The sequence below is a fragment of the Streptomyces sp. NPDC001393 genome (assembly GCF_053597455.1).
The window spans coordinates 1-54,879 of sequence record NZ_JBSFIH010000025.1 but is presented as its reverse complement, the minus strand read 5'-3'; the positions used below and the strand labels follow the sequence as shown (position 1 = coordinate 54,879).

Sequence of the window (54,879 nt, the reverse complement as noted above, 5' to 3'; positions counted from 1 at the left end):
GCGCTCGGCGGGGTCGAGGCTGAGCGCGTCGGCGAGGGCGTTGACCACGGACACCGAGGGATTGCGGTCGCGGCCCTGTTCGATGCGGGTCAGGTACTCCACGCTGATCCCGGCCCGTGCGGCGAGGTCCAGCCGGCGAAGGCCGGGTGAGCGGCGGCGGCCGCGATCCGGCAGCCCCAGTGTCTCCGGCTGGATGCTGTCCCGCTTGGCCCGGACGAAGTCCCCCAGTGGTGTGCCCATGACGCGAGGATAGGCCGCCGGGCGGACGGTCGCCGAGCGCTCAGGGTGGCCCTGCGGGGGCCAGCCTGAGCCCGGCCTGGCTGTGCGGCCTCGGGCGCCTGATCGTGGTGGGCATGGAGAACACGAACACGCACAAGTTGCTGGTCATCGTCGGAAGCGTGCGAGAGGGCAGGTTCGGCCCGGTCGTCGGGTCGTGGGTGGCCGAACAGGCCCGGCAGCACGGGGGGTTCGAGGTCGATGTCGTCGATCTGGCCGACGTCGACATCCCGTTGGCGCTCCCGGCCGAGTCCCCCAAGTTCGCCGGGGACGCCTACCCCCGTCCGGCCGGGATGGCCCGGCTGACCTCCGCGCTGGCGGAGGCCGACGCGTTCATCGTCGTCACGCCGGAGTACAACCACAGCTATCCCGCCTCCCTGAAGGCGGCCATCGACTGGCACTTCACCCAGTGGACGGCCAAGCCGGTCGCCTTCGTCAGCTACGGCGGCGCGGCCGGTGGCCGGCACGCCGTGCTGCACCTGGAGAACGTGCTGACCGAGCTGCACGCGGTGACCATCCGGGACGGTCTGGCCTTCCCGAACTACTTCACCTCCTGGCAGGACGGCCGCCCGCTGGACGAGCAGGCCCCTGGTTACGCCAAGACCCTGCTGGACCAGCTGTCCTGGTGGGCGGCCACCCTGCGGGCGGGGCGGGAGGCCGCGCCCTACCCGGCGTGACGGCGGGGCCACCCGCCCGACGGCCGGCTGGGTCTTCGGAGGGTCTGTCAGTTCTTGCGGCGCCGGGCCAGCGTCACCGCTCCCCCGCCGACCAGCACCAGCGCCAGGGCGCCGCCCGCGATGTAGGGGGTCGCGGAGCTGCCGCCGGTCTCCGCGAGGTCGTTCCGGGCGCCCTGGGGCTTCACCCCGGCGGCCGGGTCGTGGCTCGGTACGGGGTGACCGGTGGGCGGGGCCGCCGGGGACTCGCAGGTGGCCCTGGCCAGGGTGACCGTGCCTTCGACGTCGGCGACGTTGAGCTTCAACGGGTTGACCGAGACCCTGAGTTCGAGGGCGGTGGCGGCGGCCGTGCGGGTCGTGGTGCGCCGCTGGGCGAGGTCGAGGCGCACCTCGCCGACTCCGGGCACCTTGACCTCGGTCGGGCCGCCGGCGGTGACGGTGACGCGCTTGCCGAGGACGGTGACGGCGCCGAGGACGTTCGCGTCGGCCACGGGCGCCCGGCCGGCCTCGCAGGTGGCCTTCGCGGTGACCGTGCCGACCTCGATCAGGGACAGCAGGGGCAGGCCGGGGACGTGCAGCCGGGCGTCGACGAGCCGGACCGAGCCCTCGGCGCGCCGGGCGGTCACCGTGGCCTTCGCCTGGGCGACGTCCGCGCCGAGGACCGTGAACGGCTTGCCGTCGGCCACGCCGTCGAGCCGGGCGGACAGCGCCGTTCTGTCGGCGCTGTCCGGTGCCTGGACCTCGTTGAGGGAGACCGCGAGCGGGACGTCGACGGTCTTGTTGAGCAGGGACACGTCGAGCCCGGTACGCAGGACGACGGCGGAGGCGCGACCGTGGTCACCGGTCGCGTGCGCGGCGCCCGCGCCCAGGGCCGCGGGAGCCGCGGCGAGGGCGGTGACCGTCGCCGCGGCGGCGAGACGGCGTGCGGGCATGCGGAAGTTGTTGCTGTTCAAGGCTGTGGGACCCCCAGTGGGAACATGCTTGGGACCCGTCAACCTTGTACGCCCTGTGGGTGAACAGTCAGCGATCCCGGTTTACTTCACTCGAATGTGGATATCCCGCATACCTCTTCGAATCACCGGGCACGGGCGTTCCCCTACTGCACGATCCGCCCGCTGAGCACCACCCGGCGCGGCGCCGCCAGCACCCGTACGTCCGCGCGCGGGTCGCCCTCGTACACCACCAGGTCGGCCGGCGCGCCCTCGTCCAGGCCGGGCCGGCCGAGCCAGGCGCGGGCGCCCCAGGACGCCGCCGACAGGGCCTGCACCGGCGGGATGCCCGCGGTGACCAGCTCGGCGACCTCCTCCGCGACCAGGCCGTGGGCCAGCGAGCCGCCGGCGTCCGTGCCGACGAACACCGGGATCCCGGCGTCGTGGGCGCCGCGCACGGTGTCGTAGCGGCGCTCGTGGAGCCTGCGCATGTGTGCGGACCAGCGCGGGAACCGGGTGTCGCCGCCGGCTGCGAGCTGCGGGAAGGTGGCGATGTTGACGAGGGTGGGGACGATCGCGACCCCGCGCTCGGCGAACAGCGGGATCAGGTCCTCGGTCAGGCCCGTGGCGTGCTCGATGCAGTCGATGCCGGCCTCGACCAGGTCGCGCAGGGAGCTCTCGGCGAAGCAGTGCGCGGTGACGCGGGCGCCGCGCCGGTGCGCCTCGGCGATGGCGGCCTCGACCGCCTCGCGGGGCCAGCAGGGGGCGAGATCGCCGAGGTCGCGGTCGATCCAGTCGCCGACCAGCTTGACCCAGCCGTCGCCGCGCCGGGCCTCCTGGGCGACGTACGCGACGAGGTCGTCCGGTTCGATCTCCCAGGCGTAGTTGCGCATGTAGCGGCGGGTGCGGGCGATGTGCCGGCCGGCCCGGATGATCTTCGGCAGGTCCTCGCGGTCGTCGACCCAGCGGGTGTCGGAGGGCGAGCCGGCGTCCCGGATCAGCAGGGTGCCCGCCTCCCGGTCGGTGAGCGCCTGCTTCTCGGCGGTGGCGGCGTCGACCGGGCCCTCGGCGCCGAGGCCCACATGGCAGTGCGCGTCGACCAGGCCGGGCAGCGCCCAGCCCTGGACGGTCCGGACGTCCCGGGCGCCCGCGGGGCGGTCGTACGAGACCTGGCCCCCGACCACCCACAGCTCCTCGCGGACGTCCTCGGGCCCGACGAGGACCCGCCCCTTCACGTGCAGCACGGCGCCATCGCTCATGTACTGCACCTTAGAGCGTCCGCCAGTAGGTCATGGACACGACGGCCGGGCGGATAGCGGCCTCGGACTGGATGATCCCGGCGCCTGCTACGGACTGTGACCGCAGGGAGGGGCACCGTCGCTGCTGTCCCGGTGCTGTGATGGGGTATCCGCCCGGGAGTCTGTGGGACGAAACGCCGAGCGACGGGCGCACAGGGGTTGCTGGGCAACCAGGTGACGTGCTTTCCATTCTGCCCGGTCTGGGGTATGCCCTGGCTGCTCTTCTGCTTCCGTACGCCCGGCTTTGGCCCTTCCTGTGCCCCTGTCCGGACTGGGACGCTCCGCCCAGTCGCCTGTGATCCAGGATTGAGGAGCATCCCATGGCGGTATCCCGTTATCACTCCTTCGTCGACCATCCCGGCGTCACCGCGCTCAAAGACAACATCGCGCCGGTCCGCGCCAGAGTGACCAGCCACCCCCTCTACGCGAGTTTCGGCAGCCGCCGCGACGTCGCGGTGTTCATGGAGCACCACGCATTCGCCGTGTGGGACTTCATGTCATTGCTGAAGAACCTCCAGCAGCAGCTGACCTGCACCAGCGTGCCGTGGGTGCCCAAGGGCCCGGCCGCTTCCCGCCGCCTGATCAACGAGATCACGCTGGTGGAGGAGAGCGACGAACTGGGCGAGGGATTCATCTCCCACTTCGAGCTGTACCGGGCGGCGATGGACGATGCCGGCGCCGACCCCAAACCTCTGGACGCCTTCCTGGCCCTGATCGAATCCGGAACCCCTGTCCCGCGAGCCCTCGTGGACGCCGGCGCACCGCAGCCGGTACGGGACTTCGTCGGCGCGACCTGGCACGTCATCGAGACCGCTCCGGTGCACGTGCAGGCCGCGGTGTTCGCCTTCGGGCGCGAGGACCTGATTCCGGAGATGTTCGAACAGGTCATCCGCATCAACGACAGCGACGGCAAGCTGGCGAAGTTCAAGGACTACCTCCAGCGGCACATCGAGGTCGATGCCGACGAGCACACCCCCATGGCCATGCGCATGCTGGTGGACCTGTGCGGTGACGACAACCGCAAGTGGCAGGAGTGCAGCCACGCTGTCCGTGAAGCCCTGCACGAGCGGGCCCGGTTCTGGAGCGACATCCTGCAGCAGATCCACCAGGGCCAGAGCACTGCCTGACCGCGAGGCCCCACGGCATTGCCCGGTGCCGGTTCGGCCGTCCCTGGACAACATCGCCGCCTTGCCGGGCGATGCCGCCTGGTGTGGCCTGCCAGGTGTCGGCTGCACTGAGAACGGGGCGCCGGTAGGTCGTGAGCTGAGGTTATCGGATACGGGGCTGGCGGGTCGGGTGTCCCATCGGTAGGTGTACCAGGCCCGGCGGATCAGACTGCGCACCGTGATGATCGCGGTGGCCAGGGCCAGGTAGAACTCGGTGCAAGGGCGGCGGCGTTCGGTGTTGCGGCGGAGCTTGCCGAAGTTGTTCATCCACGAGTTCGTGCGCTCCACGACCCACCGCCGCGTCCGCGACCCGTTAGGGACACAGCCACGACGGACACGGACTCTCCCGATGATCGCAGAGCGTAGGCAACTCCATGATCATCGAGTTCACGTCCGTCGAGCCGTCGACTTCCCCGTACCCATGACCTACTGGCGGACGCTCTTGGGGAGCTACTGCTCGGGCTTGCCCACCCGGTCCGAGGTCTCCTCCTCCACCTCGGCCATCGCCGGGTCCAGCACCCGGGACAGGAAGTGGCGGGTGCGTTCGTGCCGCGGGTTGCCGATGACCTGCTCGGGGCTGCCGTCCTCGACGATCACGCCGCCGTCCATGAAGACGACCCGGTCGGCGACCTCGCGGGCGAAGGACATCTCGTGGGTGACGACCATCATCGTCATGCCCTCCCGGGCGAGCGTGCGCATCACCGCGAGGACGTCCCCGACCAGCTCGGGGTCGAGCGCCGAGGTCGGCTCGTCGAAGAGCATGACCTCCGGGCCCATCGCCAGCGCCCGGGCGATGGCCACGCGCTGCTGCTGGCCGCCGGAGAGGGAGGAAGGGTAGGCCGCCGCCTTCTCGGCCAGGCCGACCCGGGCCAGGTTCTCGGCGGCGACCCTCGCGGCGGTCGCCTTGTCCCGCCGGAGCACCCTGCGCTGCGGCAGTGTGAGGTTCTCGGTGACGCTCAGGTGCGGGAAGAGGTTGAACTGCTGGAAGACCATGCCGATCCGGCGGCGTACGGCGTCGATGTCGACGTCCGGGTCGGTCAGCTCGGTGCCGCCGACGAAGACCTGGCCCTCGGTGGGCTCCTCCAGCAGGTTCACACAGCGCAGCAGCGTGGACTTGCCGGAGCCGGAGGGGCCGATGACGCAGACGACCTCGCCCTGGTCGATCTCCAGGTCGATGCCGCGCAGGACGTGGTTGTCGCCGAAGGACTTGTGCAGGTCCCGGACGCGGATCTCGGGGCGGGTCACTTGATCTCCTCCTGGGCCCTGGCCTCCAGACGGCGGGCGACGAAGCCGAGCGGAATGGTGACCAGCAGGTAGCACAGGCCCGCGACCAGGATGGGCGTGGAGTTGGCGGTCGTACTGGCGAGGTCCCGGCCGTACTTGGACAGTTCGCGCTCCTCCAGGGTCACGCCGAGCAGCAGCACCAGCGAGGAGTCCTTGAAGAGCATGATCAGCTCGTTGGTGAGCGGCGGGAGGATGATCCGGAAGGCCTGCGGGATGATGACGGAGATCATGGCCTTGGTCGGCGAGAAGCCGAGGGAACGGGCCGCCTCCATCTGCCCCCTGGGCACCGCCTGGATACCGGCGCGGAACGTCTCAGCCATGTAGGCGGCGCCGATGAGGCCGAGGCCGAGGGCGCCCTTGCCGTAGGTGCCGCCCGGAATCTCCGTGCCGGGGAAGGCCAGCGGCACGGCCACCGCGATGAAGACGAAGATCAGCAGGGCGGGCAGACCGCGGAAGACCTCGATGTAGATGCCGGCCAGCCAGCGGTAGGGGCCCACGGAGGACAGCCGCATCAGCGCGATGACCAGGCCGAGCACCAGTCCGAGGACGAAGCCGGACACCGTGTACAGCACGGTGTTCTTCAGCGCCAGGGTGATGACGTCCGGCCACATCTGCCGGGCGATGCCGCCCTGTGCGAACTGGTTCTGCAGCCGCCCCCAGTCCGCCGTGACCGCTGCGGCGATCACGGCGGCGACGAAGACGGCGTACTGGATGCCCCGGGACAGCCGACGCTTCTGACGTCGCGTCAGCCCCTTCTTCCTCGGCTGGAGTTGTGCGTCCGTGTCGGTCATGAGGCGGCGGGGGAGGCCACGGAGGCGTTGTACGGGCCGATCCACTGCTCGTAGAGCTTCTTGTAGGTGCCGTCGGCCTTGGCGTCCTTCAGGGCCTTGTCGATGGCCTCGCGCAGCGCCGTGTTGCCCTTCTTGACCGTGAAGCCGTACTGCTCGCCGGTCTTGAGGTTGTCGACGACCTTGAACTTGTCCGCGTTGGCCTTGTCCTTCAGCCAGCCCTGGACGACCGGGTAGTCGATGACGACGGCCTGGACCTGGCCGGTGCGCAGGCCGTTGAGGACCGCGTCGGAGGACTCGAAGGAGATGGGGTCGTAGCCCTTGGACTTGACGTAGTCCTCGCCGGTGGTCTGCGCCTGGGCGCCGAGCTTCTTGCCCTTGGCCTTGACGTCGGCGAGCGAGGTGATGCCGCTGTTCTTGTCGACAAGGACGGCCTGGGTGGCCTCGAAGTACGGGTCGGAGAAGTCGACGTTCTTCTTGCGCTCGGGGGTGATCGTCATGCCGGCGGCGGCCAGGTCGCACTGGCCGGAGTTCAGGAACGCGCCGGTCTTGAAGTTCTCGAACGGCGTGTCGACGATCTGCTGCTTGACGCCGAGGTTCTTGGCGACGAGGTCGATGAGGGAGACGTCGAAGCCCTGCACCTTGCCGTTGATCTCCGACTGGAACGGCGGGTACGGCAGGTGGGTGCAGGTGGTCAGCTGGCCGGCCTTGACGACGTGGACCCCCTTGACGGTGGCCCCGCTGCCCCCGTTGCCGTTCGAGGAGCAGCCGGCCACGACCAGGACCAGGCCGGCGGTCGCGGTGGTGGCAGCCAGGAGGCGGGTCCGGCGTCCGAGCAGCGTTTTCATGGGGGCCATCTTCTCTGTGGGGGAACTGTGGGTTCCGATTATAAGGAAGAGTTTGAGTCTCTCAAATCAAACCGATGGTTACGGGGCCGTTGGACCTAAGATCGGTGGAGTTGACCCCGGACATTGCCCCGAGAACCCAGGGCGAGGCGCTGCTGCCGCTGGAGGGCTGACCGCCGACCAGGTCCGGGAGGCGTTCGCCGAGCACCCGGAGATCGACTTCGTGTCGCTGTTGCACGCGGAGGCGGCGACCGGCAACACCAACCCGGTCGCGGAGATCGGCGACGCGGTACGGGAGCAGGGCGCGCTGTTCTACCTGGACGCGGTCGCCTCCGTGGGCGAGGAGCCGGTGCTGCCGGACCGTGGGGCGTGGACCTGTGCGTGATCGGTGCGCAGAAGGCGATGGGCGGCCCGGCGGGGGTGTCGGCGATCTCGGTGAGCGAGCAGGCCTGGGCCGATGGCGGCCAACCCGAACGCGCCGCGCCGCTCCTGTCTGTCCCTGCTGGACTGGAAGGAGCGCTGGACCGACGCCGGCCGCGCGGCGCTGCCGCACGCTCCGGCGCAGTTGGAGATGCTGGCGCTTCAGGCGTGTCTGGAGCGGATCGAGTCGGTGGGGCTGGCTGCGGTGATGGACCGGCACCGCAGCGCCGCGCCGGCCGCGCGGGCCGGTGCGGTCGCCCTGGGTGGGGGGCTTGAGCCGTATGTGCATGAGGAGAAGCACGCGGCACCCGTGGCTACGACGCTTCGGGTGCCGGCGGGGGTGGTGGCGTCGGAGGTGGTGGCTCGGGCACTTGCAGCCGACCCTGCGTTGCCGCTGGGGGCGGCGCCCGGCGTTTGACGCCGGCACCTGGGGGCTCCGCCCCCAGACCCCCGTTTTGCCCACCGCCCACCCGTCTCGGTCGGCCGGAAAGCGCCGCCCGTCCGACTCCCGCGTGAACGAATCGACGGGACCACCGGAGCCTGAATTCAATTTAGTTTCACAATTCCTGCCAATTTCCCTGGCGGTAGCTTCCCATCTTCTTCTGCCCGCTTTTTGGCAGCCTAAACGGGTGAGTTTCCTAGCGGTTTTCTGACGGTTTCCATGATGTGACACACTCCACAGAGAGGTACTTTTGTCCCGATTTGATGCGGGTCGATTCGGGCATTTCGCCACTCCCCCTGTGCCGCACGGCGACCTCGGCCGTGCATTTCCTAATTCGCCTCGCTAAATTCGTGCCGCATGACTGCCGCACCCGCAGACCTGATCGTCGACCAGCCGGCGGTGACGGACGGAGCCACGCTCTGGCGTCTCGCCAAGGACTCGAAAACACTCGACCTGAACTCCTCGTACAGCTATCTGCTGTGGTGCCGGGACTTCGCCGGCACCTCGGCGGTGGCGCGTGGTGCGGACGGGGAGCCGGTCGGCTTCGTCACCGGCTATGTGCGGCCGGAGCGCCCCCGCACGCTGCTCGTGTGGCAGGTGGCCGTCGACTCCGGCCACCGCGGTCTCGGCATCGCCGCCGCGCTGCTGGACGGGCTGACCGCACGGCTGACCGCCGAGCGCGGCATCACCGACGTGGAGACCACCATCACGCCCGGCAACACCGCCTCCGAGCGGCTGTTCAGCTCGTTCGCCGCCCGGCACGGCGCGCGCCTGGAGCGTGAGGTGCTGTTCCCCGCCGAGCTGTTCCCGGACGGTCCGCACGACCCCGAAGTCCTGTACCGCATCGGCCCGTTGACCGACGCCACCCCCCACTGAAGCCCCCCCGAGGAGCGATTCACCGTGACCATCACCCAGCCCGACCTCAGTGTCTTCGAGACCCTCGAGTCCGAGGTGCGCAGCTACTGCCGCGGCTGGCCCACGGTCTTCGACCGCGCGCAGGGCAGCCGGATGTTCGACGAGGACGGCCATGCGTACCTCGACTTCTTCGCCGGTGCCGGCTCACTCAACTACGGCCACAACAACCCGGTGCTCAAACGGGCGTTGATCGACTATCTGTCCCGCGACGGGGTGACCCACGGCCTGGACATGTCGACCACGGCCAAGCGGTCCTTCCTGCAGACCTTCCAGGATCTGGTGCTGCGCCCGCGCGACCTGCCGTACAAGGTCATGTTCCCGGGGCCGACCGGCACCAACGCCGTGGAGTCGGCGCTGAAGCTGGCCCGCAAGGTGAAGGGCCGGGAGTCGATCGTGTCGTTCACGAACGCCTTCCACGGGATGTCCCTCGGTTCCCTCGCGGTGACCGGCAACGCCTTCAAGCGGGCCGGCGCCGGTATCCCGCTGGTGCACGGCACGCCAATGCCGTTCGACAACTACTTCGACGGCACGGTCCCGGACTTCCTGTGGTTCGAGCGGCTGCTGGAGGACCAGGGCTCCGGCCTCAACAAGCCCGCCGCGGTGATCGTGGAGACCGTGCAGGGCGAAGGCGGCATCAACGTGGCCCGGCCCGCATGGCTGCGCGCGCTGAAGGAGCTGTGCGAGCGGCAGGACATGCTGCTGATCGTCGACGACGTCCAGATGGGCTGCGGCCGTACCGGCGCCTTCTTCTCCTTCGAGGAGGCCGGGATCGTGCCCGACATCGTCACCGTGTCGAAGTCGATCAGCGGGTACGGGCTGCCGATGTCGCTGTGCCTGTTCAAGCCGGAGCTGGACGTCTGGGAGCCGGGCGAGCACAACGGCACGTTCCGGGGCAACAACCCCGCGTTCGTGACCGCCACCGCGGCCCTCGAGACGTACTGGACCGACGGCTCGGCCATGGAGAAGCAGACCCGGGCCCGTGGTGAGCAGGTCGAGCAGGCGCTGATCTCCATCACCGAGGAGAACCTCGCCGATGTGAAGGAGTACCGCGGCCGCGGCCTGGTGTGGGGCATGGAGTTCCACGACAAGGACCGGGCCTCGCGGGTCGCGCGGCGGGCCTTCGAGCTCGGGCTGCTCATCGAGACGTCCGGCCCGGAGGGCGAGGTCGTCAAGCTGCTGCCCGCCCTCACCGTCACCCCCGACGAGCTGGACGAGGGCATGAGCGTCGTCGCCCGTGCCGTCCGCGAAACCGCCTGATCAACTAGGAGTTGCACCACTGTGATCGTCCGATCGTTCAAGGAGATCGAAGGCACCGACCGGCACGTCAGGGCGAAGTCCGGTACCTGGGAGAGCAAGCGGATCGTCCTCGCCAAGGAGCGGGTCGGCTTCTCCCTGCACGAGACCATCCTGTACGCCGGCACCGAGACGTCGATGTGGTACGCCAACCACATCGAGGCCGTCGTCTGCACGAAGGGCGAGGCCGAACTCACCGACCACGAGGCCGGGAAGACGTACACCATCACGCCCGGCACCATGTACCTCCTCGACGGGCACGAGCGGCACACGCTGCGCGTCAAGGAGGACTTCCACTGCATCTGCGTGTTCAACCCGCCGGTGACCGGACGGGAGGACCACGACGAGAACGGCGTCTACCCGCTGCTCACCGAGCCCGAGGAGGTGTGAGAACCCATGACCACTGCCACGAACACCGCCCCCGTGAAGGATCTCTACCCGACCCGCGGCACCACCGAGGTGGCCGTCCCGCGTCAGGACCCGGTCGTCTGGGGTTCCCCGGACACGCCGGGCCCGATCACCACGGGCGACCTGCAGGGATACGAGCGTGACGGCTTCCTCGCCATCGAGGAGCTGATCACCCCGGACGAGGTCGAGGTCTACAAGCACGAGCTGGACCGGCTGGTCACCGACCCGGCGATCCGCGCGGACGAGCGCTCGATCGTCGAGCCGAAGTCCAAGGAGATCCGCTCGGTCTTCGAAGTGCACCGGATCAGCGAGGTGTTCGCGAACCTGGTGCGCGACCCGCGGGTGGTCGGCCGTGCCCGGCAGATCCTCGGTTCGGACGTGTACGTCCACCAGTCCCGGATCAACGTCAAGCCCGGCTTCGGCGCGAGCGGCTTCTACTGGCACTCGGACTTCGAGACCTGGCACGCCGAGGACGGCCTGCCGAACATGCGCACGGTGTCCGTCTCGATCGCGCTGACCGAGAACTTCGACACCAACGGCGGCCTGATGATCATGCCGGGCTCGCACCGGACGTTCCTCGGCTGCGCCGGCGCCACGCCCAAGGACAACTACAAGAAGTCGCTGCAGATGCAGGACGCGGGCACGCCCTCGGACGAGGCGCTGACCGCGCTGGCGGGCGAGCACGGCATCCGGCTGTTCACCGGCAAGGCCGGCTCGGCGACCTGGTTCGACTGCAACTGCATGCACGGCTCGGGCGACAACATCACGCCGTTCCCGCGCAGCAACGTGTTCATCGTGTTCAACAGCGTGGAGAACGCTGCGGTGGAGCCGTTCGCGGCGCCGGTGCGGCGGCCCACGTTCATCGGAGCAAGGGATTTCACTCCCGTCCGGTGAGCGGAGACCGGGCGGGGGTCCGGGGGTTGTCCCCCGGAGAATGCAGCATTGGGGCTCGTGACTTCACGCCGGTGAAGTAGCCCCTTCCAGCACCGGGCCGGGGCCTCCTCGTGTGGGACGGGGGGCTCCGGCCCGGTTACGTCGTCAGCCGGCCAGGACGTCCAGCAGGCGGTCCACGTCCGCTTCCGTGTTGTACAGGTGGAAGGACGCCCGCAGATTGCCCGCGCGGTTGGAGACCTCGATGCCCGCGCGGCTCAACTCTCCCTGGCACGCGCCCAGTCCGGGCACGGAGACGATGGCCGAGCCGGGGGCGGGCAGCGGTTCGTGGCCGAGCGAGGCGAGTCCGGTGCGGAACCGGTCGGCCAGCGCCAGGTCGTGCGCCTGCACGGCGGCCACGCCCAGCTCCTCGATCAGGGCCAGCGACCGCGCCACCCCGGTGTAGGTGAACAGAGCGGGGCTGACGTCGAACCGCCGTGCGGAGTGGGCGAGTTCGGTCACCGGCCCGTAGCAGCTGTTCCACGGTTCCTCGGCCGCCACCCAGCCCGCCAGCAGTGGCGACAGCCCGCCGAAGTCCTCGGGGACGACGAGGAAGGCCGCCCCGTGCGGGCCCAACAGCCACTTGAAGGTCGTCGCGACGGTGAAGTCGTGGGCGTCGGCATCCATCGGCAGCCAGCCGGCGGCCTGGGAGAAGTCGACGTAGGTGCGCGCACCGTGCGCCCGGGCGGCCTCGCGCAGGGCGGGCAGGTCGGCGATCCGGCCGTCGGCGGACTGGGCGGCGCTGACCGCGACCAGCGAGGTGCCCGGACGGACCGACTCGGCGATCCGCTCCAGCGGGACCGCGCGCACCTTGAGGTCGCCGCGCGCGTGGAACGGGTTCAGCACGGAGGTGAAGTCGTCCTCGGCGGTGAGGACTTCGGCGCCCGCGGGCAGCGAGGCCGCGATCAGGCCGGTCTGGGCGGAGACCGAGGGGCCCGCCGCCACCCGGGTGACCGGCACCCCGGCCAGCCGGGCGAACGCGGCCCGGGCGGCCTCGACGTCGTCGAACAGCGGATCCAGCGGCCGGCCCTCGGCCCGGATGGCCACCGCCTCGCGCAGCGCGGCGGCCGTGCGGGCCGGGAGCAGGCCGCTGCTCGCGGTGTTCAGGTAGGTGTTCTTCGGGGCGAACTCGGCGCGGACGAGGCTGTCGAACGTCTCCGTGGTCTCCGTGTTCTTCATGGGTCCACTCTGCGGCCCGGTGAAGTCCCCGTCCATTGCGAGTTTCTGCGTGGATTCCCTCAGGACTTCTTATACATCCGCCCCGACCTGCGGTTTCAGCCCTGCTGCGGCACTGCGCACCCGTCCGGACCACATGCGTCGGCATCCTTCTGGTCGACGAGCTTCAGCGGGGCGCGCTCGCCCCAGGCCTGGGTCAGCGCCTGGGTGAAGACCTCGGCGGGCTGGGCGCCGGAGACGCCATAGGTGCGGTCGAGGACGAAGAACGGCACGCCGGTCGCGCCGAGCTGGGCGGCCTCGCGCTCGTCGGCGCGGACCTCGTCGGCGTAGCGGGACGGGTCCGCGAGCACCGCGCGGGCGGCCTCGGCGTCGAGCCCGGCCTCCACGGCGAGCTCGACGAGCCGCTCGTCGCCCTCGGTGAAGACGGACCGCTCCTCGGCGAAGTTGGCCCGGTACAGGATCTGGATCAGCTCGTCCTGCCTGCCCTGCTCCTTGGCGAGGTGCAGCAGGCGGTGCATGTCGAAGGTGTTGCCGTGGTCGCGGCCCCGGGTGCGGTAGTCCAGGCCCTCGGCGGCGGCCTGGGCACCCAGGTTGTCCTCGCCCGCCTCGGCCTGTGCCTCGCTCATGCCGTACTTCCTGGTCAGCATGGTGATCACCGGCTGGACGTCGCCCTTGGCGCGGTCCGGGTCCAGCTCGAAGGAGCGGTGCACGACCTCGACGTCCTCGCGGTGCGGGAAGGCAGCCAGCGCCTTCTCGAAGCGGGCCTTGCCCACGTAGCACCAGGGGCAGGCGATGTCGCTCCAGATCTCGACGCGCATGTCTTCGGCTCTTTCCAGGTCGTACGGGCACGGAGGCTCTCTCCGCCGCCGGTACGTGAACGTTCAAACAGCCGTGTTCATTCCCCGGGCACCGTGAAGCGCAGGAAAAGGTGATGGTCGCCCTCGGCCGGCGGGTTCTCGGGGTCGGGGACCCAGCCCTGGCGGGCGTAGAAGGCCTGGGCGCGCCGGTTGTCCACGTGGACGTCGAGGACGGCCGCTCGCCTGCCGTCGGCGCGCCACGCCTCCACACAGGCCGCGTGCAGGGCCGTACCGATGCCGGAACGCCAGTGACCGGGGTCGACGTGGAACTGGAACAGCTTGACCGTGTCTGCGGGTGCGCCGTCCGGGGTGCGGAAAGAGGCGACGGCGGTGATCGTGCCGTCCTGCACCACGCACAGCACCTGGCCGTCGGGCCGCTCCACGGCGCTGTGCCAGGCGGCGGCCCAGTCGATGCCGTCGTCCGGGAGGCCGTCGGGGTAGTACGTCGAGCGAGCCCGGCGGTGCAGTGCGGCGATGCGCTCCACCTCGGCGGGCAGCGCGGTGCGGATGACGCGGGTCCCTTGCACACGGTCGCTGATCATGCCCCGGAGGACGTGGCCGCCTCTGCCGTGGTTCCGAGGCGGGTGAACCGGGCGCGGCGGGCGCCGGCTAGCTCCCGTCTCTCAGATCCTGCGGCCAGCTCGGCGTGAACCCGATGTGGTCGTAGGTGACCACGCAGCCCTCCCCCAGCGGCGACTGGGTCATGAAGCCGACCAGGGCCGAGTCCGTCTCCTTCTCGTCCCCCAGCGTGAACAGCCGGACGAAGGTCCAGCGCGCGCCGTCCCGGGAGGCGTGGAAGGCGAAGGCGCGCCCGGTCCGGCTGACCCGCAGCCACACCGAACTCCCCTCCACCGTGAAGGAGTTGGCGTCGTCGGAGTGTCCCCGGGTGACCACCGTGCAGACGGTGGGCACGTCCGGGGAGTACTCCAGGCACAGCTTGGCCCAGGCCCGCTCGCCGACATGGACGTAGAGCACGCCCGCGTCGAAGGACGCGTTGAACCCGACGGTGACCCGGGCGATCAGCTGGAAGTCGCCTTCCGGCGCGCCGAGCAGCCGGGGCGCGTCGGAGGCGGGGTCCAGGGCTTCCCCGGTGGGCGGGACGAACCGGTCCTGCCGGGGGCCGGCCCATCCGGTCAGCACACCGTCCTCGTACGACCAGTTCCCGTCGGGCCCGTAGGTACGCAGCAGGAAGGGGAGTTCGGGGAGTTCCACGTCCATGGCGCGAGTGTCTCAGGTTCCTTGCCGTACGGACCGGTGTTCAGCGCTCGAGGCGGCCGTTGAACCGCCGGGGCAGCCCGAGGGGGTTGTCGTCCTTCAGCTCGGCCGGCAGCAGGGCGGCGGGCGCGTTCTGGTACGCGACCGGCCGCAGCCACCGCTCGATGGCCGTACCGCCCACGGACGTGGACGTGGAGGTCGTCGCCGGGTACGGCCCCCCGTGGTGCTGGGCCGGTGCCACCGCGACCCCGGTCGGCCAGGCGTTCACGACCACGCGCCCGGCCAGCGGGGTCAGCTGGGCGAGGAGTTCCGGCCCCCGCCCCTGTCCGGCGGCCTCCTGCGAGGACAGCTGGACGGTGGCCGTCAGGTTCCCCGGCAGCCGGGAGAGCACCGCGGCGGCCTCCGCCTCGTCGGCGTAGCGGGCCACCACGGTGACCGGCCCGAAGCACTCCTCCAGCAGCAGGTCGTACGCCCCCGCGGAGGCCAGCCTGTCCGCCGGCACGCTGAGGAACCCGGCGCTGACGGTGTGTTCACCGCCCGCGCCCGGGGTGACCGGGGAGTCCACGCCGGCCAGTCGGCCGCGCTCCTCGACCCCGGCGAGGAAGTTGTCCCGCATCCGGTGGTCGAGCAGCACCCCCGCCTCGGTGTTGCTCACCGCGGCCGTCAGGGCCTTGACCAGGCCGTCGCCCGCCGCGCCGGACGGCACCAGCACCAGACCGGGCTTCACGCAGAACTGCCCGACGCCCAGCGTCATCGACCCGGCGAGCCCGGTGCCGATCTCCTCGGCGCGCTCGGCGGCGGCGGCCTCGGTCACCAGGACCGGGTTCAGCGAGCCGAGCTCACCGTGGAACGGGATCGGCACCGGACGGGCGGCGGCCGCGTCGAAGAGGGCGCGCCCGCCCCGTACCGAACCGGTGAAGCCCGCCGCGGCGACCAGCGGGTGCCCGATCAGCTCGACGCCCGCCTCGAAGCCGTGCACGAGGCCGACGACGCCCTCGGGGATGCCGTGCTCGGCGGCGGCCCGGCGCAGCACCTTGGCGACCAGTTCGGACAGGGCCGGGTGGTCGGGGTGGGCCTTGACGACGACCGGGCAGCCCGCGGCGAGCGCGCTCGCGGTGTCGCCGCCGGCGACGGAGAAGGCGAAGGGGAAGTTGGAGGCGGAGTAGACGGCGACGACGCCGAGCGGCACCTTGTAGCGGCGCAGGTCCGGGACGGGCGGGGTCGCCGTGTCGTCGGGGTGGTTGATGACGACGTCGAGGAAGGCGCCCTCGTCGACGATGTCGGCGAAGGACCGCAGTTGGTAGCTGGTGCGGGCGAGTTCGCCGGTCAGCCGGACCGGGCCGAGGGCGGTCTCGGCGTCGGCGGTCTCGACCAGGCCGTCCCTGGCCGCGTCCAGGCCCGCGGCGGCCGAGCGGAGGAAGGCGGAGCGCACCGCACGGTCGGCGAGAAAGCCGCGTGCGGCGTGGGCCGCCCGCACCGCCGCGTCCACCTCCTGGGCGGTAGCCTCCACCGCAACCTGCTCACGCTGCTTCCCGGTACGCGGGTCGACACTCCAGACTGGTGCTGCTGCCACCGCGGGTCCCTCCAGTAAGGCCGCAAGAAGTAGGGTCACCGATCAGTCGCGTTCGATATACTGAACACTGTCTCTGATGATGAATATGCTGCTCGGAGACTATTTCCCGGCGATTGAAGGGGTCAAGGGCGATGTCGGCAGGCGAGACGGGCGGGGCACAGGTCAAGTCCGCGGTACGGACCGTTGAATTGCTCGAGTACTTCGCCGGCAAGCCCGGCATGCACTCCCTCGCGGCGGTCCAGGAGGCCGTGGGATACCCCAAGTCCAGCCTGTACATGCTGCTGCGCACGCTCGTGGAGCTGGGCTGGGTGGAGACCGACGCCACGGGCACGCGGTACGGCATCGGGGTGCGGGCGCTGCTGGTGGGCACCTCGTACATCGACGGCGACGAGGTGGTGGCGGCGGCGCGCCCGACCCTCGACCGCCTCTCGGACGACACGACCGAGACGATCCACCTGGCCCGACTCGACGGCACCAACGTCGTCTACCTCGCCACCCGCCAGTCCCAGCACTACCTGCGCCCCTTCACCCGGGTCGGGCGCCGGCTGCCGGCCCACTCCACCTCCCTCGGCAAGGCGATCCTCGCCACGTACAGCGACGAACAGGTGCGCAAGCTGCTGCCGGAGACGCTGCCCGCGCTCACCGAGAACACCCTCACCGACCGGGAGAGGCTCATCGAGGAGCTGCACCAGGTGCGGGAGCAGGGCTTCGCGGTCGACCGCGAGGAGAACACGCTGGGCCTGCGCTGCTTCGGCGTGGCGATCCCCTACCGCACGCCGGCCCGGGACGCGATCAGCTGCTCGGTGCCGGTGGCCCGGCTGACGCCCGCCCACGAGCAGATGATCAAGGACGCGCTGTTCGACGCCCGCGACCGGCTGACGCTGGCGACCCGCAGGCTCTGAGGCGCGCGGTTCACGGGTGCGCCGCCCGGGCCGTCGTAGGCTCGGGCCCCATGAAGATCGCGCTGCGTGCCGTCGAGGACCGTGACCTGCCGGTATTCTTCCGGCAGATGACCGACCCGGAGTCCGTCCGGATGGCCGCGTTCGGCCCGGAGAAGCCCTACGACCGGGAGTCCTTCGCGACCCACTGGGAGCGGCTGCGCAGGTCCTCCGACGTCCTGCGCACGGTCCTGGCCGACGGGGACGTGGCGGGCAACGCGGCGGTCTACGGGGTGGCCGGCGAGCGCGAGGTCACCTACTGGATCGACCGCGCCTACTGGGGCCGCGGTGTGGCGACGGCGGCGCTGCGGGCGCTGCTCGCCGAGGTGCCCGAACGGCCGCTGTACGCGCGGGCGGCGGCCGACAACGCCGCGTCGCTGCGGGTGCTCCACAAGTGCGGCTTCCGCGAGACGGCCCGGGCCCGCGGGTACGCGAGCGGACGGGGCCGGGAGATCGAGGAGGTCGTGCTCGTCCTGGAGGACTGAGTTCCTCCCCCGCGCGGCGGAGACGGATCGTCGGGCCGCAGGAGGTGAACTCCCCCGATCGCGCGGGAGCGTTGAGCCATGACGATCTCAACAGCCCCTGTCCCCACGGGTGTCTCCGCCCGGCGGCGTTCGCTCCGGTTTGTCGCCGTCGCCGCCTGCCTGCCCTATCTGTCCCTCAAGCTCGCCTGGATCGCCGGGAGCCACCTCGGCATCCCGGACGGCAGCCCGCTGCTGGAGCACCGGCTGACCATGGCGCTCATCAACGGCCTCACCGTGCTGATGGACGCGACCGTGGTCGTGCTGGCGATGCTGCTGACACGCCCGTGGGGGCGGCGGGTGCCCGCCTGGCTGCTCACGGTGCCGATGTGGCTCGCCGTGGGACTCCTCGCACCGATCATGGTGGGCTTCCCCCTGCAACTGGTCCTGCACGGCGGCGAAGACGGCCACAGCGACGGCAAACCCTTCCTGGCCGACTGGGTCTTCGGCGTGGTCTACAGCGGGTTCATCGTGCAGGGACTGGCTCTGGGCGCGCTGTTCGCCGGGTACGCCTGTGAGCGCTGGGGGCATCTGTGGCGTGGGCGGGTCGGGGAACTGCCGGCCGGGAGCAGGCCGACGAAGGCACAGCGGCGGACGGCCGTGACGGCGGCTCTCGCCGCGCTGCTCCCGGGCGCGGTGCGGCTGTTGTGCGCCTGTGGGGCGACGGACCTGGACGGCGGCGGCCATCGGTCCATGCAGTGCGTCTACCTCCTCTTCCTCGCCGCGGCCGTCACCGGTGCCTGGCAGCTCGCCTTCCGCAGGGGCCGCGGGCTGCCGGTCGCCGTACCCCTGACGCTGGCCTGGACCGGTTCCGGGGCGGTGGCCTGCTGGGCCGGATGGGTGTGGCTGGCGGTGCTGGTGTCGGGTGACAGGCCGACAGCGCTGACCGATCTCACCTACGCTGGGCAGATGGTCAGCGGCTTCCTCGTGGCGAGCGTCATCGCCCGCTTCCTCAGGGACCGGCCCGTCAAGGCGCCGCGGTGATCCGGGCGTTGTGGCTGCTGTTCGGCGGGCGGGCGCGGCGCCGCTGGATCCATCTGATCCTCGGCGGCGCGCTCGCCATGCCCTACGTCCTCGTCGGCTCGGTGATCGTCGGTCCGCTCACCGGCGTGGACGACGTCTTCCGGTCCCTGCCGCTCCAACTGGGCTCGTTCGCGGTCGGCTTGCCGATCGCCGCCGTCACCTCGCTGTTCCCGCTGACCCGGCCGCTGGAGTCGGCGGCGGTCAGGGCCCTGTGCGGGATCGACGCGGACCTGCTCGCCCACGGCCCGGCCCGGACGCGGGCCGAACGGGGCCGCACGGCCATCTGGTTCACGCTGCACCTCGGCCTCGGCGGGATCATCTCCGGGATGTCGCTGGCCGTCCCGCCGTTCGCGGCGACATTGATCGTCCTCCCCTTGCTCGTCGGGCTGGGCCACTCCCCGCTCGCTCCCGAACTCATCGGCTCTCCCTGGGCTTTGGCGCTGTCACCGGTCGCCGGCCTGGCCACGCTCCCCGCGCTCGCCGCGTGCGCCGCCGGCTGCGGGGCCCTGCTGGCCCGCTGGGCGCCCGCGCTGCTCGGGCCCACCCCCGAGGACCGGCTGGCCGCCGCCGAGGCCCGCGCCGCCGACCTCGCCGTGCGCAACCGGCTCGCCCGCGAGCTGCACGACTGTGTCGGCCACGCCCTGAGCGCCGTCACCCTCCAGGCGAGCGCGGCCCGCCGGCTCCTCGACACCGACCCGGAGTTCGTCCGCGAGGCGCTCGCCGCCATCGAGGAGACCACCCGGCGCACGGTCGGCGAACTCGACGCCGTACTCGGTGTGTTGCGGGACGGGGACGCGCCGGGCACCGCGCCCGCGCCGACCCTGGAGAGCGACCTGGAAGGTCTGTTGCGCCGGACCCGGGCCGCCGGGCAGCCCGTGACGGCGACCGTCGGCACCGACCCCGCCGCCCTGCCGCCGCTGGTCTCCCGGGAGGCGTACCGGATCGTGCAGGAGGGGCTGAGCAACGCCCTGAAACACGCCGGCTCGCCCGTGGCCGTCCGCATCACCGCCGACGCCGGGCACCTGGAGATCACCGTCGAGAACCCCCTGGGCGCCGTCCCGGCTCCCCGTCCCGGCGGCGGCCATGGTCTGCGGGGCATCGCCGACCGGGTGCGGCTGCTCGGCGGCACGGTGCGGGCGGGACCGTCAAAGGACTCCTGGCGCCTGTGCGTACGACTGCCCCTGACACCGCCCACGACGCCACCCGGCCCGCTCACCCCACCGCTTTCGAAGGGATCCGCATGACCCGGCCCGCCCTGCGCATCGTCCTCGCCGACGACGAGCGCATGGTCCGCACCGCCCTGCGTGCCATCCTCTCCGCCGAGCCGGGCCTGGAGGTGGTCGGCGAGGCCACGACCGGCGCCGAGGCCGTGTCCGTGGTCCGGGAACTGCGGCCCGACGTCGTGCTCATGGACGTCCGCATGCCGGACGTCGACGGCATCCGGGCCACCGAGCAGATCGTCGGCACCATGGCACAGCCGCCGCGGATCGTCGTCGTGACCACCTTCGAGAACGACTCCTACGTGTACGACGCCCTGCGCGCCGGAGCCGCCGGCTTCCTGCTGAAGCGGTCCGACGCCGAGTCCCTGGTGCAGGCGGTACGGCTGGTGGCGCGCACCGACAGCCTGCTGTTCCCGTCGGCCGTACGGGCCCTGGCGGCCGAGCACGGGCGGGCGGCCGCTCCGTCCGCGCCCTGGGTGAGCAAACTCACCGGACGCGAGCGCGATGTGCTGCGGCTCATGGCCGACGGACTGACCAACGCCGAGATCGCCGGGCGGCTGGACGTGGGCCCCGCCACCGTGAAGTCGCACGTCGCGGCGGTGCTGGCCAAGACGGGCACCCGGGACCGCACCCAGGCGGTGATCGCCGCCTACGAGGCCGGTTTCCTGAGCACACGATGAGAAAACGGGGCGTACGGGAACGATCGACCCCGTCCCGGTCGTCTTCACAGCGGGATGAACAAGACGATCAGGCGGGCGTCCGTCTTCGCGCTGCTGCTCGTGCTCGCTCTGCTGATCAGGGCGACCTGGGTGCAGTTCTACGACGGCAAGGCCCTCGCGGACGACAACGACAACCGGCGGAACGTGATCCGGACGTACGCACAGCCGCTCGGGAACATCATCGTGGCCGGAAGCCCGATCACCGGCTCCACGCGGACCAAGGGGAGCGACCTCGCGTACAAGCGGACGTACACGGACGGGAGGCTCTACGCGGCGGTGACGGGCTACGCCTCGCAGGCCTACGCCCCCACCCAGCTGGAGGGCATCTACAAGGACCTGCTCAACGGCACGGACAACCGGCTGAAGAACGTGCTGGGCACGCTCACCGGCAAGCGCGCCGACCCGGGCAACGTGCTCACCACGATCGACCCGGACGTGCAGAAGGCGGCCTACCGCGCGCTCGGCGACAAGAAGGGCGGGGCCGTCGCGATCGACCCGAAGACCGGCAAGATCCTCGCGGCGGTGTCCACACCGTCGTACGACCCCTCCGCGCTCACCGACGCGGGCACGGCCGGCACCGCCTGGAAGCAGCTCAACGCCGACAAGGACAAGCCGCTCACCAACCGCGCGCTGCGCCAGCCGCTGCCGCCGGGCTCGACCTTCAAGCTGGTCGTGGCGGCGGCCGCGCTGGAGGACGGGCTGTACAAGAACGTGGACGAACCGACCGACAGCCCCGACCCGTACGTCCTGCCGGGCACGGTGCGTCCGCTGACGAACGAGAACAGGTCGGCGCCGTGCAAGAACGCGTCGATCCGCAGGGCCCTGCAGTACTCCTGCAACAACGTCTTCGGCCACATGGCCGTCCAGCTCGGCCAGGACAAGGTGAGGGCCATGGCCGAGAAGTTCGGCTTCAACGACAACGCGCAGGACGTGCCGGTGCGGGCCTACGCCAGCGTGTACCCCTCCGGCATGGACAAGGCGCAGACCGGCCTCTCCGGCATCGGCCAGTTCGACGTCACCGCGACCCCGCTGCAGATGGCCATGGTGTCCGCGGCCATAGCCAACGGCGGCAAGCTGGTCTCGCCGCATATGGTGTCGCAGATCACCGACAGCGGCGGTGAGGTGTTGCAGAACTACGACGACGGCGCGGACAGCAAGGAGATCGTCTCCTCCTCCACCGCCGAGCAGCTCCAGTCGGCGATGGAGACGGTCGTCAAGGAGGGGACGGGCACGAACGCCCTGATCGACGGCGCCACCGTCGGCGGCAAGACCGGCACCGCCCAGCACGGCGAGAACAACAGCAAGACGCCGTACGCCTGGTTCACGTCCTTCGCCAAGTCCGGCACCAACGGCAAGGAGGTGTCCGTGGCGGTGATGGTCGAGCAGTCGGACGCGGCACGGTCGGAGGTCAGCGGCAACGGTCTGGCGGCCCCGGTGGCGAAGGCGATGATGCAGGCGGCGCTGAAGTGAGCGGCGTGGTGAGCGGCGTGGTGAGCAGCCCTCACTTCACCCCGAGGATCTGCTCGACGGGGTCGATCGCGAAGTACACGAGGAACAGCGCCGACACGGCCCACAGCAGCCAGTTGACCTCCCGTGCCTTCCCCAGCACCGTCTTGATGACGACGTAGGAGACGAAGCCCGCCCCGATCCCGTCGGTGATCGAGTAGGTGAACGGCATCGCCGCGATGGTGAGGAACGCCGGAATGGCGATCTCGTACCGGTCCCAGTCGATGTGCTTGACGTGGGTCATCATCAGGAAGCCCACCGCGATCAGCGCGGGCGCCGCCGCCTGGAGCGGGACGATGGTGAGCAGCGGGGCGAGGAAGAGGGCGAGGCCGAACAGGCCGCCGGTGACGAGGTTGGCGAGGCCGGTGCGGGCGCCCTCGCCGACGCCGGCCGCGGACTCGATGTAGGCGGTGTTGGAGGAGGCGGAGCCGAGACCGCCGACGGCGGCCGCGGCGCCGTCGATGAACAGCACGCGGCCGATGCCGGGCACCTGCCCCTTCTCGTCCAGCAGCCCGGCCTCCGCGCTGATGCCGACGATCGTGCCCATCGCGTCGAAGAAGTCGGACAGGATGAGGGTGAAGACCAGCAGGACGGCGGTGAGGACACCGGCCTTGGCGAAGCCGCCGAACAGGCTGAAGTGACCGACGAGCCCGAAGTCCGGGGCGGCGACGAGCTTGTCGGGGACCTTGGGCGTGGTCAGGCCCCAGCTCCTGATGTCGGCGACGGCGTTGATGATGATCGCGACGACGGTCATCGTCACGATGCTGATGAGGATCGCACCCTTCACCTTCCGCGCGAGCAGCGCGATGGTCAGCAGGACGCCAAGACAGAAGACGAGCACGGGCCAGCCGGTGAGGCGCCCGACGGCACCGAGCTGGACCGGCACGGTGGTGTGCGCGGCGTCCGGGATGCGGCTGACGAACCCGGCGTCGACGAAGCCGATGAAGGCGATGAACAGGCCGATGCCGACGCCGATGGCCTGCTTCAGCTGCTGCGGGATCGCGTTCATGATGGCCTGACGCAGTCCGGTGAGCACCAGCAGGCAGATGAGCAGGCCCTCCAGGACCACCAGGCCCATCGCATCGGGCCAGCTCATCAGAGGCGCCAACTGGAAGGCGACGACGGCGTTGAGGCCGAGGCCGGCGGCGATGGCCAGCGGGAGGTTGCCGCCCACGCCCATGACGATCGTCATCACGCACGCCACCAGCGCGGTGGCGGTGACGAGTTGGCCGGTGTCCAGCGTGTGCCCGAACTTGTCCTTGGCGCTGCCCAGGATGATCGGGTTCAGGACAAGGATGTAGGCCATGGTGAAGAACGTGGCGAAACCGCCGCGTATCTCCCGGGCGAACGTGGATCCCCGCTCGGAGATCCTGAAGTACCGGTCCACTGACATGGTCCCACTCCTCGTCACCTGATGATCGGCTTGCGGATGCTGGCTGGATTGTTCCCCTGTTCAACCTGTTTCAGGTTTTCCCTGTGTTACGGAATCCGGTTCGGGGGGCCATACGACGTCCGGTATCCCGTACAGTCGCGCGAAGAGCCGCACCGCCGACTACCTGGCCGCGGACGCGCCGCTGGCGCTGTGGCACCGCTGGGACCGGGTGCGTGCGGCGGACCACTCGGTGGCGTACGCGCGGGGCGTGGTCGCCAACCTGGCCCGCTCCAGGATCCGCAGCGCGGTGCGCGAACGCCGCAGGGTCGCCCTGTTCTGGTCGCACCGCGAGGAGACGGCCGACAACCCGGACGTCGCCGGAGTGGTGGACGTACAGGAGGCCCTGCGCGGACTGCCGTTCCGCAAACGGGCGTGTGTGGTGCTCCGGCACGCGTTCGACCTCTCGGAGAAGGACACCGCGATCGCGCTCGGCGTCCCGGTGGGTACGGTGAAGAGCCAGACGTCCAAGGGCATGGCCGAACTCCAGCGGCTGCTCGGCTCCCAGGTCGATCCGCGGCGGATGCACGCGGCGATGGCGGCCCGGGGCGGCGAGAGCCGGGGAAGGGACCGATGAGGCGGCAGGACGTGCACGACGAGCTGCGCGCCCGGCTGCACGAGGCGGCCGAGGCCCACGAACCCGACCGCGCGCGCATCCTGGCCCGCGTGGAGCGCGGCATGGCCGCGCCGTCCGGCCGCTTGGGCCACCGGGTGACGCGTCGGCCGGTCCTCAGCTGGGCCCGGGTGGCCGGTGCCACCGCGGCGGTCGCCGGGGTGCTCGCCGTCGGCGGGTACGCGGTGGCGTCCGCGGTCCACGGCGACGAGCCGGCCCGGCAGACGGTCGCGGTCTCCTCGGCGCCGGCCTCCTCGCCGGCCGCGACGACACCGCCGCCGGCGCACACCACCGCGCCGGCACCCACCGGCGGCGCCACGCGTCCCTCCGGCACCCCGGCTTCCCCACCGCCCCGCACACCGCAGAGCTCCGCACGGCCGCCCGTGGCACAGGGCGCGCAGGACGGGCCGCTGTGGTCGGACGGCTCGGTGGACCCGCACAGCAACGACTTCTGGGCGCAGAGCAATGTGACCCTGAAGACATCGAGGCAACTGACGGCGCTCACGGTCCGGTTGAAGGTCGCGGAGACCGGCGGGGTCTCCTCGGCCGGCGCCTGGCGTTCACTGCCCGAGACGGACTTCACGCAGACCGCCGAGGAACAGGGCGGCTTCCTCGTCCACACCTGGACGCTCAAGGCGGGCCGTACGGTCCCGGCCGGGCAGTGGGTGTTCGCGGGGCAGTACAACCACGAGCGCGGCGGCCGGGACGCGAAGAACGACCGGTACACGATCACGGGCGCGGCCGGAGGGCGTTCCTACACGGTGACCGGTGACTTCGCCGCCCATGGTTGACGCCCTGTTCCGCGCGGCCCCCGCCACGGCACGGTGCTGCCTGTGACGGGGGCCGGGTACGAGCGGCTGCCGGGCGCCTGCCCGGAGTGACTCAGCTGACGAAGTAGGTCGGGTTCGGCAGCTTGTAGGTACGGCCGGTGTAGCCGCCGTCCAGGTCCGAGTACTGGTCGCCGAAGTCGGCGATGATCGTGTACCCGAGGTCGTCCTCGATGTGCTTGCGGGTGCCGGACTTGTACTGCACGGTCGTGCAGTTCCAGGTGCCCGGGATGGCGCAGTCGCTCAGGTAGGCCGGCGGGTTGGCCTTGTCCTTGAGGAACATGTGGTCGGTGTCGAGGTTCACATCGGCGCCGACCTTCTTCAGGTTCGCGACCGCGGCGGCGCGCTGTGCCTCGCTCAGGCCGGAGTTGTAGAAGACCTCGACGCCCTTGGACTCGGCGTACCGCACCAGCTCGGGGCTGCCGAAGACGGCCGGGCGGTCGGCGCGGTTCACGTAGTCGTTCCACGTGGTGGGGTTGTACGTGTAGTTGTAGCGCTTCTCGTAGTCGAGGCTGAGCAGCAGGGTGTCGTCGATGTCGAACATGACGGCCGGCTTCTCGCCGTGGTGCCGGGCCTTGCGGGCCGCCTTGTCGATGTAGCGCCTGGCGTCGGCGTCGATCTGCGCCAGGTCCTTGGCGTACGGGCTGTCCGGGGACGCCTGGTAGACGCCATTGCTGTCGGCGGTCGTGCCGTAGTAGGTGTCGATGTCCTTCACCAACTGCCCGATGTTGTAGGGCTCGTGGGTGGAGTTCGCCGTCGACTGACCGGCGCTGGCCGCGCCCGCGCCGTACAGCGCGACACCGGCGAGGGCACAGACAGCACCGAGGGCAACGGCTCTGTGGGACTTCCGCATGAATTCTCCGGATCTGGTGGTTGGAGTGATGTACCAGGTCAGAGACTGTCTACGCGCATAACGTCCCACAGAGCGAGCGGTGTTACCCGATCGATACGGCCCCGGCCCTGAAGGCCCTCAGTTCGTCGTCGCCCGCCGACGTGCCGTTGGAGCCCTTGGTGACCTGGCCGCCGCCGTTGCTCACCGCGAGATCTGGGTGAAGTTGCCGAGCCCCGCGAAGCCGTTCCGCCACGGCTTGGTCGGGTTGTAGTTCTGCAGGCTGTAGTAGAAGACGCTGAGCACCGGGTAGGCGATGAAGCCCAGCATCAGCAGGGCCGCCGGGGCGATCAGCAGGTACGGCAGCCTGCGCGGGGTCGCGGAGGCACGGCGCCGCCGGGGTGGCGCGGGCGGTTTCGCCACGGCCGCGGCTTGGGCCATGACTCTTCTCCGTTCGCAGTGGGGCGGGTACAGCTGGTCACAGGAAGCGCTTGCTACACGCACATGGGTGAAGCGCTTCGATCACAGGTGTGTTCAGTCGGCGTAGGGGTCCGGCACCTGGCCCGGCCGGGCCAGGAACTCGAAGTCGCAGCCGGTGTCGGCCTGCGTGATCTGTCCGTTGTAGAGGACGCCGTAGCCGCGTTCGTAACGAGCCGGCGGCGGTGTCCACGCGGCGCGCCGTCGCTCCAACCCCGCGTCGTCCACGTGGAGATGGAGGCGGCGGGCCTCGACGTCCAGGGTGATCAGGTCCCCGGTGCGTACGAGGGCCAGGGGGCCGCCGACGTACGACTCCGGGGCCACGTGCAGCACACAGGCGCCGTAACTCGTGCCGCTCATCCGGGCGTCGGAGATCCGGACCATGTCCCGCACGCCCTGCTTGAGCAGGTGGTCGGGGATGGGCAGCATGCCGTACTCGGGCATGCCCGGGCCGCCCTTCGGACCGGCGCCCCGCAGCACCAGCACGCTGTTGGCGGTGATGCCGAGCGCGGGGTCGTTGATGGTGCGCTGCATGGTCCTGTAGTCATCGAAGACGACCGCCGGGCCGGTGTGCTTGAGCAGGTGCGGCTCGGCCGCGATGTGCTTGATGACCGCGCCGTCCGGGCAGAGGTTGCCGCGCAGGACCGCGACCCCGCCCTCGCGCGCGACCGGGTTGTCGCGGGGGCGGATGACGTCGTCGTGGTGCACCTGGGCGCCGTTCAGCTGCTCGCGCAGGGTGTCGTGCGACACCGTCGGCCGGTCCAGATGGAGCAGGTCGGTGATCCGGGACAGGAAGCCGGGCAGGCCGCCCGCGAAGTGGAAGTCCTCCATCAGGTACTTCTCGCCGCCGGGGCGGACGTTGGCAAGGACGGGCACGGTCCGGGCGATGCGGTCGAAGTCGTCCAGGGTGAGCTTCACCCCGGCGCGGCCGGCCATGGCGATCAGATGGATCACGGCGTTGGTGGAGCCGCCGAGCCCCAGCACCGTCGCGACCGCGTCCTCGAAGGCCTCACGCGTGAGGATCCGCGACAGCCTCCGGTCGCTGCGTACCAGCTCCACGGCCGTCATCCCGGCCCTGGCGGCCATCCGCTCGTGTCCGGAGTCGACGGCGGGAATGCTCGACGCGCCCGGCACGGTCACACCGAGGGCCTCGGCGGCGGCGGTCAGGGTGGACGCCGTACCCATGGTCATGCAGTGCCCCGGGGAGCGCGCGAGCCCGCTCTCCAGCTCGGTCATCTCGCAGTCGCCGATGAGACCGGCCCGCTTGTCGTCCCAGTACTTCCACATGTCCGTGCCGGACCCGAGCACCTCGCCCCGCCAGTGCCCCGGCAGCATGGGCCCGGCGGGCACGAAGACGGCGGGCAGATCGGCGCTGGCCGCCCCCATCAGCAGCGCGGGCGTGGACTTGTCGCAGCCGCCCAGCAACACGGCCCCGTCGACCGGATAGGACCGCAGCAGTTCCTCGGTCTCCATCGCCAGCAGGTTCCGGTAGAGCATCGGCGTCGGCTTCTGGAAGGTCTCGCTCAGCGTCGAGACCGGGAACTCCAGCGGAAACCCGCCGGCCTGCCACACCCCTCGTTTCACGGCCTGGGCGCGATCCCGCAGGTGCACATGGCAGGGGTTGATGTCGGACCAGGTGTTGAGGATCGCGATGACCGGCTTGCCGAGGTGCTCCTCGGGGAGGTAGCCGAGCTGGCGGGTCCGGGCGCGGTGGCTGAACGACCGCAGCCCGTCGGTGCCGTACCACTGATGGCTTCTCAACTTCTTCGCAGCGTCGGTCATATGGACCACCCCTCGGCGATGGCGGCGACCTCGGCGCGCTCGTCCTCGGGCAGCGGTCTGCTCGGCGGGCGGACGTCCCGGCGGCACAGGCCGAGCGCGGCGAGGGCCTCCTTGACGACGGTGACGTTGTTGGCGGAGCGGTGGGCGGCGCGGAGTTCCTCGAAGCGGCGGATCTGCTCCCAGACCTTCATGGCGGCCGGATAGTCGCCGGATCGAAGCGCTTCCATCATGTTCAGCGAGACGGCCGGGGCGACGTTCACCAGCCCGGAGGTGAAGCCGGTGGCGCCCGCGGAGAAGTAGGAGGGGGCGTACGGCTCGGCGAGGCCGGCGACCCAGACGAAGCGGTCCAGGCCCGCGTCACGGGCGAAGGCCGCGAACCGTGCGGCGTCCGGCACGGCGTACTTCACGCCGATGACGTTCGGGCAGTGGTCGGCGAGTTCGGCGAGCCGGGCGCCGGTCAGCTGCGCGTTGCGGATGTACGGCACCACGCCCAGCTCGGGCACGGACTCGGCGACGGCACGGTGGTAGTCGACCCAGCCGGCCGCCGAGACGTACGGGTGGACGGGCTGGTGGACCATGACCATGCCGGCGCCGAGCTCGCGGGCGTGCCGGGCGGAGGCGATGGCGGTGGGCAGGTCGTGGCCGACGCCGACGAGGATCGCGGCGCGGTCACCCGCCTCCTCGATGGTCAACTCGGTGACCAGGCGGCGTTCTTCGGGGGTGAGGGCGTAGAACTCGCCGGTGTTGCCGTTGGGGGTGAGGGTGCGGATCCCGCCGTCGAGCAGGCGACGCAGCAGGGACCGGTGGACGGCGGTGTCGACGGAGCCGTCCGCGGCGAAGGGGGTCACCGGGATGGCCACCACGTCGGCCAGGGCCGCCCGTTGAGCCTCGAACGTCACGCCGCTCATGAATGACCTTCCTCTGCATGGGGTCCGGCGACCGCGGTCTCCTCGGCCGCTTCGGTGTCCGAGGGGAATGCGCGCCGCACGAAGGAGGCAATGTGGGCGTGCAGGGCGCTCGCCGCGCCGTCGGCGTCGCCGTCGAGGGCGAGCCGGAGGATCTCCCGGTGCTCGGCGGCCTCCAGCTCCCAGGAGGGGTCGGCGGCCCAGGCGACGGCGGAGACCAGGGCGGCCTGGTCGCGGACCTCGTCGAGCATCCGGCCGAGCAGCGGGTTGCCGCACGGCAGGTACAGGGCGCGGTGGAACTCCCGGTTGGCGAGCGACCGTTCGGCGGTGTCGGTGGCGTTGTCGGCCCGGGTCAGCGCGTGGCGCGCGGCGTCGAGTGGGGCGCCCCGCCCTACGGCTCTTCTCAGTGCCTCCGGCTCCAGCAGCAGCCGCACGTCGTAGACCTCGCGTGCCATGTCCGCGTCCACCATGCGCACCGTGACGCCCTTGTACTGGCTCATCACGACGAGTCCGGTCCCGGCGAGGGTCTTCAGCGCCTCCCGCACCGGGGTCTTGGACACCCCGAACTGCGCGGCCAGCTCCGTTTCGACCAGGGCCTGACCGGGCGTCAGCTGCCCGGTGAGGATGCGGTGTTTGATCGCGTCCAGCACGAACTGCGTGCGGGACGGGATCGGGGTGGGCACAGAGGTCATGCGGCCCTCTCGGATCTCACATATCGCGTCTCATATATGACGTACGAAGTACGACGCGTTGAAGGTAGGAGGGGGCCCGGGTTTCGTCAATGCTTCTGACAAAGGCCGGTGCTTCTAGCGGAGATCGGTGCTTCTGACGAAGGTCGGTGCATCTGGCGAAGGAGGCGGGCGGCGGCCTCAGACGGTGCGGATGTCGCCCTCGACCGCGGTGTGCGTGGGCCGGCCGGAGACGGCGGCGGCGCGGGCGGTGGCTTCCTCGCGGCTGAGCGTGGGTCCGACATGGGTGACGAGCAGTTCGCGTACGCGCGCCTCGAGGGCGATACGGCCGGCGTCCTCCGGCGTCAGATGGACCTGTTCGCTGTCGCGATGTCCATCGATGTCCGCCTCGCACAGGAACAGGTCGGCGCGCAGGGCGAGTTCGGTGAGCGCGGCGCAGGGACCGCTGTCCCCCGAGTAGGCGAGCACGCTGCCCTGGCATTCGGCGCGCAGGCCGTACGCCTCGGTGTCGTGGGCGACGGCGCGTGCGGTGAGGCGGAGGTTCCAGTGCCGGACGTCATGGCCGTCGTACAGGGGCCGGAAGTCGAGGACGTCCTTGAGGAAGTCGACGTCCGCCCGCCCGAGGAAGCCGGCCAGCCGGCGGGCGCAGTCCTGCGGGGCGTACACCGGGATCGGTGCGGCCGGGGTCATCCCGCCGAAGGCGAACGCGTAGGCGGCCGACAGCAGGTCGGCGCTGTGGTCGGCGTGCAGATGGGAGATCCAGATCGCGGTGAGCCGCGCGGGATCCGTGTGCCGCTGCAACGCGGCGAACGTCCCCGGCCCCGCGTCCACCCACACCTCGGCACCCCCGCCGGACAGCAGGTACCCGGAGCAGGGCCGGCCGGGGCCGGGGTGCGGGGAGGCGGTGCCGAGGACGGTGAGGGTGAGGGGCATGGAGGGAGAGTACGGCCCCCCGTGGCGTCACCGCCGTCCACCCGGCAAGCGGAACAAGAGCTTTCGGTCACCGTGCCCCGTCCCGGGGCGGACAGCGTGAGCACCAGGAACAGCACCCTTGTGTTCAGCGCGGTCGAACAGCCGAGCAGTCGTCGTGCCGCAGCTGTCCGTCGCCCTCACGGAGCGCCCGGCGAAGGTGACGGCGGCCGGACGGAGCAGGCCCATCAGAACCGTCGCGATCGCCCGCGCCACCCCAGGCCCGGGGGTCCCGTTCGCCCCGGAGGGCCACCACACCGGTGCGCGTACTCAGGTCGCGAATGCCCTCCTACTCGGTCAGGGACGCCACATCGGGTCCCGGCCGCTCAGCCCCACCGCCCGCTCCAGCAGCGGCGCGTCCTCCGCCACCGGGACGACCGGCCCGAAGAGGCCGCCGCCGCGGTTCGGGTCCTCGGCCGCCATGAGCAGGAAGCCATGGGCCGCGTCGAGGGCGGCGGGGTCGGGGGCGTAGAGGCGTCCGATGGCCTGGGCCAGGTCCCAGCCGTGGATGACCAGCTCGTCCGCGACGACGGCACCGGCCACCTCGCCCGGCAGCTCCACCCCGCCCGCGCGGGTCATGCCGGTCCAGGCCGCCGGATCACGCCAGGCGTCGGCGAGTTCGTCCAGGGCCTTGGGCAGCGTCTCGCGCCAGCCGGAGCCGATGTCCGGGACGGCCGCGGCCGGGTTGGTGTCGGTCGTCGGCCCGAGGTCCTTGCGCGCGGCGTCGCGGAAGGCCACGGAGAGCATGTGGATGTGGCCGAGCAGATTCCGCACCGCGAGATCCGGGCACGGCGTGGCGGCCGTGAGCTGTTCGTCCGTGACGGTTTCGGCCAGCCCCGCCACCATTCTGGTCTGCGGGCCGAGGTCGATCATGGTCATGCCGCTACTCCTTCGCGGTCGCACTCCTCATACGAAGGGCAGACCGGCCGGGACGCGAAAACTCATCGGTGCCGCGCAGCCCCTCCCACGGCCCGCCTTCCGTCGGCCGTGAGGATTACGGCACCTCACCGATCCGCACCCGCTCGCCTTAGACCCACGATGAGCAGGCATGACGACTTCCCGAACCCTGCTCCGCGTGCCGCGGGACCGCAACGCGGGGCTGTATCTGACGGCGGTGGTGGTGTCGGGCTTCGGCAACTCCGCGCTGTTCCTGGCATCGGGCGTGTGGGTGAAGGACCTCACCGGGTCCGACGGTCTGGCCGCGCTGTGCCTGCTCGCCATGTGGGCGCCCACCCTGGCCGGCCCGACGCTGGGCACGATCGCTGACCGTGTGCGCCGAGGCCCCCTGCTGGTGGCGCTGAACGCGGGCCTGGCGGCCCTGCTGCTCACCCTGTGCACGGTGGACTCCCCGGGCGGCCTGTGGCTGCTCTTCGCCGTTCTTCTGGTCTACGGTGCCGCCGAGGTCATTCATGACGCGGCCGAGTCGGCCCTGGTGACCGCGGCGATCGGGCCGGAGCGCCTCGGCGACTTCAACGGGCTGCGCATGGCCGTCACCGAGGGCATGAAGCTCGTCGCCCCGCTGACCGGGGCGGGCCTGTACACGGCCTTCGGCGGGCCCGCCGTCGCCTGCCTGGACGCGGGCACCTTCGCGGTCGCCGCCGGGCTGTACGCCCTGCTGCGGGTGCGCGAGGAGCGGCCCGCCCGGTCCGGCGGCGACTGGTGGAGCGAGACCGTGGCGGGCGTCCGGCACCTGTGGGGACACCCGGGGCTGCGCCCGCTGGTCCGGGCGGGCGGTGCGACGATGCTCCTCACTTCCCTGTGCAGCACGACGCTGTACGCCGTCGTCGACCGGCTCGGCCACTCCCCCGCGTACACGGGCGTGCTGTACGCCGTCCAGGGCGCCGGTTCGGTGCTGGCCGGACTCGTCTCGGGGGCCGCGCTGCGGCGGCTCGGCGCGCGGCGGTTCGCGGCGGCGGGGATCGCGCTGACGGCACTCGCGGCGGCCGTGCGCGCCGTGCCGTCGGACGCGGTGGCCCTCGCCTCGTCCGCGGCGGGCGGCCTCGGCCTGCCCTGTGTGCTCGTCGCCGCGTTCACCGACGTCCAGCGGGAGACGCCCGGCCCGCTGCTCGGCCAGGCGACGGCCACCGCCAACACGCTCGTCTTCACACCCAACGTGATCGGACTGGGTGCCGGCGCGGGTCTGGTCGAACTCGCCTCGCCCGCACTGCTGTTGCCGCTCTACGGCGTGGCGCTGCTGTTGACGGCGGCGTCGCTCGCTCGGCGCGCCGACAGCGCCTCGCGCACCGCGGCGAGGTCGCCGTCCGACGCCAACCCGGCGTGATAGAGCCGCAGTTCGGTCGCACCCCGCGCACGCGCGCGTGCCGCGTCTGCCGCGAGGGTGCCGGGGCTGCCGCCCATCCCGGTCACGACGCTGAGGTTGGCGGCCAGCACGGTCCGCTCCCGGGCCGCTTCGGCGAAGGGCGCCAGCAGGGCCGTACCGCCCGTGCAGGGCACCACCACGCCGTCGGCGACGGCGAGGACGCGGGCGGGGTCGACGCCGGCATTGGCGCCGCAGTGGTAGGAGACCGGGTCGGCGTGCAGCAGGACCTGGAAGCCGGCCGGTGCGGCGGCGCGCACGGCAGCGACGGCCTCCTCCTGGAGCGTGCCGGCGGTGTCGTCGCGCCACGCGCGCGTGCGGGCCGCGTTCTCCTCGCCGAGCAGTTTCCCGACCGTCGGCCAGCCCTCGTCGTCCGCCGCGCCCCGCCACAGCGGCTCCAGCGCGGCCCGCACGGACGCGGCCAGTTCCCCGGGGTCCAGGCCGTGTTCGGCGTACCCGGCGCGGCAGGACGGGCAGAAGCACAGGGACATCAGGTACTGCCCGGCCTCGCCGAGGGCGACACCGCCGGTCTTGTCGTGGGCGTGCAGGTGCTGGAGCCCGTACCAGCCGACGGACTCCAGTTCGGTGCCGTGCGCGCCGGGGCGTACGGCGGCCTCGGCGGCCAGGTCGGTCAGGTACGCGCGCGTGGCGGGCTGGGCGATGCAGGGTGCCCAGGGGTAGCGGTCGCCGTAGGCGTTGACCACCGAGGTGTCCGGATGTTCCGCGCCCATGCGGGAGTTGTGGGCGAGGACGACCCAGGTGTGCACCCCCAGGCCCGCCGCGCCCAGGGCCGCTGCCGCCTCGCCGTAGGCGTCGCCCGGGGCCCAGCGGCCGGCGGGGTACGGCCTGAGGCCGCGGCCCGCCCAGCGGCTGTCCGGCGGGTAGAGGACGGCCGCGTACTCGGCGGTGACGATGCGGTGACGGGGGTGACGGGGGGTCAGGGCGCGGGTGGAGTGGTAGGCGGCGGCGAGGGTCACCTGTTCCACGCCGAGCCCGGCGATGCGCGCGGGGGCCTCGGGGTCCCCGTTGACGTCCCAGGGGTAGACGAACGCCGACGCCTTCATGCAGCCTCCTCCACGCCGTACGGACAGATGCTCATACGCCCACCTCCGGGCCGCACCGACGCTCCTTCACGCACCCCGCCTCCGGACCGCATACCGCACCTCACCACACGCCCGCCTCCGCACCGATCCCCCGTCACACGCCCACCGCGGGGCCGCACCCGAAACCCCCTCGCACGCCCACCGGCGGACGACACGCGACGCCCGCCCACACACCCCTCCGAACCCCACGCAACACCCGCCCACACATGCCCGCCGGACCGCGTGCAACACCCGCCCAACGCCCCCGCCAGGGCTGTGCCGGGCTCGGCTCGCTCACGCGCCCTCCTCCAGCAGCGCGTAACCCCGCTCGATCAGCTGGGCTAGTTGTTTGACATGGTCCTCGGTCGGCTCGTGCAGCGGGGGCCGGACCTCGCCGACGTCCAGGCCGCGCAGCCGTACGCCCGCCTTGACGAGGGAGACGGCGTAGCCGCGGCCCTGGGCGCGCAGTTCCACGAAGGGGCGGTAGAAGCCGTCCAGGAGGCGTTGCAGGGTCGCGGTGTCGCCCGCGGCAAGGGCCCGGTAGTAGGCGAGGGCGATCTCGGGGGCGAAGCAGAAGACGGCCGAGGAGTACAGGGGGACGCCGAGGGCGTGGTAGGCGAGCTGGGTCTGCTCGGCGGTGGGCAGGCCGTTGAAGTACAGGAAGTCGCCGGGGCCGTCGGCGCGTACGGCGCTGATGATCCGCTGCATCAGGTCGAGGTCGCCGAGGCCGTCCTTGAAGCCGGTGATCCCGTCGGTGCGAGCGAGTGCGGCCACCGTCCGCGGGGTGAAGACGGCGTTGTCGCGCTGGTAGACGATGACCGGCAGCGCGGTGGCCGCGGCGAGCTCACGGTAGTGGCGCAGCAGGCCCTCCTGCCCGGCGACGACGAGGTACGGCGGCATGGCGAGGAGGCCGTCGGCGCCCGCCTGCTCGGCGAGCCGGGCGTAGCGGACGGCGAGCGCGGTGCCGTAGCCGGCGCCCGCGACGACCGGGACGCGTCCCTCGGCCGCCGCCACGGCCACCCGGACGCAGGCCTCGAACTCCTCCGGCAGCAGCGCGTGGAACTCCCCGGTGCCGCAGCAGGCGAACACGGCGGCGGCACCGGCGGCGACGCCCCGGCGGACGTGGGTGCGGTAGACGTCGAGGTCGAGCGAGCCGTCCGGGCCGTAGGCCGTGACGGGGAAGAAGAGCGGCCCGCTCGGTTCGCGGAGCCGTTCGGTGAGAGGGGCTGGCGTCACGGACTCTCCCTTGGGACACGCCGGCACCGAGACACGCCGGTGCATGTTTCTGATCCACGTCCATATTTCTGAACGCGACCACGCTACGGGGCCCTCTTGTGGCCGGTCAAGCGGGCGAACCCGCAAGTCCCCGAGCGAATTCACCGACTTCACGCGACACTTGACGATGCACGGCGAAACTCTCTAGCGTGTCTACGTATGTGAATACCGGCCACAGGGAGAACCGAGGATGCCCGCTCCCCGCACCGTTCTGCTCACCGGCGCCGCCGGCGGGCTCGGCACCCTGATGCGGTCCCTGCTGCCGGCGTACGGCTACACGCTGCGCCTGTTCGACGTGCGCCCGATCGAGGACGAGCCGGAGGCGATCACCGCCGACCTCACCGACACGGCGGCCTTGCGCGAGGCCGTGCGGGGCGTGGACGCGGTCCTGCACCTGGCGGGCATCTCCCTGGAGGCCCCCTTCGAGAAGATCCTGAAGTCCAACATCGAGGGCACCTACAACCTCTACGAGGCCGCCCGCCAGGAGGGCGTGCCCCGGATCGTCTTCGCCTCCTCCAACCACGCCGTCGGCTTCACCCCGGCCCCGCGCCCGGGCGAGCCGCCGATCCCGATCGACACCCCGCGCCGCCCCGACACCTTCTACGGCCTGTCCAAGTCCTTCGGCGAGGACCTCGCCCAGCTGTACTGGGACAGGCACGGCCTCGAAACCGTCTCCGTGCGCATCGGCTCCTGCTTCCCGGAGCCGACCAGCGTGCGCATGCTCTCGGTGTGGATGAGCCCGGCCGACGGCGCCCGTCTCTTCCACGCGGCGCTGACCGCCGAGGACGTCGGCCACACGGTCGTCTACGGCTCCTCCGCGAACACCCGGCTGTGGTGGGACCTGACCACCGCGCGGGCTCTCGGTTACGAGCCGCAGGACGACTCCGAGCCGTACGCCGGGAAGCTGATCGCCGAGCAGGGCGAGCTGGACCCGCAGAACCCGGCGCACAGCCATCTCGGCGGGCACTTCGTGAACGACCCGCCGATCTGGCCGTACTGAGCCCTCTGGGCGCCTCGGGCAACCGTCCGACGGCACTCGGCGGCGCAAAACGATCGCTCACGCGCGCGGGCGGGCACCGAACGGGCCCGCCCGCCGCCGTGTTCGGGCATCCTGGACGCCCGCTTCCACCCCGGCGGACACGGCCGTGCAGGTCCGCGCCGGGCACCGCCCTCGGTGAACGGGCACAAACGGGCAGTATCGGGCCCGGAACAGGCCTGGTCAGCACCGGAGACCGACGGTAGAACTTCCCCCATGGGCCCGAACGGGCAGCTCCACAGGGAAGTGGGTGACGACATGGCCATCAGGACGGCGGAGGAACGCCAGCGCGAGATCGTGCGGGCCGCGCGCGCCACCGGCCAGGTCGACGTCACCGCGCTCGCCGTCGAGCTGGGCGTGGCCAAGGAGACCATCCGGCGCGATCTGCGCGCCCTGGAGGACCACGGACTGGTCCGTCGTACGCACGGCGGCGCCTATCCGGTGGAGAGCGCGGGCTTCGAGACGACCCTCGCCTTCCGCGCCACCAGCCACGTACCCGAGAAGCGCCGGATCGCGGCCGCCGCGGCCGAGCTGCTCGGGGACGCGGAGACGGTCTTCGTGGACGAGGGCTTCACCCCGCAGCTCATCGCCGAGGCCCTGCCGGCCGGCCGGCCGCTCACCGTGGTGACCGCGTCCCTGCCGGTCGCGGGCGCCCTGGCGGAGGCCGAGCGGATCTCCGTGCTGCTGCTCGGCGGCCGCGTCCGGGCCGGCACGCTGGCCACCGTCGACCACTGGACGACGAAGATGCTCGCCGGTTTCGTCATCGACCTCGCCTACATCGGCGCCAACGGCATCTCCCGCGAGCACGGCCTCACCACCCCCGACCCGGCGGTCAGCGAGGTCAAGGCGCAGGCGATACGGGCCGCGCGCCGCACCGTCTTCGCGGGCGTGCACACCAAGTTCGGCGCGGTCAGCTTCTGCCGGTTCGCGGAGGTCGGCGCGCTGGAGGCGATCGTGACGAGCACCCAGCTCCCGGCCGCCGAGGCCCACCGCTACTCCCTGCTGGGCCCGCAGGTCATCCGGGTCTGAAAGTCCAACTCACTCCCCTTGGGGGCGCTTCACACCTCCAAGTGCCCTTTATATCCAGATATCTCCAGGAGCGATCCATGCGAACCCAGAGCCGACGGAGGCCGCGAGCCACGCTCGCCATGGCCGCCGCAGGGACGCTGCTCGCCCCGCTGCTCTCCGGCTGCTGGGTCGGTGCGGGCGGGTCCGGTTCCGGCGGCGACTCCATCAACGTGCTGATGGTCAACAACCCCCAGATGACCGAACTCCAGAAGCTCGCCCCTCGCTTCACCAAGGAGACCGGCATCAAGGTCAACTTCACGGTCCTGCCCGAGAACGACGTCCGCGACAAGATCAGCCAGGACTTCGCCAACCAGGCCGGGCAGTACGACGTGGCGACCCTGAGCAACTACGAGATACCGATCTACGCCCGCAACGGCTGGCTGCACGAGATGAACTCGTACGTCGCGAAGGACCCCTCGTACGACGAACAGGACGTCCTTGGGCCCATGCGCCAGTCCCTGACCGCCTCCGACGGCAAGCTCTACGGCCAGCCCTTCTACGGCGAGTCGTCCTTCCTGATGTACCGCAAGGACGTGTTCGCGGCGAAGGGCCTGACGATGCCGGCGCATCCGACCTGGGCGCAGGTCGCCGACCTCGCCGCCCAGGTGGACGGTGCCAGGCCCGGCATGAAGGGCATCTGTCTGCGCGGCCTGCCCGGCTGGGGCGAGATGATCGCGCCGCTGACCACGGTGGTGAACACCTTCGGCGGCACCTGGTTCGACAGGAACTGGAAGGCGCACCTCGACTCGCCCGAGTTCGAGAAGGCGACGAAGTTCTATGTCGACCTGGTGCGTAAGCACGGTGAGTCCGGCGCAGCCCAGTCCGGATTCGCCGAGTGCCTCAACGACATGACCCAGGGCAAGGTCGCCATGTGGTACGACGCCACCTCCGCGGCCGGACTGCTGGAGGCGAAGGGCTCCCCCGTCCAGGGCAAGCTCGGCTACGCCCCCGCCCCCGTGGAGAAGACCCCGTCCTCCGGCTGGCTCTACACCTGGGCCTGGGGCATCCAGAAGGCCTCCCGCAACCCGGACAAGGCCTGGAAGTTCGTGTCCTGGGCGTCCGGCAAGGGCTACGAGCAGCTGGTCGGCGAGACCAGTGGCTGGCCGAACGTTCCGGCGGGCAAGCGGGCCTCGACGTACACCAACGCCGAGTACCGCGCATCGGCCGCCGCCTTCCAGGACATGACCAAGCAGGCCATCGAGAGCGCCCGCCCGAACGACCCCGGCGTACAGCCGCGTCCCGCGCCCGGCATCCAGTTCGTCGACATCCCCGAGTTCACCGACCTCGGCACCAAGGTCTCCCAGGAGATCAGCGCGGCCGTCGCCGGACGCCAGTCCGTCGAGACGGCTCTGAAGAACTCGCAGGCGCTCGCCGAGAAGATCTCCAAGGAGTACGAGGGACGATGACCGCGACGACAGCACCCCTCGCCACCACACCGGTACGCGCCGCGCGGCAGCCCTCCGCCCGCCTGCGCGCCTGGGCCACCCGGGCCCCCCTCATGCCCGCCCTCGTCTTCATGATCGCGGTGACCCAGCTGCCGTTCGTGGCCACGCTGGTGATCTCCTTCTTCGACTGGAACGCCCTCTATCCCAAGGCCCGCCACTTCACCGGCCTGGACAACTACCGCCAGGTCCTCACCGACGCCGATCTGCGCCACTCGGTCTGGACGACCGTGCTGCTCACGGTGACCGTGGTGCTGGTCAGCCTGGTCCTCGGGCTGGCGCTGGCGCTGCTGCTGAACCGGAGGTTCCGCGGCCGGGGCGTCGTACGGACCCTGCTCATCGCCCCCTTCCTGGTGGTGCCGGTGGCAGCGGCCCTGCTCTGGAAGCATGTGCTCTACAACCCCGAATACGGCCTGCTGAATGGGTTGTTGCACTATGTGGGCGGCCCACAGCCCGACTGGATCTCCAACACCCCGCTGCTCGCGGTCGAGGCCTCCCTGGTGTGGCAGTGGACGCCGTTCATGATGCTCATCCTGCTCGCCGGGCTGCAGAGCCGTGACCCCGAGCAGATCGAGGCCGCGCGGGTGGACGGCGCGAACGACTGGCAGGTCTTCCGCCATCTGACGCTCCCGCACCTGCGCCGCTACCTCGAACTCGGCGCCCTCCTGGGCTCGATCTACATCGTCCAGAACTTCGACGCGGTCTTCACGATCACGTCCGGCGGACTCGGCACCGCCAACCTGCCCTACACCGTCTACCAGAGCTTCTACCAGGCCCACGAGAACGGCCTCGCCTCGGCCGCCGGCGTCCTGGTGGTCATCGGCTCGATCGTCATCGCGACCTTCGCCCTGCGCGTGGTGTCGTCCCTGTTCCGCGAGGAGGTGTCCCGCGCATGAACGCCGTGATCCGCAGAAACGGGCTGGGTCTCGTGGCCTGGCTCGTCGGGATCGTGTTCTTCCTGCCCATCGCCTGGATGGCGCTGACGTCCTTCCACTCCGAGGCGGACGCGGCGACCAACCCGCCGTCCTTCGCCGCCTCGCTGACCCTCGACGGCTACCGCGAGTTCTTCGGCGCGGGCGGCGGCGCGAGCCCCTGGCCCGCGCTGATCAACTCCACCGTGGCCTCGGTGGTGTCGACGGTCTGCGTGCTGCTCCTCGCCCTGCCGGCGGCGTACGCGCTGTCCATCCGGCGGGTCCGCAAGTGGACGGACGTCCTGTTCTTCTTCCTGTCCACGAAGATGCTGCCGGTGGTGGCCGGTCTGCTGCCGATCTACCTGTTCGCGAAGAACACCGGGATGCTCGACAACATCTGGCTCCTGGTCGTCCTCTACACCTCCATGAACCTGCCGATCGCGGTGTGGATGATGCAGTCGTTCCTCGCCGAGGTCCCGGTGGCGGTGATCGAGGCGGCGCAGATCGACGGCGCCCGGCTGCCGACCATCCTCGCGCGCGTGGTCGCCCCGATCGCCCTGCCCGGCATCGCCGCCACGGCCCTGATCTGCTTCATCTTCAGCTGGAACGAACTTCTCTTCGCCCGGGTCCTCACGGGCGTGGTCGCCGAGACCGCCCCCGTCTTCCTGACCGGCTTCATCACCAGCCAGGGCCTGTTCCTGGCCAAGGTGTGCGCCGCGTCGCTCGTCGTCTCCCTGCCGGTGCTCGCCGCGGGGTTCGCTGCCCAGGACAAGCTGGTCCAGGGCCTGTCGTTGGGAGCCGTGAAATGAAGGCCGCCGTCATCGAGTCCGTGGGCCGCGCCGTCGTCACCGAGGTGCCCGACCCGGCGCCGGGACCCCGCGAGGTCGTCATCGAGGTGGCGGCCTGCGGCCTGTGCGGCACCGATCTCCACATCCTCCAGGGCGAGTTCGCGCCCAAGCTGCCGATCGTCCCAGGCCACGAGTTCGCGGGCGAGGTGGTCGGCGTCGGCAGCCGGGTCACCGAGGTGGCGGTCGGCGACCGGGTGGCCGTCGATCCCTCCCTGTACTGCTACGAGTGCCGGCACTGCCGTACCGGCCACAACAACCTGTGCGAGCGCTGGGCCGCGATCGGCGTGACCACGGCGGGCGGCGCGGCACAGTACGCCGTCGCCCCCGTCGCCAACTGCGTCAAGCTGCCCGAGCACGTGCGCACCGAGGACGCGGCCCTGGTGGAGCCGCTGTCCTGCGCGGTGCGCGGCTACGACGTCCTGCAGTCGCGCCTGGGCGCCCACGTGCTGATCTACGGCTCCGGGACCATGGGCCTGATGATGCTGGAACTGGCCAAGCGCACGGGCGCGGCGAGCGTGGACGTGGTCGACGTGAACCCGGCCCGGCTGGAGACCGCCCGGCAGCTGGGTGTGTCCGCCTCGGCGGCGAGCGCGGACGAACTGGACCGGCCCCAGGGCTGGGATGTCGTCGTGGACGCGACCGGCAACGCGGCGGCGATCCAGGACGGCCTGGACCGGGTGGCGAAGGCCGGTACGTTCCTGCAGTTCGGGGTGGCCGACTACGCGACCCGGGTGACGATCGACCCGTACCGCATCTACAACCAGGAGATCACCATCACCGGCTCCATGGCGGTGCTGCACAGCTTCGAGCGGGCGGCGGAGCTGTTCGCGAACGGGGTGCTGGACCCACAGGTGTTCATCAGCGACCGGATCCCCCTGGCGCGCTACCCGCAAGCCCTGGAGCAGTTCGCGGCGGGCGTGGGGCGGAAGATCGTGGTCGTACCCTGAGCGGGCTCGGGGTGGGGGCCCTGAGCCGAATGGGGGTCGGGTAAGGGAACGGTAAAGCGGTGTCGTTCGTTCACCCGGCATGACAGCTATGACCCCTGGCTCGAACATCCCTCTGCCGGCCGCCCGCGTCACGGTGGACGTGGCCGCGCCCGTGCGGCTCGACGTGTCGGGCCTGCTGCTCACCGCCGACGGCAAGGTGCGCTCGGACGACGACTTCATCTTCTACAACCAGCCGGCGGGGCCTGGCGTGACGTACGGCTCCGGCGGCGGTGCGGCCCCGGACGCGATCACGGTCGACACGGCCGCCGTCCCGCCGGACATCGAGAAGATCGTGGTCACGGCCAGCCCGGACGCGCCCGGCCAGACCTTCCAGGGCATCGAGCCGACGGCCACGATCCGCGACGCGGACGCCGGCGCGGTGCTGGCCACGTTCACCCCGCCCCGACTGGGTGCGGAGACGGCACTGGTCGTCGTGGAGATCTACCGCCGGGGCGGCGCCTGGAAGGCCCGCGCGGTCGGCCAGGGGTACGCCAACGGGCTGGCCGGCATCGCGACGGACTTCGGCGTGACGGTGGAGGAGCCGGCGGCGGCCCCGCCGCAGCCGACGGCTCCGCCGGCACCCACCGTGCAGACCCCCATCACCCCGCCCGCCCCGCCGGTGTCCCCTCCCCCGGCCCCACCCTCCCCGGCACCGGGCGCCGGGAAGATCAACCTCGACAAGGGCCGGATCAGCCTCCAGAAGAACCAGACCGTGTCCCTGATCAAGGGCGGCCGCCCGCTGCTCTCCCAGGTCAGGATGGGGCTCGGCTGGGAGCCGGCGTTCCGCGGCGCGGACATCGACCTGGACGCCTCGGTCATCGCCTACGGCCCGCAGCGCAACCACCTCGACAGCTGCTACTTCGGCAAGCTGACGATCCTGAACGGCGCGATCAGGCACTCCGGCGACAACCTCACCGGTGAGGGCGCGGGCGACGACGAGGTGATCACGGTCGACCTCGGCCGTCTCCCCCAGGAGGTCACCGGCCTGGTCTTCACGGTCAACTCCTTCTCCGGGCAGAAGTTCACCGAGGTCGCCAAGGCCTACTGCCGTCTGCTGGACGCCACGACCGGCGAGGAACTGGTCCGCTTCGACCTCACCCACGCCGAGCCCCAGACGGGCGTGATGATGGCCAAGCTCGTCCGCCAGTTCTCGGGCGAGTGGGACATGACGGCGGTGGGCGACTTCGTCAAGGCCCGGACGGTGCGGAACATGGTGGAGCCGGGGGCGCGGGTTCTGTAGACGGCCGTACGACAGCCGGGGGCGTCCCTGCGTCAGGGGCGCCCGGGCTCTGAGGCCTTCCCGGCCGGACGCAGTCCCTCCGTCAGCAGTGACAGATAGCGGCGGATCTGCCTGCCCTGCGCGTCCGCCAGCTCTGACGCCGACGCCACGCCATGGGCGAGGCGCAGCACCTCGATCGGCTCGACGTCCCCCCGCAGGCTGCCCTCCCGCTGGGCCGCCGCCACCAGCCGCCGCGCCGCGTCCTGCATACGGGTGCCGCAGGACGTGGCCGCGACGGAGCTGCCGTCGGTGACGGCCGAGCCCAGGAGGGCCTTCAGGCCGCGCACCTGGATCGCCCCGACACACACCTCGCCCAGCCACTCCATCAGCGCCTGACCCGGCGGCAGTTCGTCCGCCAGCTCGTCGGCCCGCGCGCCCAGCGCCTCGATCCGGTCCAGGTACGCGGCCTCCAGCAGCGCCTGCCGGGTCGGGAAGTGCCGGTAGAGCGTGCCGGAGCCGACGCCCGCCCGCTTGGCGATGTCGTCCAGCGACGCGTTCTCCCCGTGCTCGGCGAAGGCCTGCGCCGCCACCTTCAGCAGCCGCTCATAGTTGCGGCGAGCGTCTGCGCGCATGGGCCTGACCTGCGGCATCCAGAAACTCCTCGCCAACCGGGGATTCTCCCCGAACCCTATCGGGACCCGGTCCGCCCGGTCAGTGCCGATCCGGCGGCTCGTACCCGCCGGCCGCCGGGTCCGGTCCGGGGTGGCGGCGTACGGCGCCGGTGCCCAGACCGATCGTGGCCCGCGTGCGCATGGGGCCGTCGCCACGGCGGGACAGCACGGCGATCTCGTCCACGCGTGCGTGCAGCACACCGAGCCGGGCGGCGCAGTCGGCCGCGAGGACGCCCGGGGCGCGGGTGCGGCCGAGCGACAGGTGCGGGGTGAAGCGCGGGAAGCGGTCCGTGCAGTACGGGAAGGGCTCCGCCAGCACGCGCCGCAGCTCCGTCCAGGGCGCGGCGCCGGCCGCCGCGGGGTCGAGCCACACGGTGGAGTAGGACCGGTGGCGGAAGGAGCGGACCCCGCCGAGCCGGACGTCGAAGGGCGCGCACTCCACGGCCGCGGCGGACAGCAGTGGGAGCGCCGCCGGGAAGTCCTCCTCCGGTACGAAGCCGAAGATCAGGTTCACATGGGGCGGCCAGCGGCGGATCTGCGGGTCGTGCTCGGCGCGGATGCGCTGGATGGCGGGCCACAGCTCGGCCGGGGGCAGCCAGACCACGGCGGTCCGGGGTGTGGGGGCCGACTCGACGCGACCGGGGACCGCCCCGCCGGCCCCCGGCGCGTGATCCGGCCGCTTCACCCAACCCAGGTACTCACGTCGACCCAGGCGCGGGAGGAGCGGTGCTTGTGACAGGGTTTCGGTTTCGACTCATGATGCTTGCGGCAGGGCTTCTGCCCATGGTGTTCGTGTCCGGGCTTCGACTCCTCGTGCCTGTGCGGGGCCTGCCACGTGACCACGGCGGTGGCCTGTGCGGAAGCCACGGCGGAAACCTGGTACGGACCGTCGTTGCCGTCGGCGAAGCTCGCGCCGGCGCCCAGGGCGGACAGTCCCGCCACCACGGCCGCCACGAGTGCGGCCCGCTGAAATGTGCGCATACGGTGACCTCTTCTCATCTGAGCGTGAAGTATGACTACTCAGCGTGAGCATAAACACACATGTGGCGGGAGGGCGCGATCTGCGGCGGGACGCGCCGTGTCGGCCTGGAACAGGGCACTGCAGGCGTTCAGCGCCGGCTGCCCGCCGAGGTGGGCGTAGGGTCGGCTCGGCTGTGTGGTGCCGCTTCCGTCGTTACCGCTTCTGCCGCTTCCAGGGCCCCGTGATCGCGAGCATGATGCCCGGCGTCTGGATGTTGGCGAACAGGGTCGTGCCATCGGGCGAGAAGGTGACGCCGGTGAACTCGCTGTACTCCGGCTCCGCTTCGGTGCCGATGTTCAGCTCGTTGCGGGCGATCGGGTACGTGCGGCCGCTCTCGGTGGCGCCGAACAGGTGCTGGACGCCCTCGCCGTCCTCGGCGATGACCAGGCCGCCGTACGGGGAGACGGTGATGTTGTCCGGGCCGTCGAAGGCGCCGTCCTTCGCGGGGTCCGGGTTCACGCCGAGGAGGACCTTCAGGGTGAGGGTGCGGCGGCTCGGGTCGTAGAACCAGACCTGGCCGTCATGCTGGACCGGGCTCTCCGCGCGGGCGTAGGAGGGGACGATGTAGGCGCCGCCGTCGCCCCACCACATGCCCTCCAGCTTGCGGGCGCGGGTGATCCGGCCGTCGGTGAACTGCTTGCGGACGGAGACGGTCCTGGCGTCGCGGTCGGGGACGTCGATCCAGTCGACGCCGTAGACCGTGCCGGTCTTCGTGGCGCGGGAGAGGTCGTCCACGTACCTGCCGCCGGAGTCGAAGCACCTGAAGGCCTGCAGGGCACCCGCGTCGTCGGTGAGGGTGCGCAGCCTGCCGCGACCGTGGCTGAAGCCCTCCGGCGGGGTCCAGCGGTAGAGCAGGCCGTTGGGTCCGGCCGCGTCCTCGGTGAGGTAGAGGTGGCCTCGCTTGGGGTCGACGACGACGGCCTCGTGGGCGTAGCGGCCGAGGGCCTTGATCGGCTGGGGGTCGCGGTTCGCCCGGCGGTCCTGCGGGTCGACCTCGAAGACATAGCCGTGGTCCTTGGTGAAGCCGTGTGTGCCGGCCTTGTCCTCGGTCTCCTCGCAGGTCAGCCAGGTGCCCCAAGGGGTGCTGCCACCCGCGCAGTTGGTGGCGGTGCCGGCGATGCCGACCCATTCGGCGACCTCGCCGCCGCGGCGGACCTCGACGACGGTGCAGCCGCCGGCCGCCGCCGGGTCGTAGACGAGCCCCTCGGTCAGCGGCACCGGGTGCGGCCACTGGGCGCGGGCGCCTGCCAGTTCGTGGTTGTTGACGAGGAGGGTCGTGCCTCGGGGGCCCTCGAAGGCGGCGGTGCCGTCGTGGTGGGACGGGGTGAACTCGCCCGATTCCAGCCTGGTCCTGCCGCTGTGGGTGATGATCCGGTAGGTGAAGCCCTCGGGCAGGGCGAGGATGCCGTCCGGGTCGGGTACCAGCGGGCCGTAGCCGACGCCGGGGTGGCCGCCGTGCGCCGGCTCCGCCCCGGCGCTGCCGCCGTCCGTCGCGGCGAGGGCGTTCGGCGCCGAGGCCAGGACGCCGACGCTGCCCGCCAGGGCGACCCCGGCACCGGTGATCGCGGATTTTCCGGCGAAGTCCCTGCGGGTGAACGACATGGTGTGTCTCCTACAGACGGTCGGAGTGCCGTGGAGGTAGCGGACCTCGTTTCGGCGCACACGCTCCCGCCGCACCCTGAACGGGAGCTGAACATCGGGCTGCTACAGAAGCCCTTGTTCAAGAATCCGTATGCACCGGCCCACGACAGACCCAAGGAGACGTCAAGCGCTGTGCTGCGAACGCGCCTTGAAGGCGGCCTTCCGCGCCTCCTTCGCCACCTTCTTGTCCGGGTGCAGCCGCCCCATCGCCTCCAGCACGTCGGCCGTGGCCGGGTGCTCCACCCGCCAGGCCGCGGAGAAGAACCCGCTGTGCTGTGCGGCCAGCCCCTCCACCAGCGCCTGCAGCTCCTCGGAGTTGCCCTCGGCCGCCAGCTGCGCGGCCACCGTGTCGATGGTCAGCCAGAACACCAGCTCCTCGGACGGCGCCGGCACCTGAGCCGCACCCCGCTCACTGAGCCACACCCGGGCCAGGCCGCCCAGTTCCGGATCGTCCAGCACCTCCCGCAGGGCCGGCTCGGCCTCCGTGCCGATCAGGGACAGCGCCTGCTGGCAGCGCAGCCGGCGCAGCGGCGCGCCCGCGTCCGCACCCCGTGCCGCCGCCAGCAACTCCCGCGCCGCCGCGAGCGGTTCGCGCCGCGCGAGCCACTGCTCGGTCTCGGCGCGCGCCGCCGCCTGGCCGAACGCGGCCGTGCCGTCGAGCAGCGCGTCCGCGCCCTTGTCGGCGAGTTCACCGACGGCGGGCGCCTGGAACCCGGCCTCCAGCAGCCGCGCCCGCAGCCCGTACGCGCCGAGCGGGGTGAGCCGGACCATGCCGTAGCGCGCGACATCGGTGTCGTCCACCGGCGCGGCGGGCTCCTCCTCGGTGTCGGCCATCAGCGCCTCGTCCACCGGCTGGTACTCCACGAGCCCGACCGGCTCCAGCACCCGGAACTGGTCGTCGAGCCGCATCATCGCGTCGGAGACCTGCTCCAGCACGTCGTTGGTGGGCTCGCCCATGCCGTCGGGGACGATCATGGATGCGGCGAGGGCGGGCAGCGGGACGGGCTCGTCGCCGGGGCCGTCCTCACTCACCGTCAGCAGATACAGATTGCCGAGGACGCCGTCGAGGAACTCGGCCTCGGCCTCGGGGTCCCAGTCGAGTGACGAGAAATCGATCTCGCCGCCCTCGTCCAGGGCGTCGACCAGATCGTCCAGGTCCGGGACGCTCGCGTCGGCGACGACGGTCTCCAGCGCGGTGAGCCACACGGCGAGCACATCGGCCGGGGTGCCGCCGGTGAGCAGCGTCAGCTCCTCGCCGGCCCGGACCGTGCCGTTCTCCTCGTCCACGATCTCGATCAGTCCGGTGTCCACGGCGACCCGCCAGGCCTCGCCGGCGTACGCGGCGGCGTCGTCGCCGCTCAGTCCGAGCAGTTCTGCGGCGGCCGGAAGCTGTTCCTCGACCAGTCCGCCGCCGGCGTCCACGCGGGTGTCGGGCCCGGCCCAGCGGGCGAGGCGGGCGGCGCGGGAGAGCAGCGGAGTGGACAGCGCGGCGCGTGCCAGCTCCGCTTCGGGGTGCAGCCGTACGGGCGGCAGGGGGGAGCTGTCTGACATCGGCTGGTTCTCCTCGGACCGTGAACGGGCTCAGCCGCTCAGCCTAGACGGATTTCCACCCATGCCGCCCGGTTCATCTCCACGTCGGCCGCCGTACATGGCCGAAACCTTGACAACTCCCGTTGCCAGGCAGGAGATTGACGCGCGTAGAAGTTGGGGGGACAACTGTTCACTCGGCTCTACGCGTGTCACGGAGGGCTACGACCCCCACACGCTCCCGTTCCACCCTCGTCCCGGCGCATCGTCACGTCCCCGGAGGGATCCCTTGCCGAGCAGGTCTTCCGCACGCCTCGCCGCGCTCACCGTCGCCGCCGTCTGCAGCGCGGCGTCCGCCGTCGTCCTCACCTCCCCCGCGCACGCCGACTCGGTGCGCATCCACGACATCCAGGGCACCACCCGAATATCGCCGTTCGCCGGGCAGCAGGTGACGGACGTGCCCGGCATCGTCACGGCCACGCGCACCTACGGCTCCTCCAGAGGCTTCTGGATGCAGGATCCGAACCCGGACGACAACCCGGCCACCAGCGAGGGCGTCTTCGTCTTCACCGGCTCCACGCCCAAGGTCGCGGCCGGCGACTCGGTGACGGTGACCGGCACGGTCTCGGAGTACGTCCCGGGCGGCACGTCCTCCGGCAACCAGTCGGTCACGGAGATCACCAAGCCGACGATCACGACGGTCTCCACCGGCAACCCGGTCCCGGCGCCGGTCGTGATCGACGAGGACTCGGTGCCGGACGCGTACGCGCCTCAGGGCGACACCGCGGCCGGCGGTTCGATCAACGGCCTGACCCTGGACCCCGCGAAGTACGCCCTGGACTACTACGAGTCCCTGGAGGGCATGAACGTCCAGGTCGAGAACGCCCGCGTGGTCGGCCGCACCGACCCGTACAGCGAGCTGTGGGTCACGGTGAAGCCCTGGGAGCACCGCAACCGCCGCGGCGGCACGGTCTACGGCTCCTACGACTCCCGGAACACCGGCCGGCTGCAGATCCAGTCGCTGGGCTCGACCGCCGACTTCCCGAAGGCGAACGTCGGCGACACCCTCTCCGGCACGACGTCCGGCCCGCTGGACTTCAACCAGTTCGGCGGCTACACCCTGGTCGCGAGCAAGCTCGGCACGCTGCACAGCGGCGGCCTGGAGCGCGAGACGACCCGGAAGCAGTCGAGCCGTGAGCTGGCGCTGGCGACGTACAACGTCGAGAACCTCGACCCGTCGGACAAGACCTTCGACCAGCACGCCGCCGCGATCGTGCACAACCTGCAGTCGCCGGACATCGTTTCGCTGGAGGAGATCCAGGACGACAACGGCGCCACGGACGACGGCACGGTCGACGCGAGCGTCACCGTGAACAAGCTGATCGACGCGATCGTCGCCGCGGGCGGCCCGAAGTACGACTGGCGCTCGATCAACCCGGTCAACGACCAGGACGGCGGCGAGCCGGGCGGCAACATCCGCCAGGTGTTCCTGTTCAACCCCGAGCGGGTGTCCTTCGTGGACCGCCCGGGCGGCGACTCCACCACCGCGGTCGGCGTCACGAAGGAGAACGGCAAGGCCGAACTGACTCTCTCGCCAGGCCGTATCGACCCGGCGAACGCGGCCTGGAAGGACAGCCGCAAGCCGCTCGTCGGCCAGTTCGTCTTCCGCGGCAAGACCGTCTTCGTGATCGCCAACCACCTGGTCTCCAAGGGCGGCGACCAGGGCCTGACCTCGCAGTACCAGCCGCCTGCGCGCAGCTCGGAGATCCAGCGCCACGCGCAGGCGACCGAGGTGAACGCGTTCGTCAAGGACATCCTGGCCGTCCAGAAGAACGCGAACGTCATCGCGCTCGGCGACATGAACGACTTCGAGTTCTCCGGGACCGCGAAGATCCTCGAAGGCGACGGCGAGCTGTGGTCGGCGATCAAGTCGCTGCCGAAGAGCGAGCGTTACACCTACGACTACCAGGGCAACGAGCAGGTCCTGGACCAGATCCTGATCAGCCCGGCGATCCGGCGCGGCTGCGCCTTCGACTACGACTCCGTGCACATCAACGCGGAGTTCAACGACCAGATCAGCGACCACGACCCGCAGGTGCTGCGCTTCCGCCCGTGACCGGGACCGGTCTCACGCCTGGCTGAACACCTCGTTCAGCCAGGCCTGCCAGGCACTCTCGTTCGCCTCGGCGTCGGCGTCCGGCGCGAAGTCGTGGATGCTGATGCCGAGCGGGGCGCCCCAGTGGCCGCGTCCGAAGAAGCGGATGAGGGCGTCGTCGGTGCGCAGCCCGATGAAATAGGGGTTGCGGTAGTCGAGTACGGCGTCCAGGATGCGCCCGCCGGGTCCCCGGACGCCGACCTTCGTGCCGGCGGTCGTGTCGTCGGCGAGCCCGAGGGCGCGGCCGACGGCGGCGAGGGCCGTGGTCGTCTGCGAGGCCGCGGGCCCGTTCAGCTGGGCGAAGGTGACCGGGCGGGGCGCGAAGTGCGTCACGTACTCGCACAGGGTGTGCAGGTAGAAGTTGGTGTGCTTGCTGGCGCCGTCGTACTGGTTGTTCCAGTCGTCGGTGAAGATGCCGCTGTGGACATAGCGCACCCAGGCCCGGCGGCCCTCGTCGCGGGGCTCGATGGTGTAGTCGAGCTGGTTGACCGACTGAACCGGGAAGCCGACGTCCTCACTACGATTGGTGTACCGGTGGGGCGGGTCCCAGGCGGTGACGGTGGAACCGAAGGGCCCCCGGCCACCCTCCCGGGGCTCGGGCGGATCCATCGGCCACAGATAACCACCGGTGCCGGTGGTGATGGCCGCCCAGACCTTCTCGGGCGGGACGTCGACCTCGAACTCGCGGACGATCTCGAATTCCTTGGACATGGCGGGGCTCCTGCTCACTGCTCCAGTGCGGGGGTGGGCTGCTGGTCCTTGACCGTGGGGTGGAGGGCGACGACGATCCGGTGGTCGCGGCCGCCCTCGGCGTCGGGGGCGTCGTACTTGCGGATCAGCGCACTCACGCCCGCCGTCAGCTCCTGCACGAAGGCCGCGCGGTCGGCGGCGGAGGCGAACCGGACCTGCCCGTCGAGGGCATAGGTCGCCAGCCGCTTCCTGGCCTTGGCGGCGCCGGTGATCAGCGCGCCGACGTCCCGCACCAGGCGGGCGCCGAGCGCGAGCAGCCAACGCGCGGACAACTGATCCCGAAAGCGGTCCGGATCCGGCTGTACGGCGGCCAGAGCGGCCGGCGAGATGACGTACGACGCCGCAGTGGCCCGCATCAGCCGCTCGGTGACATTGCCCTTGCGGCGCTCCCCGGCCAGCTCGACCAGGCCGTGCCGCTCCAGCGCCTTGAGGTGGTAGTTCACCTTCTGCCGGGGCAGTCCGACCCGGCCGGCCAGCATCGCCGCCGAGGCGGGCTCGGCGGCCAGCTCGGCGAGCAGCCGGGCTCGCACGGGGTCCAGCGACACGGCCGCCGCCTCGGGGTCCTCGATCACGGTCACGTCCAGCATGCGTCCACCCTCGCACCGAAAACTTTTTTTGTCCAGACGGATCGAGTTTTCGGTGCGAGGGCCCGGACCGGTCAGTGGTGATGCTGCCTGCGCCAGGCAACGCCACCCGCGACCGCGGCCGCGCCCAGCACGCCCACGGCGACAACCGGTCCCGGATGGCGCCTGCCCGCGCGCAGCGCCCCGAGCAGGGCCTGCGGGACGGTGCCCTCCCCGGCATGTCCCGTGCGCCCGGCCCGGCCCTGCGCCGTATGCCCGGCGTGCACAGCCCGCTCCTGCATCGCGTGCCCCATCCGCGCGGCCTTGCCCTGCACCGCGTGCCCCGCCTGTGCCGCCCTGCCCTGGACGGCGTGACCGGCCTTGGCCGCCCGGTCCTGCACGCCGTGACCGGCCTGGGCGGCGCTCACCCGCAGCTGGACGGTCATGGCGCCGGCCTTGTCCCGCAGATCGGCGGCCCGCACCCGGGCGCGCCCCTTCACATCCGCCTTGCCCATCAAGTGGGCGACGGTGTCGCCCACTTGATGCCTGGCGTGCTCGAACTGGTGCCGCAGCTCGTCGGGCCCCTTGGCGCCCGAGCCGTGCGGAATCCTGTGCTTCATCGGTGTGCCCCTTCCCTGATCGCGCCTGACACTGCCGAGCGCCTCCCCGGGGGCGGGCGGGGCGACCACGGATGCGGTGCACCACCGCGGCGGGAGTCCGGTTGGCGGATGAGCATGACGCCTCCTGAGGCCGCGAACGACGGGAAGGGACGTGGCGGGTGGTGTCCGCCCGCAGCGGCCGGCGAAGACCCGGTCGCCCCCTGCGGAAGCAGTGCGCCGGACCGAGGACGGACACCACTCGGCGCGGCACCGACTCACACACCACCGTAGGCGCGCCCCGAGCCCCCACGCACCCGCACAGGCCGCCGCAGCCACCAGCCCCACGCGGCCCGCACAGGCCGCCGCAGGCACCAGCCCACGCCCCCGCGCAGGCCGCCACGGGCTTCCGCCCCGCACAGCCCCGCCAAGATGCGGGTACCCGGAACGAGGACGGTCAGTCCGCCAGCTCGTCAACCCGCCCCCGCGCCCCCATTCCCGCGCTCGCCGAGTCGCGCGAGTTGGCTCTGGACCCAGTCGAGGCGAGCCTGCAACAGCGCTGCCTCCGCGATGAGTTCGGGCACGCCCAGCTCTGCACCGTGCGCCAACTCCGCCGACGGGGGTGCCGCGCCGCCGCTTCGCGCCACGACCCGCAGCCCCTCTCCGGCCAGCCGGGCGAACCCGGCGAGCGAGACGGACGTACGGCCGCGCACACAGCCGGCGCACACGGGGACCAGCGCCCGCCAGCCGGGTCTGCCCCAGCCCGCGTCGGCGAGCGCGACGGCGGTGGCGCCGCAGGCGCACGGCCCGGCGGTGGCCGTGCGCACCCGCTGCCGGGCGTAGCGGAAGCCGCGCTCGAAGCGGATGTAGGCGCCGAGCACGGAGACCTCCAGCAGGAGGGCCGTCCGGTGCTCGGCGGTGCACAGCATGGCCTCGGCGGCGCTGCGGTCGTGGACGCAGTGGAAACCGCAGTCGCACAGCCGGGCGGGCGGGCGGTGCCGCCGGCCGTAGACGCAGGAGGCGTCGTCGAGCACGGCGTACGGCAGCGCGCCGCCGAGCGACACACCGGTGAACCCGGCCCGGGTGCCGTCCTGGGACAGCACCGCGTGGGCGATCTTGTGTCCGGTCGGCGGCTCCGTCGGGCGTTCCGCCGGGAGCCGCAGCCTCATCGGCCGGCCGGGACCTCTTCGCGGGCCGGTTCGGCCGTTTCGACGCGGGCGGCGGTCTCCTCGGGGAGCGGGGTCTCCGCTTCGTGGACGAGCGGCCGCTCCTCGGCGACTCCGGTGGCCAGTGCCTTGCCGAGCTTCATGGTGCCTCCCATGACGGACGTCGGTGACCCTTGGGCCATAGTGACCCATGAGGGGCCGAGTTGGACACAGGGCCTTCGGTCACCACCCCCTACACATCAGCAACACTTAACGACATCTCTTAGGAAAATTAAGTAGAGCTTCACCAGGCCACGGCCGAGACTACCCCTGTGACGACCCCACGCACCCCCACCCGCCCCTTCGGCCGCACCCTCTGCGCGATGATCACGCCCTTCACCGAGGAGGGCGCCCTCGACCTGGACGGTGCCCGCGAGCTGGCCGCGTGGCTGGTGGCCGAGGGCTGCGACGGCCTGGTGCTGAGCGGCACCACGGGCGAATCGCCCACCACCACGGACGCGGAGAAGGCGGAGCTGATCACGGCGGTCCGCGAGGCGGTCGGCGGCCGGGCGTCCCTCGTCGCGGGCGTGGGCAGCGCCGACACCCGGCACACGGCCGAGCTGACCCGCGCGGCCGAGAAGGCGGGCGCCGACGGCGTACTGGTGGTGACGCCGTACTACAGCAGGCCGCCGCAGGAGGCCGTGGAGGCACACTTCCGCGCCGTTGCCGACGCGAGCGACCTGCCCGTGATGCTCTACGACATCCCGGGCCGCACCGGCACCCGGATCGAGCCGGAGACGGTGATCCGCCTCGCCGCACACCCGCGGATCGTGGCCGTGAAGGACTGCTCCTACGACTTCCTCGGCACCCAGAAGGTGCTGGCCCACACGGACCTGGCGTACTACGCGGGCTGCGACGAGCATGTGCTGGCGCTGTACGCGGTCGGCGCGGCGGGCTGTGTGAGCACGGTCGCCAACGCCGTACCCGGCCGGATCGCCGCGATCCTCGACGCCTTCGACGCCGGTGACACCGCCCGGGCGACCGAACTCCAGCTGCGGGCCACGCCGTTGATCGAGGCGATGATGGGCGCGGGTCTGCCCGGCACGGTCACCGCCAAGGCCCTGCTCGCCCGGCTCGGCCTGCCCGCGGGCCCGGTACGCGCCCCACTGCTGCCCGCCCGCCAGGAGGTGGCCGCCGGGCTGCTGGCGCACTACGAGAAGCTCGTCGCGGCCTGACCGGCGCTCGGCGAACCCCGCGCACCCGGGTCGTCTCCTCGCCGGTCGGCGGGCCGACCCACAGGAAAACTCCGCGCCCGGCCCGCCCGCCCTGCCATACGGGGTCCCCGTGAGCCGCCCCCTGCTGTTCCTGGACGTCGACGGCCCCCTCAACCCGTACGCGGCCCGGCCGGGCGCGCCGTGATCGACCTGATAAGGATGAGGTCAGACCTCAAAGCCTTGGCCTATGCGGGCGCCCGCCAGCCTCACCATCGGCCGGCGCCCGTCGCGTTGACCCGGTCATTGAGTAATCCGATCGCCTTACGGCGACTCCCCAAAGGGGAGAAAATCGGGCTACGGCTGTCCGGCTGACGTCGCGGTTCTGCATCCGCATCCCGGGACCGGGCAAGCGGCGCCGGAAAGAAGTACGCACCTTCTCCACCATGACCCACGACCTGCTGGCGATGCGGGACTGG

Annotated in this window: 53 protein-coding genes and 4 pseudogenes (1 of these 57 only partly in view); 25 read left to right on the top strand and 32 right to left on the bottom strand. The window is 71.4% G+C overall.

Translation table 11 applies throughout. The features are described from left to right. Positions 1 to 240, bottom strand: partial view of a helix-turn-helix domain-containing protein gene (locus tag ACWC2T_RS25310; RefSeq protein WP_450672638.1) — the start only. 597 nt of this gene lie to the left of the window's left edge; the window shows 240 of its 837 coding nt (coding positions 1-240); it begins with the start codon at positions 238 to 240; its stop codon lies beyond the left edge, outside the window. 113 nt (positions 241 to 353) lie between these two features. On the opposite strand from ACWC2T_RS25310, the gene ACWC2T_RS25305 reads away from it, so the two are divergent. After that, entirely contained in the window at positions 354 to 953 is a 600-nt protein-coding gene (locus ACWC2T_RS25305; protein ID WP_450672637.1) for an NADPH-dependent FMN reductase, read from the top strand. A gap of 47 nt (positions 954 to 1,000) precedes the next feature. Here ACWC2T_RS25305 and ACWC2T_RS25300 read toward each other — a convergent pair whose 3' ends face one another. Together ACWC2T_RS25300 and ACWC2T_RS25295 are read right to left on the bottom strand one after the other, a co-directional pair. After that, a complete protein-coding gene (locus tag ACWC2T_RS25300) occupies positions 1,001 to 1,903 on the bottom strand; it encodes an SCO1860 family LAETG-anchored protein (protein WP_450672636.1) in 903 nt (300 codons plus the stop codon). A 143-nt stretch (positions 1,904 to 2,046) separates the two neighbouring features. Then, positions 2,047 to 3,138 carry an amidohydrolase family protein gene (locus ACWC2T_RS25295; RefSeq protein ID WP_450672635.1) on the bottom strand — a complete coding sequence of 364 codons (1,092 nt, stop codon included), beginning with the start codon at positions 3,136 to 3,138 and terminating at the stop codon, positions 2,047 to 2,049. A 359-nt stretch (positions 3,139 to 3,497) separates the two neighbouring features. On the opposite strand from ACWC2T_RS25295, the gene ACWC2T_RS25290 reads away from it, so the two are divergent. Beyond that, positions 3,498 to 4,304, top strand: coding sequence for a DUF3050 domain-containing protein (locus tag ACWC2T_RS25290; RefSeq protein WP_450672634.1), 807 nt, complete (start codon positions 3,498 to 3,500; stop codon positions 4,302 to 4,304). Between the two features lie 156 nt (positions 4,305 to 4,460). Here the strand turns inward: ACWC2T_RS25290 and ACWC2T_RS25285 are convergent. The 4 genes and pseudogenes from ACWC2T_RS25285 to ACWC2T_RS25270 all read right to left on the bottom strand — a co-directional run. After that, positions 4,461 to 4,643: pseudogene (locus ACWC2T_RS25285) on the bottom strand (IS5/IS1182 family transposase); the annotation flags it as partial. A gap of 150 nt (positions 4,644 to 4,793) precedes the next feature. Continuing rightward, on the bottom strand, positions 4,794 to 5,588 hold the full coding sequence (locus tag ACWC2T_RS25280; RefSeq protein ID WP_450672633.1) for an amino acid ABC transporter ATP-binding protein: 795 nt from the start codon (positions 5,586 to 5,588) through the stop codon (positions 4,794 to 4,796). Beyond that, positions 5,585 to 6,418, bottom strand: a complete 834-nt coding sequence (locus ACWC2T_RS25275) for an amino acid ABC transporter permease (protein WP_450672632.1) — start codon at positions 6,416 to 6,418, stop codon at positions 5,585 to 5,587. Before ACWC2T_RS25275 ends, ACWC2T_RS25280 begins: the two co-directional genes overlap by 4 nt. Then, complete coding sequence (locus tag ACWC2T_RS25270) at positions 6,415 to 7,263, bottom strand: transporter substrate-binding domain-containing protein (protein WP_450672631.1); 849 nt, start codon at positions 7,261 to 7,263, stop codon at positions 6,415 to 6,417. Before ACWC2T_RS25270 ends, ACWC2T_RS25275 begins: the two co-directional genes overlap by 4 nt. A 166-nt stretch (positions 7,264 to 7,429) precedes the next feature. Between ACWC2T_RS25270 and ACWC2T_RS25265 the strand changes: the two are divergent. The 5 genes and pseudogenes from ACWC2T_RS25265 to thpD all read left to right on the top strand — a co-directional run. Then, positions 7,430 to 8,092: pseudogene (locus ACWC2T_RS25265) on the top strand (aminotransferase class V-fold PLP-dependent enzyme); the annotation flags it as partial. Between the two features lie 387 nt (positions 8,093 to 8,479). Next, on the top strand, positions 8,480 to 8,998 hold the full coding sequence (ectA, locus tag ACWC2T_RS25260) for a diaminobutyrate acetyltransferase (protein WP_450672630.1): 519 nt from the start codon (positions 8,480 to 8,482) through the stop codon (positions 8,996 to 8,998). A 24-nt stretch (positions 8,999 to 9,022) separates the two neighbouring features. Then, positions 9,023 to 10,294 carry a diaminobutyrate--2-oxoglutarate transaminase gene (gene ectB / locus ACWC2T_RS25255; RefSeq protein WP_450672629.1) on the top strand — a complete coding sequence of 424 codons (1,272 nt, stop codon included), beginning with the start codon at positions 9,023 to 9,025 and terminating at the stop codon, positions 10,292 to 10,294. 21 nt (positions 10,295 to 10,315) lie between these two features. Next, a complete protein-coding gene (locus ACWC2T_RS25250; protein WP_450672628.1) occupies positions 10,316 to 10,720 on the top strand; it encodes an ectoine synthase in 405 nt (134 codons plus the stop codon). A gap of 6 nt (positions 10,721 to 10,726) precedes the next feature. Continuing rightward, a complete protein-coding gene (gene thpD, locus ACWC2T_RS25245; protein WP_450672627.1) occupies positions 10,727 to 11,632 on the top strand; it encodes an ectoine hydroxylase in 906 nt (301 codons plus the stop codon). A gap of 144 nt (positions 11,633 to 11,776) precedes the next feature. On the opposite strand, the gene ACWC2T_RS25240 is transcribed toward thpD, so the two are convergent. From ACWC2T_RS25240 to ACWC2T_RS25220, 5 genes are all read right to left on the bottom strand, one after another. Continuing rightward, positions 11,777 to 12,883 (bottom strand): aminotransferase class V-fold PLP-dependent enzyme, encoded by a 1,107-nt coding sequence (locus ACWC2T_RS25240; protein ID WP_450672626.1) that lies wholly within the window; start codon positions 12,881 to 12,883, stop codon positions 11,777 to 11,779. A 59-nt stretch (positions 12,884 to 12,942) separates the two neighbouring features. Next, positions 12,943 to 13,662, bottom strand: a complete 720-nt coding sequence (locus ACWC2T_RS25235; protein ID WP_450672625.1) for a DsbA family oxidoreductase — start codon at positions 13,660 to 13,662, stop codon at positions 12,943 to 12,945. Positions 13,663 to 13,739: 77 nt separating this feature from the next. Beyond that, complete coding sequence (locus tag ACWC2T_RS25230; protein ID WP_450672624.1) at positions 13,740 to 14,243, bottom strand: N-acetyltransferase family protein; 504 nt, start codon at positions 14,241 to 14,243, stop codon at positions 13,740 to 13,742. Between the two features lie 67 nt (positions 14,244 to 14,310). Beyond that, a complete protein-coding gene (locus ACWC2T_RS25225; RefSeq protein WP_450672623.1) occupies positions 14,311 to 14,919 on the bottom strand; it encodes a DUF1349 domain-containing protein in 609 nt (202 codons plus the stop codon). Positions 14,920 to 14,959: 40 nt separating this feature from the next. Next, positions 14,960 to 16,489, bottom strand: a complete 1,530-nt coding sequence (locus ACWC2T_RS25220) for an aldehyde dehydrogenase (NADP(+)) (protein ID WP_450672622.1) — start codon at positions 16,487 to 16,489, stop codon at positions 14,960 to 14,962. 131 nt (positions 16,490 to 16,620) lie between these two features. Here ACWC2T_RS25220 and ACWC2T_RS25215 point away from each other — a divergent pair, with 131 nt between their 5' ends. The 6 genes from ACWC2T_RS25215 (at position 16,621) to ACWC2T_RS25190 (ending at position 22,380) form a co-directional block, all read left to right on the top strand. Continuing rightward, positions 16,621 to 17,391, top strand: coding sequence for an IclR family transcriptional regulator (locus tag ACWC2T_RS25215; protein WP_351209461.1), 771 nt, complete (start codon positions 16,621 to 16,623; stop codon positions 17,389 to 17,391). A 50-nt stretch (positions 17,392 to 17,441) separates the two neighbouring features. Next, positions 17,442 to 17,912 carry a GNAT family N-acetyltransferase gene (locus tag ACWC2T_RS25210; protein WP_450672621.1) on the top strand — a complete coding sequence of 157 codons (471 nt, stop codon included), beginning with the start codon at positions 17,442 to 17,444 and terminating at the stop codon, positions 17,910 to 17,912. Positions 17,913 to 17,990: 78 nt separating this feature from the next. After that, on the top strand, positions 17,991 to 18,932 hold the full coding sequence (locus ACWC2T_RS25205; protein ID WP_450672620.1) for a hypothetical protein: 942 nt from the start codon (positions 17,991 to 17,993) through the stop codon (positions 18,930 to 18,932). Then, positions 18,932 to 20,215 (top strand): sensor histidine kinase, encoded by a 1,284-nt coding sequence (locus ACWC2T_RS25200; RefSeq protein ID WP_450672696.1) that lies wholly within the window; start codon positions 18,932 to 18,934, stop codon positions 20,213 to 20,215. Before ACWC2T_RS25205 ends, ACWC2T_RS25200 begins: the two co-directional genes overlap by 1 nt. Then, positions 20,212 to 20,871 (top strand): response regulator, encoded by a 660-nt coding sequence (locus ACWC2T_RS25195; RefSeq protein WP_450672619.1) that lies wholly within the window; start codon positions 20,212 to 20,214, stop codon positions 20,869 to 20,871. Before ACWC2T_RS25200 ends, ACWC2T_RS25195 begins: the two co-directional genes overlap by 4 nt. 54 nt (positions 20,872 to 20,925) lie before the next feature. Beyond that, complete coding sequence (locus tag ACWC2T_RS25190; protein WP_450672618.1) at positions 20,926 to 22,380, top strand: peptidoglycan D,D-transpeptidase FtsI family protein; 1,455 nt, start codon at positions 20,926 to 20,928, stop codon at positions 22,378 to 22,380. A 31-nt stretch (positions 22,381 to 22,411) separates the two neighbouring features. Here the strand turns inward: ACWC2T_RS25190 and ACWC2T_RS25185 are convergent, their stop codons facing one another. After that, the gene (locus ACWC2T_RS25185; protein WP_450672617.1) at positions 22,412 to 23,809 is read right to left on the bottom strand and encodes an NCS2 family permease; all 1,398 of its coding nucleotides are present in this window, start codon (positions 23,807 to 23,809) and stop codon (positions 22,412 to 22,414) included. 154 nt (positions 23,810 to 23,963) lie between these two features. Between ACWC2T_RS25185 and ACWC2T_RS25180 the strand changes: the two are divergent. Next, positions 23,964 to 24,422, top strand: a pseudogene (locus tag ACWC2T_RS25180) (sigma factor-like helix-turn-helix DNA-binding protein); the annotation flags it as partial. Next, entirely contained in the window at positions 24,419 to 25,249 is an 831-nt protein-coding gene (locus ACWC2T_RS25175) for a hypothetical protein (RefSeq protein ID WP_450672616.1), read from the top strand. The pseudogene ACWC2T_RS25180 and the gene ACWC2T_RS25175, both read left to right, overlap by 4 nt. A gap of 91 nt (positions 25,250 to 25,340) precedes the next feature. Here the strand turns inward: ACWC2T_RS25175 and ACWC2T_RS25170 are convergent, their stop codons facing one another. From ACWC2T_RS25170 to ACWC2T_RS25140, 7 genes and pseudogenes are all read right to left on the bottom strand, one after another. After that, positions 25,341 to 26,138 carry an HAD family acid phosphatase gene (locus ACWC2T_RS25170; protein ID WP_450672615.1) on the bottom strand — a complete coding sequence of 266 codons (798 nt, stop codon included), beginning with the start codon at positions 26,136 to 26,138 and terminating at the stop codon, positions 25,341 to 25,343. Positions 26,139 to 26,327: 189 nt separating this feature from the next. Further along, a pseudogene (locus ACWC2T_RS25165) lies at positions 26,328 to 26,555 on the bottom strand (carbohydrate ABC transporter permease); the annotation flags it as partial. 93 nt (positions 26,556 to 26,648) lie between these two features. Further along, positions 26,649 to 28,373, bottom strand: coding sequence for an L-arabinonate dehydratase (gene araD, locus ACWC2T_RS25160; protein ID WP_450672614.1), 1,725 nt, complete (start codon positions 28,371 to 28,373; stop codon positions 26,649 to 26,651). Further along, positions 28,370 to 29,281, bottom strand: a complete 912-nt coding sequence (locus ACWC2T_RS25155) for a dihydrodipicolinate synthase family protein (RefSeq protein ID WP_450672613.1) — start codon at positions 29,279 to 29,281, stop codon at positions 28,370 to 28,372. Before ACWC2T_RS25155 ends, araD begins: the two co-directional genes overlap by 4 nt. Next, on the bottom strand, positions 29,278 to 29,970 hold the full coding sequence (locus ACWC2T_RS25150; protein WP_450672612.1) for a GntR family transcriptional regulator: 693 nt from the start codon (positions 29,968 to 29,970) through the stop codon (positions 29,278 to 29,280). The genes ACWC2T_RS25155 and ACWC2T_RS25150 overlap by 4 nt, the downstream gene beginning before the upstream one ends. 177 nt (positions 29,971 to 30,147) lie before the next feature. Next, entirely contained in the window at positions 30,148 to 30,900 is a 753-nt protein-coding gene (locus ACWC2T_RS25145; RefSeq protein ID WP_450672611.1) for an MBL fold metallo-hydrolase, read from the bottom strand. A 333-nt stretch (positions 30,901 to 31,233) separates the two neighbouring features. After that, positions 31,234 to 31,815, bottom strand: coding sequence for a TIGR03086 family metal-binding protein (locus ACWC2T_RS25140; protein WP_450672610.1), 582 nt, complete (start codon positions 31,813 to 31,815; stop codon positions 31,234 to 31,236). Between the two features lie 169 nt (positions 31,816 to 31,984). Between ACWC2T_RS25140 and ACWC2T_RS25135 the strand changes: the two genes are divergently transcribed. Beyond that, a complete protein-coding gene (locus ACWC2T_RS25135) occupies positions 31,985 to 33,217 on the top strand; it encodes an MFS transporter (protein ID WP_450672609.1) in 1,233 nt (410 codons plus the stop codon). Here the strand turns inward: ACWC2T_RS25135 and ACWC2T_RS25130 are convergent. Continuing rightward, positions 33,115 to 34,317, bottom strand: coding sequence for a hypothetical protein (locus ACWC2T_RS25130; protein WP_450672608.1), 1,203 nt, complete (start codon positions 34,315 to 34,317; stop codon positions 33,115 to 33,117). The genes ACWC2T_RS25135 and ACWC2T_RS25130 overlap by 103 nt on opposite strands. A 312-nt stretch (positions 34,318 to 34,629) precedes the next feature. Further along, positions 34,630 to 35,571, bottom strand: a complete 942-nt coding sequence (locus tag ACWC2T_RS25125; RefSeq protein ID WP_450672607.1) for a 5-dehydro-4-deoxyglucarate dehydratase — start codon at positions 35,569 to 35,571, stop codon at positions 34,630 to 34,632. A gap of 229 nt (positions 35,572 to 35,800) precedes the next feature. Between ACWC2T_RS25125 and ACWC2T_RS25120 the strand changes: the two genes are divergently transcribed. The 7 genes from ACWC2T_RS25120 (at position 35,801) to ACWC2T_RS25090 (ending at position 43,141) form a co-directional block, all read left to right on the top strand. Further along, entirely contained in the window at positions 35,801 to 36,610 is an 810-nt protein-coding gene (locus tag ACWC2T_RS25120; protein ID WP_450672606.1) for an NAD-dependent epimerase/dehydratase family protein, read from the top strand. Positions 36,611 to 36,904: 294 nt separating this feature from the next. Continuing rightward, entirely contained in the window at positions 36,905 to 37,675 is a 771-nt protein-coding gene (locus ACWC2T_RS25115) for a DeoR/GlpR family DNA-binding transcription regulator (RefSeq protein WP_450672605.1), read from the top strand. A gap of 77 nt (positions 37,676 to 37,752) precedes the next feature. Further along, the gene (locus ACWC2T_RS25110; RefSeq protein WP_450672604.1) at positions 37,753 to 39,120 is read left to right on the top strand and encodes an ABC transporter substrate-binding protein; all 1,368 of its coding nucleotides are present in this window, start codon (positions 37,753 to 37,755) and stop codon (positions 39,118 to 39,120) included. Then, positions 39,117 to 40,052: a carbohydrate ABC transporter permease gene (locus ACWC2T_RS25105; RefSeq protein ID WP_450672603.1), complete on the top strand. Its 936-nt coding sequence runs from the start codon at positions 39,117 to 39,119 to the stop codon at positions 40,050 to 40,052. Before ACWC2T_RS25110 ends, ACWC2T_RS25105 begins: the two co-directional genes overlap by 4 nt. After that, entirely contained in the window at positions 40,049 to 40,876 is an 828-nt protein-coding gene (locus ACWC2T_RS25100; RefSeq protein WP_450672602.1) for a carbohydrate ABC transporter permease, read from the top strand. Before ACWC2T_RS25105 ends, ACWC2T_RS25100 begins: the two co-directional genes overlap by 4 nt. Then, a complete protein-coding gene (locus ACWC2T_RS25095) occupies positions 40,873 to 41,862 on the top strand; it encodes a zinc-dependent alcohol dehydrogenase family protein (RefSeq protein WP_450672601.1) in 990 nt (329 codons plus the stop codon). The genes ACWC2T_RS25100 and ACWC2T_RS25095 overlap by 4 nt, the downstream gene beginning before the upstream one ends. Before the next feature lie 88 nt (positions 41,863 to 41,950). Further along, positions 41,951 to 43,141: a TerD family protein gene (locus ACWC2T_RS25090; protein WP_450672695.1), complete on the top strand. Its 1,191-nt coding sequence runs from the start codon at positions 41,951 to 41,953 to the stop codon at positions 43,139 to 43,141. Between the two features lie 32 nt (positions 43,142 to 43,173). Here the strand turns inward: ACWC2T_RS25090 and ACWC2T_RS25085 are convergent, their stop codons facing one another. The 5 genes from ACWC2T_RS25085 to ACWC2T_RS25065 form a co-directional block, all read right to left on the bottom strand. Then, positions 43,174 to 43,770, bottom strand: a complete 597-nt coding sequence (locus ACWC2T_RS25085; protein WP_450672600.1) for a TetR/AcrR family transcriptional regulator — start codon at positions 43,768 to 43,770, stop codon at positions 43,174 to 43,176. A 61-nt stretch (positions 43,771 to 43,831) separates the two neighbouring features. Then, positions 43,832 to 44,476, bottom strand: a complete 645-nt coding sequence (locus ACWC2T_RS25080) for a 2'-5' RNA ligase family protein (protein ID WP_450672599.1) — start codon at positions 44,474 to 44,476, stop codon at positions 43,832 to 43,834. Then, a complete protein-coding gene (locus tag ACWC2T_RS25075) occupies positions 44,473 to 44,772 on the bottom strand; it encodes a hypothetical protein (RefSeq protein ID WP_450672598.1) in 300 nt (99 codons plus the stop codon). The genes ACWC2T_RS25080 and ACWC2T_RS25075 overlap by 4 nt, the downstream gene beginning before the upstream one ends. A gap of 193 nt (positions 44,773 to 44,965) precedes the next feature. Continuing rightward, a complete protein-coding gene (locus ACWC2T_RS25070; protein WP_450672597.1) occupies positions 44,966 to 46,414 on the bottom strand; it encodes an alkaline phosphatase PhoX in 1,449 nt (482 codons plus the stop codon). A 162-nt stretch (positions 46,415 to 46,576) separates the two neighbouring features. After that, positions 46,577 to 48,004 carry a hypothetical protein gene (locus tag ACWC2T_RS25065; RefSeq protein WP_450672596.1) on the bottom strand — a complete coding sequence of 476 codons (1,428 nt, stop codon included), beginning with the start codon at positions 48,002 to 48,004 and terminating at the stop codon, positions 46,577 to 46,579. 265 nt (positions 48,005 to 48,269) lie between these two features. On the opposite strand from ACWC2T_RS25065, the gene ACWC2T_RS25060 reads away from it, so the two are divergent. Then, complete coding sequence (locus tag ACWC2T_RS25060; protein ID WP_450672595.1) at positions 48,270 to 50,096, top strand: endonuclease/exonuclease/phosphatase family protein; 1,827 nt, start codon at positions 48,270 to 48,272, stop codon at positions 50,094 to 50,096. 12 nt (positions 50,097 to 50,108) lie between these two features. On the opposite strand, the gene ACWC2T_RS25055 is transcribed toward ACWC2T_RS25060, so the two are convergent. The 5 genes from ACWC2T_RS25055 to ACWC2T_RS25035 all read right to left on the bottom strand — a co-directional run bounded on the left by ACWC2T_RS25055 (position 50,109) and on the right by ACWC2T_RS25035 (position 53,353). Continuing rightward, complete coding sequence (locus tag ACWC2T_RS25055; RefSeq protein ID WP_450672594.1) at positions 50,109 to 50,846, bottom strand: SRPBCC family protein; 738 nt, start codon at positions 50,844 to 50,846, stop codon at positions 50,109 to 50,111. Positions 50,847 to 50,860: 14 nt separating this feature from the next. Further along, on the bottom strand, positions 50,861 to 51,472 hold the full coding sequence (locus ACWC2T_RS25050) for an ArsR/SmtB family transcription factor (RefSeq protein ID WP_450672593.1): 612 nt from the start codon (positions 51,470 to 51,472) through the stop codon (positions 50,861 to 50,863). 71 nt (positions 51,473 to 51,543) lie between these two features. Beyond that, positions 51,544 to 52,068, bottom strand: a complete 525-nt coding sequence (locus ACWC2T_RS25045) for a DUF3618 domain-containing protein (protein ID WP_450672592.1) — start codon at positions 52,066 to 52,068, stop codon at positions 51,544 to 51,546. 449 nt (positions 52,069 to 52,517) lie between these two features. Continuing rightward, entirely contained in the window at positions 52,518 to 53,213 is a 696-nt protein-coding gene (locus tag ACWC2T_RS25040; RefSeq protein WP_450672591.1) for a hypothetical protein, read from the bottom strand. Then, positions 53,210 to 53,353 carry a hypothetical protein gene (locus tag ACWC2T_RS25035; protein WP_450672590.1) on the bottom strand — a complete coding sequence of 48 codons (144 nt, stop codon included), beginning with the start codon at positions 53,351 to 53,353 and terminating at the stop codon, positions 53,210 to 53,212. The genes ACWC2T_RS25040 and ACWC2T_RS25035 overlap by 4 nt, the downstream gene beginning before the upstream one ends. A 168-nt stretch (positions 53,354 to 53,521) precedes the next feature. On the opposite strand from ACWC2T_RS25035, the gene dapA reads away from it, so the two are divergent. Next, the gene (gene dapA / locus ACWC2T_RS25030) at positions 53,522 to 54,424 is read left to right on the top strand and encodes a 4-hydroxy-tetrahydrodipicolinate synthase (RefSeq protein ID WP_450672589.1); all 903 of its coding nucleotides are present in this window, start codon (positions 53,522 to 53,524) and stop codon (positions 54,422 to 54,424) included. Positions 54,425 to 54,879 lie beyond the last annotated feature (455 nt).

Excerpts from the sequence above, each read along its gene's own strand:
- ACWC2T_RS25140 (WP_450672610.1), bottom strand. The coding sequence starts at position 31,815 with ATGACCATGATCGACCTCGGCCCGCAGACCAGAATGGTGGCGGGGCTG.
- ACWC2T_RS25170 (WP_450672615.1), bottom strand. The coding sequence starts at position 26,138 with ATGCGGAAGTCCCACAGAGCCGTTGCCCTCGGTGCTGTCTGTGCCCTC.
- ACWC2T_RS25045 (WP_450672592.1), bottom strand. The coding sequence starts at position 52,068 with ATGAAGCACAGGATTCCGCACGGCTCGGGCGCCAAGGGGCCCGACGAG.
- ACWC2T_RS25205 (WP_450672620.1), top strand. The coding sequence starts at position 17,991 with ATGACGATCTCAACAGCCCCTGTCCCCACGGGTGTCTCCGCCCGGCGG.
- ACWC2T_RS25150 (WP_450672612.1), bottom strand. The coding sequence starts at position 29,970 with ATGACCTCTGTGCCCACCCCGATCCCGTCCCGCACGCAGTTCGTGCTG.
- ACWC2T_RS25155 (WP_450672613.1), bottom strand. The coding sequence starts at position 29,281 with ATGAGCGGCGTGACGTTCGAGGCTCAACGGGCGGCCCTGGCCGACGTG.
- ACWC2T_RS25240 (WP_450672626.1), bottom strand. The coding sequence starts at position 12,883 with ATGGACGGGGACTTCACCGGGCCGCAGAGTGGACCCATGAAGAACACG.
- ACWC2T_RS25190 (WP_450672618.1), top strand. The coding sequence starts at position 20,926 with ATGAACAAGACGATCAGGCGGGCGTCCGTCTTCGCGCTGCTGCTCGTG.
- ACWC2T_RS25065 (WP_450672596.1), bottom strand. The coding sequence starts at position 48,004 with ATGTCAGACAGCTCCCCCCTGCCGCCCGTACGGCTGCACCCCGAAGCG.
- ACWC2T_RS25185 (WP_450672617.1), bottom strand. The coding sequence starts at position 23,809 with ATGTCAGTGGACCGGTACTTCAGGATCTCCGAGCGGGGATCCACGTTC.
- ACWC2T_RS25135 (WP_450672609.1), top strand. The coding sequence starts at position 31,985 with ATGACGACTTCCCGAACCCTGCTCCGCGTGCCGCGGGACCGCAACGCG.
- ACWC2T_RS25210 (WP_450672621.1), top strand. The coding sequence starts at position 17,442 with ATGAAGATCGCGCTGCGTGCCGTCGAGGACCGTGACCTGCCGGTATTC.
- ACWC2T_RS25225 (WP_450672623.1), bottom strand. The coding sequence starts at position 14,919 with ATGGACGTGGAACTCCCCGAACTCCCCTTCCTGCTGCGTACCTACGGG.
- ACWC2T_RS25235 (WP_450672625.1), bottom strand. The coding sequence starts at position 13,662 with ATGCGCGTCGAGATCTGGAGCGACATCGCCTGCCCCTGGTGCTACGTG.
- araD (WP_450672614.1), bottom strand. The coding sequence starts at position 28,373 with ATGACCGACGCTGCGAAGAAGTTGAGAAGCCATCAGTGGTACGGCACC.
- ACWC2T_RS25085 (WP_450672600.1), bottom strand. The coding sequence starts at position 43,770 with ATGCCGCAGGTCAGGCCCATGCGCGCAGACGCTCGCCGCAACTATGAG.
- ACWC2T_RS25295 (WP_450672635.1), bottom strand. The coding sequence starts at position 3,138 with ATGAGCGATGGCGCCGTGCTGCACGTGAAGGGGCGGGTCCTCGTCGGG.
- ACWC2T_RS25115 (WP_450672605.1), top strand. The coding sequence starts at position 36,905 with ATGGCCATCAGGACGGCGGAGGAACGCCAGCGCGAGATCGTGCGGGCC.
- ACWC2T_RS25040 (WP_450672591.1), bottom strand. The coding sequence starts at position 53,213 with ATGAGGCTGCGGCTCCCGGCGGAACGCCCGACGGAGCCGCCGACCGGA.
- ectA (WP_450672630.1), top strand. The coding sequence starts at position 8,480 with ATGACTGCCGCACCCGCAGACCTGATCGTCGACCAGCCGGCGGTGACG.
- ACWC2T_RS25215 (WP_351209461.1), top strand. The coding sequence starts at position 16,621 with ATGTCGGCAGGCGAGACGGGCGGGGCACAGGTCAAGTCCGCGGTACGG.
- ACWC2T_RS25175 (WP_450672616.1), top strand. The coding sequence starts at position 24,419 with ATGAGGCGGCAGGACGTGCACGACGAGCTGCGCGCCCGGCTGCACGAG.
- ACWC2T_RS25275 (WP_450672632.1), bottom strand. The coding sequence starts at position 6,418 with ATGACCGACACGGACGCACAACTCCAGCCGAGGAAGAAGGGGCTGACG.
- ACWC2T_RS25145 (WP_450672611.1), bottom strand. The coding sequence starts at position 30,900 with ATGCCCCTCACCCTCACCGTCCTCGGCACCGCCTCCCCGCACCCCGGC.
- ACWC2T_RS25230 (WP_450672624.1), bottom strand. The coding sequence starts at position 14,243 with ATGATCAGCGACCGTGTGCAAGGGACCCGCGTCATCCGCACCGCGCTG.
- ACWC2T_RS25305 (WP_450672637.1), top strand. The coding sequence starts at position 354 with ATGGAGAACACGAACACGCACAAGTTGCTGGTCATCGTCGGAAGCGTG.
- ACWC2T_RS25090 (WP_450672695.1), top strand. The coding sequence starts at position 41,951 with ATGACCCCTGGCTCGAACATCCCTCTGCCGGCCGCCCGCGTCACGGTG.
- ACWC2T_RS25070 (WP_450672597.1), bottom strand. The coding sequence starts at position 46,414 with ATGTCGTTCACCCGCAGGGACTTCGCCGGAAAATCCGCGATCACCGGT.
- thpD (WP_450672627.1), top strand. The coding sequence starts at position 10,727 with ATGACCACTGCCACGAACACCGCCCCCGTGAAGGATCTCTACCCGACC.
- ACWC2T_RS25110 (WP_450672604.1), top strand. The coding sequence starts at position 37,753 with ATGCGAACCCAGAGCCGACGGAGGCCGCGAGCCACGCTCGCCATGGCC.
- ACWC2T_RS25195 (WP_450672619.1), top strand. The coding sequence starts at position 20,212 with ATGACCCGGCCCGCCCTGCGCATCGTCCTCGCCGACGACGAGCGCATG.
- ACWC2T_RS25050 (WP_450672593.1), bottom strand. The coding sequence starts at position 51,472 with ATGCTGGACGTGACCGTGATCGAGGACCCCGAGGCGGCGGCCGTGTCG.
- ACWC2T_RS25100 (WP_450672602.1), top strand. The coding sequence starts at position 40,049 with ATGAACGCCGTGATCCGCAGAAACGGGCTGGGTCTCGTGGCCTGGCTC.
- ACWC2T_RS25270 (WP_450672631.1), bottom strand. The coding sequence starts at position 7,263 with ATGAAAACGCTGCTCGGACGCCGGACCCGCCTCCTGGCTGCCACCACC.
- ACWC2T_RS25120 (WP_450672606.1), top strand. The coding sequence starts at position 35,801 with ATGCCCGCTCCCCGCACCGTTCTGCTCACCGGCGCCGCCGGCGGGCTC.
- ACWC2T_RS25105 (WP_450672603.1), top strand. The coding sequence starts at position 39,117 with ATGACCGCGACGACAGCACCCCTCGCCACCACACCGGTACGCGCCGCG.
- ACWC2T_RS25055 (WP_450672594.1), bottom strand. The coding sequence starts at position 50,846 with ATGTCCAAGGAATTCGAGATCGTCCGCGAGTTCGAGGTCGACGTCCCG.
- ACWC2T_RS25290 (WP_450672634.1), top strand. The coding sequence starts at position 3,498 with ATGGCGGTATCCCGTTATCACTCCTTCGTCGACCATCCCGGCGTCACC.
- ACWC2T_RS25075 (WP_450672598.1), bottom strand. The coding sequence starts at position 44,772 with ATGCGCACATTTCAGCGGGCCGCACTCGTGGCGGCCGTGGTGGCGGGA.
- ACWC2T_RS25095 (WP_450672601.1), top strand. The coding sequence starts at position 40,873 with ATGAAGGCCGCCGTCATCGAGTCCGTGGGCCGCGCCGTCGTCACCGAG.
- ACWC2T_RS25035 (WP_450672590.1), bottom strand. The coding sequence starts at position 53,353 with ATGAAGCTCGGCAAGGCACTGGCCACCGGAGTCGCCGAGGAGCGGCCG.
- ACWC2T_RS25130 (WP_450672608.1), bottom strand. The coding sequence starts at position 34,317 with ATGAAGGCGTCGGCGTTCGTCTACCCCTGGGACGTCAACGGGGACCCC.